Genomic DNA, 57,671 nt, shown 5'->3' with positions numbered 1-57,671 from the left:
TGTTTCAAACGCGCCGGCTGCGATGGCATCCTGACCTACTTCGCCGTTGAAGTCGCTCGCGCGCTCGCCAAAGGGAAATGACGGGGAACGCCAGGGAAACAGATTGAAACTCGCGCGTTTCTCACCATATCAAAAGCAAATAGGAGAAACGCGATGAGTATTGAGCCAAACAACACCTATGCAGTGCCGCAGGACTGGCGCGCTTATAGCGGCGTTTTGAGCCGTCGTGTTTTTGCGTTCTGCATCGACTACCTGCTGATTGCCGTGTTGTGGGTGCCAGCAGCGGTTCTGGTGTTTTTCCTTGGCGTTATCACACTCGGCTTAGCGTGGTTCCTCTACCCTGCCCTCTATATTATTGTCGCACTGCTCTATTTCGGCATGACGCTTGGCGGTTCATCGCAGGCATCTCCGGGCATGAAAGCCATGGGGATTGCCATGGCACGCACCGATGGCCGTCAAATTGACTTCCTGATTGCGACTGCGCACATCGTGCTGTTCTGGGTACTGAACTCGGTCCTGACGCCACTCATTCTTCTGGTGGGCCTGTTTACCGATCGCTCACGCCTGATCCACGACCTTTTGCTTGGCACTGTTGCGATCCGTACCTCATAATCGAGGTTCGGTTGCAAACAGTTCAGTAGTAAATGACACGGTAGTATAATCGGCCAGTTGACGTTTTTCCGGTTTTTGCCATTCTGTCACAATATGCGACAGGCGAAGGGAGCAACCAAGGTTCGATGAATACCCAGACAACGCCTTCCCCGCAGTTCTACCTGACGGCACCGGCCACTTGTCCCTATCTTTCCGGCGAACTTGAACGCAAGGTGTTCACACACCTTGTCGGGCCGCGTGCTGCCGAAATGAATGACCTGTTGACCCAGGGTGGTTTTCGCCGTTCTCAAAACATTGCCTATCGCCCGGCCTGTGAAACCTGCCGCGCCTGCGTGTCCGTTCGCATTCTGGCCGAACATTTTACCCCGACGCGTTCGATGCGCCGGGTTCTATCAACCAACAGCGATATTGTCTCCAGCATCCACACGACGGAACCGTCAACCGAACAGTTTGCGCTGTTTCGCCGTTACCTCGACAGCCGCCACCATGATGGCGGCATGTCGGACATGTCGGCGCTGGATTATGCAGTCATGGTGGAAGACACCCATGTGAACACCCGCGTCATTGAGTATCGCGTGCGGGTTCCCGGTTCCGGCATTGACAGCACCAAGCGCGGTGAACTGCTGGCCGTGGCGCTGAGCGACGTCATGAGTGACGGCCTGTCCATGGTCTATTCGTTCTTTAATCCCGAGATGGAGCGCCGGTCGCTGGGCACATTCATGATCCTTGATCATATTGCCCGCACCCGCAATCTTGGCCTCCCGCATGTCTATCTCGGTTACTGGGTCAATGGCTCCCAGAAAATGGGCTACAAGACGCGTTACCAACCGCAGGAACATCTGACGCCGCGCGGCTGGGAGATTTATGATCACAAGCAGGACGAAGGCGCGGAAAAACCTTAAGGCCTCCGTCAGTTTTTACAGCAAAGTCCGGATGTAAAAAAGCGGCGAAACAGATGTCTGTTTCGCCGCTTTTATTGTTTTTCAGTTCCGACTTAGCCGCTGAACTTGCCGCTGCGTGGGAACCCCTTCGGCACGGTGCGGCCGGCGGTTGCGCGGTCGCCCATCCATTCGGTGAGCTCGTCGCCAACCTTGCTGAAGCTGCGCCCTGCGCTGTCTTCCCATGCCAGACCTTCGGCAAAGACAAAACATTTCGCATCGGAAATGCCACCGTCCTTGTAACGCTGCAGGCGAACGCCCTTACCGCGTGACATCTCCGGCATCTGTGCCAGTGGGAAGGCCAGAAGTTTGCGGTTCTCGCCCACAACAGCAACATAGTCGCTGTTGGCAGGAACCGGCACGACCAGCTTTGTTTCATCCGGCATCGACACATTCATGATCTGCTTGCCCTTACGGGTATTGGCGATCATTTCCGATTCAGTGATGATGAAGCCATTGCCGGCGGTGGATGCTAGCAGCAACTTGCGCGCCGGGTCGTGTACGAAGGCAGTCAGGATGTCCTGATCATTCTCCATATCGACCATGATGCGGACCGGTTCACCGTGACCACGACCACCCGGCAGCTTGTCAGCGCCCAGCGTGTAGGCTTTGCCACCGGTGGTGACCAGCAACAACTTGTCGGTGGTCTGTGCCGGGAATGCCAGCTTCAAACCATCGCCTTCCTTGAAGGTCAGCGACGACGTGTCGGAAATGTGTCCCTTCAGCGCCCTGATCCAGCCCTTCTCGGAGATAACAACCGTGACAGGCTCTTTCTCGATCATGGACTGATGGATGGCTTCAAGGTCGGCATCCGGTGCATCGGCGAACTGCGTACGACGGCGACCGAGTTCGGTTGCCTTGGCGTATTTTTTCTTCACTTCGCCAATTTCAAAGGAAACGACCTGCCACTGTTTGTCATCAGATGCCAGCAGCGCTTCGATTTCGGCCTTTTCCTTGCTCAGAGCATCGAATTCCGTACGGATTTCGAATTCTTCCAGTTTGCGCAAGGAGCGCAAACGCATGTTGAGAATGGCTTCGGCCTGGATATCCGTCAGCCCGAAGCGCTTCATCATGATCGGCTTCGGTTCATCCTCCTCGCGGATGATGCGGATAATCTCATCAATATTGAGATAGGCAATCAGCAAGCCGCCGAGAATTTCCAGACGGCGATCAATGGCAGCCAGACGGAAGCGCGAACGACGGACCAGCACGTCCTTGCGATGGCTGAGCCATTCCAGCAGCACTTCATTCAATGCCATCACCTTCGGGATTTTGCCGAGCGACAACACGTTCATGTTAAGCGGAATGCGGTTTTCAAGATCGGTGAGCTTGAACAGCGATTCCATCAATAGTGTTGCGTCGACCGTGCGGTTCTTTGGAACCAGCACGACACGCACATCTTCTGCAGACTCGTCGCGGATGTCTTCCAGCAATGGAAGTCTGCGGGCGATCAGCAGTTCTGCGATCTTTTCAATCAGGCGCGATTTCTGCACCTGGTAGGGAATTTCGGTGATGACGATCTGGTAGCCGCCACGGCCAAGATCTTCGACTTCCCACTTTGCGCGAACGCGGAAACCACCACGACCTGTCTTGTAGGCGTCGAGAATGTTTTCGCGGCTTTCGACAATAATGCCACCGGTCGGCAAATCCGGACCTGGCATAAATTCCAGCAGCTTTTCAACGGGCGCATCGGGATGCTTGATCAGATGCAATGCCGCATCACAAATCTCATGGGCATTGTGCGGCGGGATGGACGTTGCCATGCCAACGGCAATACCGGACGCACCATTTGCCAGAAGGTTGGGAAACGCGCCGGGCATAACGATCGGCTCTTCGTCTTCCTCATTATAGGTCGGACGAAAATCAACCGCGTCCTGGTCGATACCTTCCAGCAGCAGCGCCGTGACTTCCGTCATGCGCGCTTCGGTGTAACGCATCGCCGCTGCACCATCGCCATCGATGTTGCCGAAGTTACCCTGACCATCGACCAGCGGATAACGGATCGCAAAATCCTGCGACAGGCGAACCAGCGCATCATAGATCGAGGCGTCGCCGTGCGGATGGAATTTACCCATCACGTCACCGACGATACGTGCGCACTTCTTGAACGCCGAGTTCGGGCGGATGCCCATTTCGCTCATGGCATGCACGATGCGACGGTGCACCGGTTTCAGGCCATCGCGCACATCCGGCAGCGCGCGGTGCATGATGGTCGACAGCGCATAGGCAAGGTAACGCTCTTCGAGCGCAGCCTTGAGATCGACCGGATGAATGTTATCATCTCCGCCAGACGGAGGAACAAGATTTTTTCCCATGCTGCTTGACTAGCCGAAATGCTGATTCCCAGCAAGGAATCCGGGGGCTTTCGCCTGTGGATGAAGGAAGAACAATCGATATTCGGCACATGGAACACAGTCTGCGTTAAAATCGTTGAAGCGCGATGCCCAAATCTGAACAATTCATTAAGGCTGATTGAGAAATGACATTGCTGCCCTCAGTCCCGCAAGAGTTTGGGGAGTGGACAGCATTCCGCAAGCACCTATAAATGCGACGAACGTTAGATTCAAAGTAGACCACAAAAGGGAAGAAACAACCATGAAGACCAATTTCCGGGCGCTTTTGCTTGCCAGTTCAACGGTTCTGGCATTTTCCGGTACGGCTTTCGCGCTCGACGGTAACGACCTTCTGAAGAAGATCAACGAGTCCTATAAGACGCAGGGTGCAGGCCTCACCGCCGATGCGGTCGAAACGAACGGCTCGACGGTTGTTTTCAAGGGCGCCGCATTCAGTTCGACAGCTGTTGCAGAGCAGAAGTTCCCTCTGGGCGACATCACGTTCGAAGATGTTAAAGAGAACAATGGCGGGTACCACGTCGGCACCGCAAAATTCGACGACATCAACTTCACCGAAAAACAAACAACAATCACCGTTACCGACATGTACATGAAGGGCATCACCATTCCTGCTGCGGCCAACGCCGGCTCGATTGATGGCCTGTTGTTCTATGACGAAGCCCACAGCGGTGAAGTCAAGGTCAAGGTTGACGGCAAGGACGTGGTCACTCTCGAAGAGACGACCGCAACCATGAACATCAGCGAAGACAAGAACGAAATCAGCTTTGACATGAGTGCAACCGGCTTCCAGGCCGACCTGAGCGACGTCAAGGACCCTGCCAGCAAAGAAGCTCTGGACAAGCTCGCCATCAAGTCTCTTGCCGGCCAGATGAGCATGGAAGGCACCTGGGAAGTGGCATCCGGCAAAGTCGATATCAGCGACTACACCTTGGAGCTGGATGATATCGGCAGCCTGAGCATTGCGTTTGGCTTCTCCGGTTACACACTCGATTTCATCAAGTCGATGCAGGAAACCGTCAAGGCGCAAGCTGAAAACCCGAACAAGGAACAGGCAGATCAGGCCGCTGGCCTTGCAATGCTCGGCCTTGCCCAGCAGCTTAGCTTCGTCAACGCTGAAATCAGCTTCACCGACGACAGCATCAGCAAGCGTGCACTTGATTTTGCAGCCGAGAAGCAGGGCATGACAAGCGACCAACTTGCCCAGACCATCAAGGGCATGGCGCCGTTGATGATGGCACAGTTGAACCTGCCTGAGCTGCAGAACGCCGTATCAGCCGCAGTCAACGCCTATGTCGATGACCCCAAGAATTTCACGATTTCTGCGGCTCCAGAGAACCCGGTTCCGTTCCCGATGATCATCGGTGCGGCCATGGGTGCGCCAAACACGCTGCCAACCGTTCTTGGCGTGACGGTTTCTGCAAACGACTAAGTTTGCCTGCACGGCACGTTGCGCGGTTCAATATTGCCAACGTGCCCTCGCCTCCTGAAGCAGCGAGTACCTTCTGAAGACAAGCATCAAAAAGCCCCGGTTTTGCCGGGGCTTTTTTAGGTCTGAACTTATGCCGATCCAAGCGTCATCACGCGACGCGGCGAGGTACCGCACGCTCATGCTGATGTGATGTCTGTTCTTGCAACTGGAACATTTGCAGCAGTTCATTCAGGCGGCCAGCTTCACGTGACAGCACCGCACCGGCTGCATTGTTTTCTTCCACCATGGCGGCGTTGCTCTGCGTTGCCTGATCAAGATGGTTGATGGCGCTGTTGATTTCACCAAGACCGATCGCCTGCTCGCGCGATGCCGCAGCAATGGCGTTGACGTGTTCACGGATATCAACAATCGAACCGCCGATACGTGACAGCGCTTCGCCGGTTTCGCGCACGAAACGCCCGCCTTCGCGCACCTCGCTGCCGGAGTTGTTGATGAGCGCCTTGATCTCACCGGCCGCCTTTGCGGAGCGTTGCGCCAGTTCACGCACTTCCTGCGCCACGACAGCAAAACCGCGTCCTGCCTCGCCAGCACGCGCCGCCTCAATACCGGCATTAAGCGCCAGAAGGTTGGTCTGGAAGGCAATCTCGTCGATGACAGAGATAATGCTGCCAATCTGCTCTGATGACCGCTCGATGCGGGAAACCGCCTTAATTGTATCTTCGAGAAGGCGGTTAGTCTGTTCGGCTTCACTGCCAGCCTGTGTGGCGATGTCCTGCGCCTGTGCGGCACGCTGCGCAGACAGGCGCACATTGGCAGTCAACTCATCCAGTGCGGCTGCCGTCTGTTCCAGGGAGGCTGCCTGCTGTTCTGTCCGGCGCGCCAGATCGTCGGTGCTCTGGCTGATTTCTCGGGCACCGCCGTCAATCGAATAACCGGCTTCGGCGATGCCGCCCATGGCACCATTCAGCTGTGCCAGGGTCTGGTTGAGATCGTGACGCAGCGCCTCGAAATCCTGCGAGAATGGAACCGTCAACTGAAAGGACAAATCACCCTTGGCAAGACGCTGCAGCGCCGATGCCAGCCCCTGCGTCGCTTCCATCAGCCGTGCCTGTGCATGGCTTTCAGCCTCTTCCTGAAGGCGCTTGCGTTCTGCCTCTGAACGGGCGCGTGCATGAGCCGCTTCTTCTTCCAGCTTATGTTTGCTGATCGCCGCCAGACGGAAAACCTCCAGTGCCTTGGCCATGGCGCCGAATTCATCGCGGCGGCTTAGCCCCGGCACGGCCAGCGAGGTTTGACCATCGGCCAGATTGCGCATCGCATCGGTCATGACAGCGACAGGGCGGCTGATCGACCGTCCGATAAAATAGACGCTGACCAGCAGGCTGAACACGGTTAGCGCAATCAGCCCCGTCACCATGCGGATCGTCCATTGTTCTGCCGCAGCATTGTCGCTGGCATTGCGGGACTTTTCAGCCGTGTAATAGGCCATGACATCGCTGACGAAAGGTTGCATGGCGACGTAAGCGTTATCGACGTCCTTGCGCAGCCCCTGCTCCACAATCGTTGCTTCGGCGTAAAAGCGGAAAGATGCCGTGTAGATATCCAGCGCATCCATAATGCGTTGACGTTCGGCACCGGGGCGGAACTCCTTCTTCACTTCCGCCTTGAAGGTTTCGACCTCGTCACGGTGCTTCGCCACATAGGCAGGGTCTTGGCGCAGGATAAAATCCTTCTCGTGACGACGCATCATCAACATGCTGGCCCGGATGTTGGAGTTTTCCAGTCCTGACACAAGGTTTTCGATATTGTGTACGGCGCGGCGCATTGCACCTTCAAGACCGTCAGACGGAACCAGCCCCAGCTCGTTGTTTTTGGCAACCAGACTTGCAACTGCGGTGGAATAGGTACCAAGCGCATTTGCCAGGCTGTTCAGCTTCGAGGTCGCGCCGGTATCGTTGTCAGCGCGCAGCGTCTCGATCCGCGAGCCGGTGTCCTTCACCACGCTGTCAAAACGCTCGATGGCGGCCATCTGTTTTGCCAGCAGGAAATCCTTTTCCTCAAGCTGCGCGACTTGCAGGTCCGAGACGATCTTGGAAACGACAATCTGCCGCTCCTCCACTTGCTCTGCTGATTGTTTGTAACCGGCCTCAAGGTGGCGCTGGAACAGAAACGTGCCGACCACAACCGCCAACCCAAGTAGCGCCACGAGGACAAGAAGAGAAATACGGTGCGATATGCGCAAGGCAACAGGAAAAAAAGCTGGCATAGGGGACCCTTTCGTTGGCCTACGGAATCCCCTGCAAAGTTTAAGAAATGCCGAAATCAGCGTGACAATCCCGTGAATTTTTTGCGACGCACAAAAGGCAGTTGAATCGAATTTTAAGCGATCAACCCATCATAGTATTTCAGTGACTATTCGGACTTGAACCAGGCTGAAACGCAAAACGGCAGCCCGAGGGCTGCCGCTGTAAATGATCGGTGCGAACCGGGTGACGGTCCGCACATATTAGACTTAATCAGTCTTTTTTCTGTGTTGGAACAACACGCAGTGCCAGTTCGCGCAACTGTGTTGGCGTTGCAGGAGCTGGTGCGTTCATCAACAGATCCTGTGCCTGCTGGTTCATCGGGAACAGCGTGATTTCACGCAGGTTCTTGGCACCGACGAGCAGCATGACAACGCGGTCGATACCGAATGCGCAACCGCCGTGCGGAGGTGCACCGTACTGGAACGCGCGGTAGAGGCCACCGAAGCGATCTTCAACGTCTGCCTGGCTCAGGCCAACCTTTTCAAACGCCTTGACCATCAGTTCAGGCGACTGGTTACGGATGGAGCCGGAGGCGATTTCGAAGCCGTTGCAGACTGCGTCGTACTGATAAGCCTTGATGGACAGCGGGTCCTGGCCTTCCAGCGCTTCCAGACCACCCTGTGGCATGGAGAACGGGTTGTGCGCGAAGTCGATCTTCTTTTCTTCTTCGTTGTATTCGAAGAACGGGAAGTCAACGATCCAGCACATTTCAAAGCGGTCGCGGTCGATCAGGTTCAGTTCTTCAGCGGCACGGGTACGTGCTTCACCAGCGAACTTGTAGAACTTGGCCGGGTCACCTGCCACGAAGAAGCAGGCATCACCAGCTTCGAGGCCGAGCTGTACGCGCAGCGCTTCGGTGCGTTCTTCACCAATGTTCTTGGCGAGCGGGCCGGAACCGCCAACCTTGCCGTCTTCTTCCTTCCAGAAGATGTAGCCAAGACCTGGCTGACCCTGCGACTGTGCCCATGCATTCATACGGTCGCAGAATGCTCTGGAGCCGCCAGTCTTTGCCGGGATAGCCCATACCTGAACCTTCGGGTTCGAGGCGATCATGTTTGCGAAGACCTTGAAGCCGGAGCCATCGAAATGCTCGGTCACGGCTTCCATGACGATCGGGTTACGCAGATCCGGCTTGTCGGAGCCGTATTTGCGGATTGCTTCGTCGTAAGGAATGCGTGGCCACTGCTTGGTAACTGGCTTGCCTTCAGCAAACTGTTCAAACACCGACGTCATCATCGGCTCCATGGTTTCCCAGACATCTTCCTGGGTCACGAAGCTCATTTCCACGTCGAGCTGGTAGAACTCGCCCGGCAGACGGTCAGCGCGTGGGTCTTCATCACGGAAGCAAGGCGCGATCTGGAAGTAGCGGTCGAAACCGGCAACCATCAGAAGCTGCTTGTACTGCTGCGGTGCCTGCGGCAGCGCGAAGAACTTGCCTTCATGGATACGGCTTGGCACGAGGAAGTCGCGTGCACCTTCCGGCGACGATGCCGTGAGGATTGGTGTGGTGTATTCGGCAAAACCAGCCTGAGCCATACCATTGCGCATGGAGGAGATGATCTGCGTGCGCTTGACGATGCTCTTGTGCAGTGTTTCACGACGAAGATCAATGAAGCGGTACTTCAGGCGCACGTCTTCCGGATATTCAGGTTCACCAAACACCGGCAGCGGCAGTTCCTTGGCAACGCCGAGAACTTCGATTTCCTGCGCGTAAAGTTCGATCTCGCCAGTGGCCATGCCCTTGTTGACGGTGTCTTCCGAACGGGCCTTGACCAGACCGTCAATGCGGATGACCCATTCGCCACGCACGGTTTCAGCGGATTTGAACGCCGGGCTGTCTGGATCGGCAACAACCTGCGTGATGCCGTAATGGTCACGAAGGTCGATGAACAAGACGCCGCCATGATCTCGCACGCGATGAACCCAACCGGAAAGGCGGACAGTCGCGCCAACGTCGGACTTGCGAAGAGCGGCACAGGTGTGGCTGCGGTAACGATGCATTTTGTTATCCTGAAACATGCTGCGGCCTTGTTGCCGCACGATCAAATTTGGCCGGAAAAGCGCATGGCTCGCCCGATTTGTCAAGGCAAAGCACAAGAATGTCGTGTTCTCGTCTGTCCTTCAAGCCGACATGCCACTAAGACTGTGGAACGTTAGACGCTTTTTTCATTCTCCTGCGATGATTCGTCCCCATGAGCCAGATCCGCCCGCTGATTCCCCTTCTCGCAACTGCCGGCATTCTGATCGGTGGCAATGGTCTGCAAGGCACATTTATTGCGTTGCGCGGTCTCTCTGAGGGCTTTTCACCCAGCACCATCGGCCTGATCAGCGCCGGTTATAGCTTAGGCTTTGCAATCGGCTGCATTTACGTCACCAGCCTGTTGCGAAAAATTGGCCATATCAGGGCCTTCGCGGCCCTTGCCGCGATTTCGTCGGCGGCCTCCATTTCCATGGCACTGGTCACGCATCCGCTGTTCTGGCTTGCCATGCGTTTTCTGATCGGCATTGCGGTTGCTGGTCTGTTTGCCATCATTGAAAGCTGGATCAACGCACAGGTCACCAATTCCAACCGCGCACGGGCCCTGTCCATTTACAGGTTGGTCGACCTCGGCTCCGTCACGCTGGCGCAGTACATTATTCCGATGGCCGGCGTTGAAGGACCGACGGTATTTTCACTGATCGGCATGGCACTGACATTGTCGCTTGTGCCGATTTCACTGGCCGACAAGTCTAACCCTGCCCCGCCCAATGCCATGAAGTTCAACCCGGCCGCCGTGTGGCGCATCTCGCCTTTGGCGGTGGTCGGTTGCGTGGCCGTCGGTCTCAGCATGGCAGCATTTCGAAATATCGGTCCGATCTATGCCGAACAGATCGGCATGTCGGTCACCGCCATCGCCACCTTCATGAGTGCCGGCATTATTGGCGGCGTGGTGCTGCAATATCCGCTGGGTGCCTATTCCGACCGTTATGACCGCCGCATCGTCATTCTCGCCACAACGGCCGGGTCTGTCATCACCGGCCTGTTCCTGGTGCTTTTCGGTGGAACGGACGAATGGACCAATATTATCGGCGTCTTCGTTTTTGGTGCCTTTGCCCTGCCACTCTATTCGCTGAGCTCGGCGCACGGCAATGACCACGCCAAGGAAGGTGAACATGCTATGGTCGCATCCGGGCTGTTGTTCTTCTGGTCCTTGGGCGCCACCATCGGACCGTTGCTTGCCTCGGTGCTGATCGATATCTACGGGCCAAAGGCGCTATTTATCTATACGGCTGCGGTGCAGGTCGTGTTTATCATCTACACCATCTACCGCCTTCAGATGCGTCCAGGCGTGCCTGTTGAAGAGCGCAACTGGCGTTTTAGGGCCCTTTTGCGAACCTCCGCCTATTTCAGCAAACTGGCGGCACAGCCACCGAAAAGTCGTGACAAAAACGACAAGGATGCCGTCTGAGTGCTGGAAAACAGCCCCTCAAAGGCTGGGAAATGGCGAGTTTGTATTGACATACGGTGCTCAAAGGGAAAGTAAGACGCATACGTTACAGTACTGGCCAGAAGAACATGATCGAAACGACAGCAGCACTTGCCGACGCCTGCAAGGAACTTGCAAAATCGGACTTCATCACAATCGATACGGAATTTCTGCGAGAGACGACATTCTGGCCTGAATTGTGTCTTGTTCAAATGGCGAGCCCAACACTGGAAGTGCTGGTCGACCCGATGGCGAAAGACATCGACCTTTCTCCGCTGTTCGAACTGATGGCAAACCCTGATGTGGTGAAGGTTTTCCATGCCGCCCGCCAGGACATCGAAATCATCCACCACCTCGGCGGACTTATTCCACACCCGATCTTCGACACGCAGGTTGCCGCGATGGTGTGCGGTTTCGGCGACTCGATCTCCTACGACCAGCTTGTCCAGAAGATCAAATCCGTTCAGATCGACAAGTCGTCGCGCTTTACCGACTGGAGCCGTCGTCCGCTGTCCGAAAAGCAGCTGGACTATGCGCTGGCCGACGTGACCCATCTGCGCGATGTCTATCTGGCGCTGAAGGCCAAGCTTGAGCGCGAAGGCCGCTCGCTGTGGCTGACCGAGGAAATGAACATCCTCGAGTCGCGCGATACCTATGAGTTGCATCCTGACGATGCATGGTTGCGTCTGAAGTCGCGCCTGCGCAAGCCAACTGAACTTGCCATTCTCAAATTCGTGGCCGCATGGCGTGAGCGTGAAGCGCGCAGCCGCAATGTGCCGCGTTCGCGCGTTTTGAAAGACGATGCGATTTTCGAGATTGCCCAGCAACAGCCCAAGGATAGCGAGGCATTGTCGCGCCTGCGCACCATTCCAAAGGGTTGGGAGCGCTCGTCGTCGGGCACCGCCATCATCGAAACCGTTAACGCCGCTCTTGCCCTGCCGAAGACCGAGATGCCACAAGCGCCACGTCACAGCCACTCGCCGGAAGGCTCAGGAGCCGCCGTTGAACTGCTCAAGGTTCTGTTGAAACTGACGGCAGACAAGCACGGCGTCGCTGCCAAGATCATAGCCAACAGCGATGACCTCGACAGAATTGCCTCCGAAGGTGAAAAGGCCCAGGTTGCCGCTCTCTCGGGCTGGCGCAAGGAACTGTTCGGTGATGTGGCATTGAAGCTCATCAATGGCGGTGTTGCCCTGCGTTTTGCAGGCAAGAAGGTTGAAGCGGTCGAACTGCCGACCGAATAATATAGACCAGTCTCCTCGTCGCCCTGTTACAATCCGGCCTCTGGGGAGACCGGATTTAAACGCGCAAGCCATTTCCAGTAAACGGGTTAAACGTCCTGTCGTCATTGCCCAACCGGCCAAAATGGCCAGCTAAACGTGCAATCCGGCAACAGTGAAAAAGCGTTTGAAACACCTTTCCAAATCGTCACTTTTGGCAAATCGATTTCCACATTAAAGTCTCGGTTGCAGTCTAGGCAGCCAACGCGCCGACCTCGACGGCGGCTGCAACTCATCGAAAGTATCGGAACCATATGCGAAAGCTCCTTTTAATGCTGGACTACCTGCTGCTGTTTTTGGCAGTTGCCGGCAGCGGCGTCGCATATGCCTTTCTGGAATATGGTGGCGGTCCGTTCATCGGCGCGACCTATGCACTCTTTGCCTGTGCGCCTATTCTTGCCTTTGAGCGCGGCTACATCCTGCCCCGGCTTTCGCACCGCATCAGTTTCCTGCCAACGCCGGCATACATAGCAATAGGCCTGATCGTGTATGCGGTTCTGGTTTTCTGCGGATTTGCCGTGGGAGGAACATTGCTTTGGGCAACCGGCATTTTGAAAGTTGACTGGCAACGCGCGGTTCATGCCGAACCGCAAACGTTGATTTTCACAGGCATCGTTTGCAGCATCATCGTCTTCGTGATGCGGGTGAGAGAACTGCTCGGCCGCGACATTTTTACGGATCTGCTACTGGGCCGTTATCGCCGTCCTGTGCGTGAAGAGCGTGTTTTCATCTTTATCGATCTTGTTGGCTCCACGACATTTGCCGAAAGCCATGGCGATATGAAAGCGCAGGAATTCCTACGTGAAATCTTCGCCACCTATGCCGCACCCGTGCGCCGGCATAACGGGGCGATTGATGACTACATCGGCGATGCCGCCATCATCACATGGCCGTTTCAGGATGCCATCAAGAAATCAGCCTGCATCAAATGTGTCTTCGACATTCTGGCCGCTATCGAAAAACGGCAGGACTTCTGGATGAAGACCTTCGGCGTCATGCCAAAGCTGCGCTTTGCCCTGCATGGCGGTCCTGTCATCACGGCTGAAATCGGTGTCGACCATCACAAGATCACCTATTTCGGAGACACGGTGAATACCACCGCCCGCCTTGAATCCCTCAGCAAGATGCTTGGCCACCCGATCCTGATCTCGTCCGATCTCATTCACCGCCTTTTGCTGCCAAAGGGCATCAAAAGCGAGTATCTGGGCGAACATGCCGTGAAGGGTCGCGGCCAGACACTGGGTGTCTGCTCGCTGGTGAAGTCATAAATTTTATTAAAAGAACCAGCAGCTTACTAAAAGTGCCCGATTTGGCGATGATAACGAAGCCATCATAAAACTTTCACCAAAGCTTCAATCACCCATCACCTCAGTTTCACAAACTCTGCGTACCCGACACAGCATTGTTTTAGTGCCAACTGACAGGTGATTTTAATGACCAAAACACTTCTTGCTTCTGTTGCTATTTTTGCGTTCTCCGGCTTCTCGGCAATTGCCGCCGAAAAAGAATTCCCTGCCAAGCTCGTTTCGCATGCCATTCTGCCTGCCAACACCATTATCCCAGTACCGGCAGATGCGCCTGAACACCTCAAAACATCTGCCAAGTTCACGACAGCAGATCGCAAGCGCGCTGAAGGTCTCGGCACGGTTCCGGGCATGGACGGCGTGCGGCCAACCGGCCTTTCCATGCCGTTCAACGGTCAGGCGATGCAGGGCTTTTCCGGCATCAAGGCTATGGAAGATGGCACCTTCTGGAGCCTTTCCGACAATGGTTTCGGTTCGAAGATCAACTCAAGCGATTCCATGCTGATGTTGCACCACCTTTCCTTGGATTGGGAGGCAGGCAAGGTGAATGCGCTTGAAACCGTGTTCCTGTCCGACCCGGACAAAAAGGCTCCTTTCCCAATCGTCATGGAAGGTTCCGACAAGCGTTACCTGACCGGCGCTGATTTTGACATTGAGTCCATCCAGCCTGTTGCAGACGGTTTCTGGATTGGTGAAGAATTCGGACCTTATATCCTGAAATTCACCCGTGACGGCAAGCTGACCGATGTCATCGCCACCAAGGCTGGCGAGATCGACGTGAAGTCGCCTGATCATCCTACCCTGACGCTGCCGGGTAACCCGACACAGAAAATGCCTGCTTTCAACCTGAAGCGTTCAGGCGGTTATGAAGGCATGGCCATGTCCAAGGACGGCTCCAAGCTGTACGGCATGCTGGAAGGCCCACTCTACACCGCTGATGGCCAGGTGGAAAAAACCGAAGACGGAGCAACCGGCCTTCGTATCATCGAGTTGGATGTTGCCTCGAAGTCCTGGACAGGCCGCACATGGCTTTACCCGCTGGCCGAAGGTGGCGAAGCGATCGGCGACTTCAACATGCTCGACGAAACCACCGCTTTGGTCATCGAACGTGACAATGGTGCCGGTACTGCCGACAAGGCCTGCGCCGACCCGAAGAAGCCTGAGACCAACTGCTTTGCCGTTCCGTCAAAGGTCAAGCGCATCTACAAAATCGAGTTCAACGATACCAATGTTGGCAAGGCTGCCCGCAAGATCGGTTACATCGACCTGCTGAAGATTTCCGATCCGGACAACAAGAAGCGTCAGGGTGGCGGCGAAGGTTTCTATGACATGCCGTTCGTTACCATCGAGAATGTTGACCGCGTTGACGCGACACACATCATCGTTGGCAATGACAACAACCTGCCCTTCTCGGCCGGTCGTGCACTCGACAAGGCAGACGACAATGAATTCGTTCTGCTTGAGGTCAAAGACCTGCTGGATGCCAAGTAACTAAGACAAACAGAAGCGCTGCCGGGATATCGGCAGCGCTTCTGATTTTATTCGAAAACGAAAGCCAGCTTCTTGCCGGTTAGTTTTGCCAGCTGCTGCAAACGGCCTTCAAGCCGTTCACCGGCAAAATCGCAATAGTCATGCGGCACCACGAACTCCAGATCGACATCCGGGTTTTCCGAAACGCGGAAACGCAGGTGATCAATCACACCGGGCATGGAGGCAGAGAACAAGTAGACCACACGCAACATGCCACCCACCAGCTTGGCAAGTTCCGACAGGCGGTCACCGGCAATCGCCGTCAACGGCTTGGTCGTGCCGTCATCATTGAGGCCTTCGAAGCGGTAATAGTTGGCAAGTGCGATATAGGCGCGGCCGGGATGGCTGATGCCAACAAAGGAGGAGTGGGCGATGATGTTGACGGCCTGCAAACCGCGATAATCCGGATGTGCGCGCCAGCTGATATCGGCCAGAAGGCAGGCGGCACGCCGGTAGCGGCTTTCTTCCACCGTTTCCTCAATGCCGAAGACCGGTATCGTCCGACCACTCCAGTCTTCCAGCTCACGGGCATGTTCGGGCGAACGTGCACGCAGAATGGCAAGCTCATCGGCAGAGACCAGCAGCGGATCGGTATCCTGATCCTCTTCGCTGAGCAGCGAATAGAGATAACCTTCGCGCACGCCCTGAGCAGAAAACACCACTTTGGAAGGTTTCATCGCTTCCAGCACTTCACGCATGGCGATGGCACCGTAGGGCAAAAGCGAACGGCGGCTTTTTGAGACCGCCTGCCATGCCGGATCTTTCGAATCCTTGGCCGTGATGACGTCATCGAGAAATGCCAGCATTTCCTGCAACGGCACTTCGTAACCCTGCATCATGTGCAGCGGGTACTGGCGAATTTCCATGTGCAGCTTGGCAATACTGCGCCATGTCCCGCCAACCGCGTAGAAGGTACGGCCCTCGCCCTTGGCGAGCAGCTTGGCGGTCTTGATCTGTTTCTTGGCAAAGGTTGCGGCCTTTTCAAGCGAGCTTCCAGATGTCTCGGACAACCTGATACCACCGAGCGGCAAGGTAATGCCCTGCCCGCAGGATTTGCCCTTGATATCGATCAGTTCAAGCGAACCGCCGCCAAGGTCACCGGCAATGCCATCGGGGTCATAAAAACCGCTGATGATGCCGTACGCCGAATAGAGCGCTTCTTTTTCGCCGGAGAGGACTTCGATTTCGCAGCCCAGAATCTCTTCGGCTTCACGGATAAAATCAGGTCCGTTGCTGGCTTCACGCGCGGCAGCGGTTGCCAGCACGTAGAGTTTGTGGGCCTGGGCCTGTTCTGACAGGGCACGGAAACGACGTAGTGACGCAAGCGCGCGGCTTACCCCTTCGTCGTCCATACGACCGGTAAGCGCCAGCCCCTTACCCAGACCGCACAGTACTTTTTCGTTAAAAAGTACTGCCGGTGCACGGGACAAACCTTCATAAACGACGAGACGAACAGAGTTCGAACCAATATCGATGACGGAAACGGGGGCGATGCCGGTAAGCCGCCCCTGTGCTTCTGATCTTGTCATTCAGCCTGTTTCTTGCGAGCCGAGATAAGACCCGCAATCAGTTTTGGCGCACTGGATTTCAAGGCTTCACCACGTCCGGAAAGGCTGGGATTGGTCATGAAGTAGTGCTGCGCGTTGAACGGTTCCTCGCCCTTGCGCACCTCAATGCGCCTAGACGTTCCGTCGGCAAGTATCTCGTAGCTTTGCTGGTTGTCAATCAGGTTACCCAGCATGATCTGTGAAAGAACTTGCTCATGCACCGTTGGGTTAACCAACGGCACCAGCGTTTCAACACGTCTGTCAAGATTGCGCGGCATCATATCGGCGGAGCCGATATAGACCAGCGACTTTTCCGAAGGCAGGCCATATCCGTTGCCAAAGCAGAAAATACGGCTGTGTTCCAGGAAGCGTCCAACGATCGATTTGACGCGGATGTTTTCCGAAAGGCCGGCAACCTGCGGACGCAGGCAGCAGATGCCACGGATCACCAGATCAACTTCAACGCCTGCTTCACTTGCACGGTACAGCGCATCGATGATTTCAGGATCAACGAGCGAATTCATCTTCATCCAGATGGCGGCCGGCGCGCCATTCTTGGCGTGCTGGATTTCATCATTGATGTGCTTGATGATGCGTGGGCGTAGCGTGTAGGGCGAAACCGCCAGCTTCATGCCCTCTTCCGGCTCACCATACCCCGTGATGAAGTTGAAGATATTCGCCATGTCGTGGGCGATCTTCGGGTTGCAGGTGAAGAAGGAAAGATCGGTGTAGATCTTGGCGGTAATCGGGTGGTAGTTGCCCGTTCCAAGGTGGCAATAGGTGCGCAGCTTGCCGTCTTCACGGCGAACGACCATCGACATCTTGGCATGCGTTTTCAGTTCGATAAAGCCAAACACCACCTGAACGCCAGCGCGCTCAAGATCGCGGGCCCAACGTATGTTTGCCTCTTCATCGAAGCGCGCCTTCAATTCGACAAGCGCCGTCACCGACTTGCCGGCTTCGGCCGCATCGATCAGAGCACGAACGATCGGGCTGTCGTTGGAGGTACGGTACAGTGTCTGTTTGATAGCCAGAACATCCGGGTCGCGGGCCGCCTGCAACAGGAACTGCGCCACGACGTCGAAGGATTCGTAGGGGTGGTGAACAACCATGTCCTTTTCGCGGATCGCGGCCAGGCAATCACCGGCATGTTCACGCACACGCTCCGGGAAGCGGGCATTGTACGCCTCGAACTTCAGCTCGTCGCGCGGTGCCTTGACGATTTCGGAAATCGTATTCAACGCCAGAAGGCCGGGCAGAACGGCGACGCGATTTTCCGGCACACCGAGTTCGTGGACCACGAACTGACGCAGGTATTGCGGCATTTCGCTGTCGGTCTCGATACGGATAACCGAGCCGCGACGACGGCGCTTCAGAGCGCTTTCGAAATAGCGAACCAGATCTTCCGCTTCTTCTTCAACTTCAAGATCGCTGTCACGGATCAGGCGGAAGGTACCAAAACCCTTGACGGCATAACCGGGGTAAAGCCTGTTTATGAACAGCCCAACCACATCTTCCAGCGTGATGTAGCGAATGGTGTTACCTTCATCCGGCAGACGGATGAAGCGGTCGAGTGCTGGCGGCAGGCGCAGAAGGCCGGTCATCGGCTCACGACCATGCAGGCTTTCGAGCTGCAGAACCATGGAGAAACCAAGGTTCGGAATGAACGGGAACGGGTGCGCAGGGTCGATACACAGCGGTGTCAGAACCGCAAAGATTCTTTCCTCGAACTCTGTCTCAAGCCAGAGGCGATCCTCATCAGCCAGTGCGGCAGGGCGCACGATGTAGATATCTTCCTTGGCAAGATACTGCTGCAGAACAGCAAGCGACGCCTGCTGCTCCATCTGCAGGTTGTCGATTTCTTTCAGGATGTCTTCGAGCTGTTCAGCCGGTGTCTTTCCATCCGGCGTCCTGACAGTGATCGACTGGCGCACCTGTGCCTCAAGGCCGGCGACGCGCACCATGAAAAATTCATCGAGATTGGCGGCGGAAATCGAGAGAAAACGCAAACGCTCCAGCAGCGGATGCGCGACGTTCAGCGTCTCCTCGAGAACGCGGCGGTTGAACTGCAACCAGGAAAATTCGCGGTTGATAAACCGCTCAGGGCTGTCCCACAAAGGGCTACGCTGAGGAGCTTCTGTAATGCCCTGTTCGTGACTGTCCTGTACTGCCGAATCCATCAACAACTCCACCCGTAAAACATTGTTCTGCCATTATAACAGTTTGACGACGGAACTGTGACAGTCAATCATCATCCATGTCATTGCCTGGTTCGTTCAAAACCTCTGCGGCCAGGGCTCGAGTGATGCGGATACCACGGGCAAGCGCCAGCCTGTCCAGTTTCTCCACCACCGTCTGCGCCGCATCCAGTGAACGCTCCATTCGCGCCACGATATAGCTGATGATTTTGTCATCCATGTAAAGCTGACGATCAGCAAAAAGCTTCATCAAAACCTGTGCGAGGAGGTCCTCGTCCGGCTCACCGATTTCCACCACGGTCGCCGCCTTGAGGCGCGAGCGCAGATCTGGCAGCGTGACCGGCCAGGCAGATGGCCAAAGCCGGGTGGTGATCAACAGCGACGTGCCGTTTTCCCGGACACTGTTGATGACATGGAATAGTTCCGTGTCATCGAAACCGTTGCGATCAGCATCTTCAAAGATTACCGGACCGGTTTCGGCCTTGCGGGCCGCTTGGCTGCCTGCAATGGGATGAATGTCGGTCGCACCGCTCTTTTCCCGCCAGATATTGGCAAGGTGCGATTTTCCAGAACCGATAGGGCCGGCCAGAATCACCACCGGCGACGGCCAGTTCGGCCATGCATCGACAATTGATACGGCAGCATTCAAGGGCGCAGACACCAGCAAGTCATCGCGGCTGGACGCCGTGACATGAGAAAAGACGAGTGGAAGCTGCTCGGCTTTTGGCCGGGCCCGGTCAGGATTTTGTGGGTCGTTCATTTCTGGCTCTGTGTGATCGTCTTGACGGCTGCTTCATCCTTTTGCCCCTCCCAAGGCAAAGCTTGCGCACGTCCGTGGTATAAATCGCTTTCAAGATATCGCGACAGGGCAAACCGCACGAGTACGCCCACCGCCGCTGCCGCCGGCACCGCAATCAGCAGACCGACGAAACCAAACATCGCACCGAAAGCAAAAAGTGCGAACATCAACCATACCGGATGAAGGCCCACGCTGCCACCCACCAGTTTAGGCTGGAGAACATTGCCTTCCATGAACTGGCCAGTGAAATACACGCCCAGAACAATGGCAATCGACACGTAATCCGCACCGAACTGTACGAGGGCCACGCCGCCGGCAATCAGCAGGCACAGCGTCGCACCAACATAAGGAATGAAGCTGAGCATGCCCGTTGCAAAACCGATCAGCAGGCCGAAATTCAGGCCGGCCAGAGAAAGGCCTACGGCATAATAGATGGCCAGGATCAGGCACATGGAGCCCTGCCCGCGTACGAAACCGGCAATGGTGGTGTCCATGTCGCTGGCGATCTGGCGTACGGTCTGCACATGATCGCGTGGTATCCAGCTGTCGACCTTCTTGATCATGCGATCCCAGTCCAGCAGCAGATAGAAGGCAACAACAGGTGTCACCACCAGCAGCGACACGACATCCAACAGAGATTTGCCGGAGTTCCAGATCTGCGTCAGCAGCGTGCCAATAAAACCGGCGCCCTCTGCCAGCAGCTTGGAGAAGTTTTCACGGATGGATTCGACCTGTGCAGCCACCCAATCCGGCAGGATTGTCGAACCGGTGCCAGCGACAAGCTGCTGCAGAGACGAGATGTAGCCGGGAATACGGGTGATGAAATCAGAGGCCTGCGCGACAACCACCGGAATGATGATGATCAACGACAGAGCAAACAACAACACGAAAGTAATCAGAATGACCACTGTCGCCATCATACGGCTCAAACCGCGACGCTCCAGCCAGTCGGCAACCGGATCAAGAAAATAGGCTAGCGCCATGCCTGCAACGAATGGCAGAAGGATGGAACTGAACACCGTCAAAAAGATCACAAAGATCGCAAGCGCGCCGATCCAGAAAAACACCTGGCGTCGCAAATTTGTGCCACTGATATGAGGTTGCATCGTCGGTTCCTTGTGGCGCAATCGCCTTTGCATTTCATCAGGAGATAGGATGCACCTACCGGAACGGTCAAGACTTGATCGGGTTTAAGGCCACAGCGAACAGGCAGAAGTGAGGAAAACGTGGTCAAACCCGTGAAAAAGCGGGACAGAGGCCCTGGTTACTCTTGCATAACACCCTCGCTCATGCGAAGGGCACGCCAAAAGGCGATAGCGGAGACAACAGCCATGAGCCAGTCCGGCAAGAACGGTCTTACCTACAGCGATGCAGGCGTGGATATCGACGCCGGAAACCTGATGGTCGAGAAAATCAAGCCTGCTGTTCGCTCGACGCGCCGCCCCGGCGCTGATGGTGAAATTGGCGGCTTCGGCGGTCTCTTCGATCTCAAGGCGGCAGGCTTCAAGGATCCGGTTCTGGTTGCGGCCAATGACGGCGTCGGCACCAAGCTGAAGATTGCTATCGACGCAGATTATCATGACACGGTTGGTATCGACCTCGTTGCCATGTGCGTCAACGATCTTGTCGTACAGGGCGCCGAGCCACTGTTCTTCCTCGACTACTTCGCAACAGGCAAGCTGGACCCGGATCAGGGCGCTGCCATCGTATCCGGCATTGCGGCCGGTTGCCGCGAATCCGGCTGCGCGCTGATCGGTGGTGAAACCGCTGAAATGCCTGGCATGTATTCCGATGGTGATTACGATCTGGCCGGTTTTGCAGTTGGTGCAGCCGAGCGTGGCCAGCTGCTGCCAGCCGGCGACATTGCCGAAGGCGACGTTATTCTGGGCCTCTCCTCCTCTGGCGTTCACTCCAATGGTTTTTCGCTGGTGCGCAAGATCGTGTCGCTGTCTGGTCTCGAGTGGAGTGCACCTGCACCATTCGCAGAAGACAAGAAGCTGGGTGAAGCCCTGCTGACCCCGACCCGCATCTATGTGAAGCCACTTCTCAAGGCGATCCGCGAAACCGGCGCATTGAAGGCACTGGCACACATCACCGGCGGTGGCTTTCCGGAGAACATTCCGCGCGTTCTGCCAAAGCACCTCGCCGCAGAAATCGACCTCGGTTCGATCAAGGTACCCCAGGTCTTCTCATGGCTTGCCAAGACCGGCGGCGTTGCCGCCAATGAAATGCTGCGCACCTTCAACTGCGGCGTTGGCATGATTGTTGTCGTCTCGGCTGAAAACGCCCAGAAGGTGACCGACGCGCTGACCGCAGAAGGCGAAACCGTATTTCCGCTTGGCCGTATGATTGCCCGTAACGAGGGTGACCATGGCACGGTTTACAAGGGTACGCTTGGTCTATGAGTAACCAGTCCTCGCCTGCCCGCAAAAAACGGGTTGTGGTTTTTATTTCCGGCGGCGGTTCCAATATGCTGGCGCTGGTTAAGGCATGCGAGGATCCATCTTTTCCAGCGGAGATTGCCTGCGTCATCTCCGACAAGGCGTCGGCTGGCGGTCTGGAAAAAGCCGGGGCACTTGGCATTGCCACCCTTGCCTTCGAGCGCAAATCCTTTGCCAGCAAGGCAGAGCATGAGAGCGCCATTTTGGCGGCGCTGGCTGACATCAATCCTGATATCATCTGCCTTGCGGGTTACATGCGCTTGATTTCGGGTGACTTTATCGCGCCCTATGAAGGCCGCATCATCAATATCCATCCATCGCTACTGCCGCTTTTCCCCGGCCTGCACACTCATGATCGCGCAATTGCATCCGGTGCAAAGATTACCGGCTGCACAGTGCATTTTGTGACTGAGGGTATGGATGAAGGTCCGGTGATCGGCCAGGCTGCGGTTCCCGTTCTGGCGGATGATACCGCCGAAAGCCTTGCAGCCCGAGTGCTGACTGTTGAACACCAGCTTTATCCGCTTGCGCTGAAGCGTCTCGCCGAAGGCAAGGTGCGCATGGAAGGCGGCAAGGCAATCTGCGAAAGCGGCGCCACAGACGCCACCTCCTTTATCATTTCCGCTTAAGCCCCGAGCCGCCGAGGTTTAGGCTATTCGCCTTTATAGCGTCTGCCGGTTCAGCATTGCCCATTGCAGCAGGATGATTGTCTTTGCGTCGGTGATTTCGCCCGTGGAAATCATCGCAAAGGCATCGTCGAGCGACAGGGCGATGACTTCCAAGTCTTCGCCTTCGCTGTCGAGCCCACCGCCCTCACCTGCCTTGATATCCAGATCGATCCTGCCGAAAAACAGGCTAACCTTTTCCGTCAGCGTGCCGGGGCTGGCATACATGTCGAACAGATATTTGACGCTCTCGACCGCATAACCGCTTTCCTCCATTGCCTCGCGGCGAATGGCGTCTTCGGCATTGTCGTCATCCAGAAGGCCTGCCGGTACTTCCAGCAGAAAGGCCGGTTCGCCATTCATGAACACGGCTGGCCGGAACTGGCGCACAAACACCACCATGTTGCGTGCCGGATCATACAGAAGAATGGCGGCAGCACTGCCATGATCATGCACTTCACGATCAATGCGGATCACCCGGCCATCAGGCATTTTCTGGTCAAACACTAATGTTTGCATATGCACGAAGCGTTTCCAGACGGTTTGTTTTTCAACCAGCGTAATCCGGCCATCATCATTGGCTGCCAGAGAACCGCTATTCACCTGATTATCCACACTCATCTCCATTTCGAATTCCAATTCCGCTGTCACGTCACCACACAAGACAATCAACATGTCTCGTCGCGCTACGAAGCAGGATGCGCAACACCGTTTTTTACCATCTTCATGGCGTCCGCAAGACAAGCCGGACGTTACTCCTTGCGAAGCCAGACCTTGTTATCGTGGAATGCCGCGCCGCCATAGGGGGCTGGCGAATCCGCACCGGTCAGCACATTGATGCCCTCGCCGTCGAGATGTGCCTTGTTTGGCCACAGCCCTTCAGCGATCAGCACGCCCACGCGCGCACCGGCGACGATTTTGGCGTGAAGCCGGACTTCGCCGCGTGTATTGCCAATGCGCACCACATCGCCGTCAGCAATAGCAAAGGTCTCGGCATCCTCAGGACAGATCATCACTTCCGGACGACCTTCCTTTTGCAACGATGTCTTGGTTTCGCTGAAGGTCGAGTTGAGGAAGTTACGCGCCGGCGACGTGGCAAGCCGGAACGGGTGTTCGGCATCGGCCGTCTCGATCACATCGACCTGATCGGGAAACTGTGGCAACTGATCGACCGGCCCCATCAGGCCAACATTCTCTGGTGGCTTGTCCGGTGACGGACCGTTGCGCCAATCAGGGCGGAAACGGAATTTTCCATCCGCATGACCAAAGCCCTGCAGATAATGGGCGACCTCAAAGGGTGGCTGGGCATCAATCCACTTGTCTTCCAACAGCGCGTCAAAACCCGGCCAGCCACTGGCCGACAGAATGCGGTCGACATGTTCACGTGCCGTCAGGCCAAAACCCGGCATATGGCTGACACCGAGGCGCTTGGCCAGTTCCTCGATAACAAACAGGTTGGCGCGCACCGTTTCAGGCGGCTCCACCAGCTTGGGACCAAGGGTGATGTGGTTCTGTCCTCCGGCGCGGTAGATATCATCATGTTCCAGGAACATGGTGGCGGGCAGCACGATGTCGGCGACCTCAGCCGTTTCCGTCATGAACTGCTCATGCACCGCAACAAACAGGTCGTCCCGCAGGAAGCCCTGCTTCACCAACCGCTGTTCCGGCGTGACATTGATCGGATTGGTGTTCTGGATCAGCATTGCCGTCACAGGCCCACCATGGCGAAGCGCTGCGGCATCACCGGTCAGCACACGGCCAATCTGCGACTGGTCAAGCTGGCGAATATCCGGATCAGCATAGGCCGTGCCCATCAATTCGGATTTGTCGAGGCGGAAGATTTCACCATTGTTGTGAAATGCCCCGCCGCCTTCATATTGCCAAGAGCCGAGCACAGTTGCGATGGACAGCGCCGCGTGCATTGCAACTGCGCCATTGCGCTGGCGGGAGAACCCATACCCAAGACGGAAGAAGCTCTTTTTGGTCGTGCCGACCAGCCGCGCAAAGGCCTCGATCTCCTCGACCGACAGGCCAGTGATTTGCGAGGCCCATTGTGGTGTTTTGCTTTGCAGGTGGGCTTCGAGCCCTGCTGGATCATCGGCAAATTTGGCCATATAGGCGCGGTCGGCATACCCGTCACGAAATGCAATATGCATGACAGCACAGGCAAGCGCCGCATCGGTGCCGGGTTTCAGCACCAGCCCCAGATCGGCCTGTTTCATGGTCGGATTGTCGTAGATATCGACGACGACGATCTTGGCCCCGCGTTCCTTGCGTGCCTTGACCGCATGGGTCATGACATTGATCTGCGTGGCAACCGCATTGGTGCCCCAGATCACCACGACATCGGCCTTGGCCATCTCGCGGGGATCCGGCCCACGCAATGCGCCGGTGCCCATCACATAACCCGTCCAGGCGGTATTGGTGCAGATAGTGCCGAAAAATCCGGAATACCGTTTGGCATGGCGCAGGCGCTCAATGCTGTCGCGCTGCACCTGCCCCATGGTACCGGCATAAAAATACGGCCAGACGGCTTCCGAACCATGTACGGCTTCTGCCTTGACAAAGGCATTGGCAATTTCATCCAGTGCGTCATCCCAGCTGATTTCCTGCCAGTCACCCGCCCCTTTCGCGCCCTTGCGGCGCTTTGGGGTCAACAGTCGGCCGGGATGATAAATCCGTTCGGAATAGCGGGCCACTTTTGCGCAGATGACGCCTGCGGTATAGGTGTTGCTATTGGCTCCGCGCACACGGCCAATACGCCCTTCAGAGGTGATATCCACCTCAAGAGCGCAAGCGGAGGGACAGTCATGCGGACAAACAGTGTGTCCGGTGGTGGATTTGGGTGAAATCTGGGTCGCAACGTTCATCAGTTTTCTATATTGCAAGTGTGAGGCGGCCAAAAGTGCCAACTGACCATCATCAAGATTATTCATAAAAGGCATCGGCACGCATGAATTACCGCCATATCTATCACGCAGGCAATTTTGCGGATGTTCTCAAACACGCGGTTCTGGCGCGGCTGGTTCGTTACCAGCAGAACAAGGACAAGGCTTTCCGGGTTCTGGATACCCATGCCGGTATCGGGCTTTATGACCTGTCCTCCGAAGAGGCGCAGAAGACAGGCGAATGGCAGACCGGCATTGGCAAGCTCATGCAGGCGGAGCTTGCCGCCCCTGTCGCCGATCTCTTGGAACCTTACCTCTCCGCCGTCCGGGAACTGAACCCCGATGGTGGCGTCAAGCTTTATCCCGGATCACCCAAGCTGACCCGCCTCTTGTTGCGCCCGCAGGACCGGTTGTCCGCCATGGAACTGCATCCGGACGACGCCCGAGCATTATCGCGCCAGTTCGAAGGGGATTTTCAGGTTCGTGTTACCGAGCTGGATGGCTGGCTGGCGTTAGGCGCCCACCTGCCACCTAAGGAAAAGCGCGGCCTCATTCTGGTCGACCCACCCTTTGAGATAGCCGGTGAATATGAGCGTCTGGTGGATGGCCTTGCCAAGGCTTACCGACGTTTTGCAACAGGCACCTATTGCCTGTGGTATCCCATCAAAAAAGGCGCACCGATCAAGGACTTTCACGAGCAATTGCAAGCGCTCGAAATTCCAAAGATGCTGTGTGCCGAACTTTCGGTGCGCAGCGACCGCGAAGAGGGATTGAGCGGTTCCGGCCTGATAATCGTCAACCCACCCTTCACGCTGAAGGATGAGTTGCACACGCTCTTGCCGGTGCTGAAAACCATCATGGCGCAGGATCGTTATGCGTCCCAGCGGGCCTTCTGGTTGCGCGGCGAGGCCTGAAACCTCGCCGGCCGCGTGGTGTCAGCCACTCGTAGACGGTTCGTCCGGCTCGGACAATTTTGCCCGTTCAAACAGCAGAATGACGATCAGCCCCATGACCAAGGGGATGATCAGGTAAAACAGGCGGAACACCAGAAGAGCAGCAATGACATCTGCCGGGTTCATATCCGGCAGGCCGGTGACGAACAACAGTTCGAGCACGCCAAGGCCACCCGGGGCATGAGAAATCAAGGCCGCAGAAAAAGACACCAGGAAGATGCCGAGAATAACCATGTAGCCGGGGTTACCGGCTTCTGGCAGCGCAAAATAGATAATGCCAGCCGCACCGATCAACTCCAGCGGACCGATGATAAGCTGTTGTGCGACCAAGGGCGGGGCCGGATAGGGAAACACACGGCTTCCAATTTTCAGAGGGCGTGGTCTCAGCAGACTTCCGGCGACATAGATGCCGCAAAGCACCAGCAATATGCATCCGGTTGTCCTTGAAGCACCAACCGGCAGCAGGTCACCGAAGCGTTCGGTGATGTCTGGTTCATAAACCAGCACCAGGCCGGTCAGGAACATTGTGCCGAAGAAAAAGGTAAAGGAGCACATGGCCACCAGAATACCCACTTCCGTGCCACTGAGACCTTTCGACGTATAAGCGCGGTAACGCACCACAGCGCCTGAGAACACCGACGCACCGACATTGTGCGACAAGGCGTAAGTGGTGAACGAGGTCAGTGTAATAAAAAGAAGGTTCACCTTGCGGCCAAGATGCTGCAAGGCGATCCGGTCATATCCGGCAAGGGCCGCGTAGGCCAGAAGTGTTGAAAGTGCAGAAAGCGACCAGCCTTTCCACGAAATCGCTGTCAGGCTATCCCAGACATCATCAAGCGATAATCCGCGTACTTCATGGTAAAGCAGCCATATCGAGAACCCTATCGTCGCGAGGCCGACGACCGGCCATAGATATTTCTTCACTTTCATACGCACATGCCCGCTCGTTCCTCCCGGCAGCGTCACTGCCTTGTTCACACTCCATCCTATCCATCAGCGTGATCACTGATGAATAACGCGACGAGACGACAAAAGGCTGCACAACCTTTTCATCTTCCCGCACGCCAACGAATTAAAAGATTCGTCCAACTTTAGTCGTTATCTGAATAAACTTTCAACCTTTACCATCGCGTTTATCGTATCAAACAATAGTTGAAATCCCTCCAGAAAATGCGCGATGGCCCCGTTTTTCTGGGGTGTAAAGCTGATATAAAGCCGAAACACATTTCAGTTATCCATTCAGGTAATTGCCCTATGCCTCATGCCTACGAACGTCCTTGCTGCCCATGAAACAATATGCAGGCATAATCGCGCTTGGCGTGATGGCGGTGGCCGCGGCAGTTTTCTTTCGTGAGGAAGCGCCCGCTCCTCAAAAACCGGTAGTGCCTTCACCCCAAATTCAGGCTGGTAACAACACGCAGACAACCGGCACCGCACCAGTTGGCACGCCGACACGCACCCTGCCAAAGTCCACAGGTTTTGATTTTTACGTGTTGTCCCTGTCATGGTCGCCCAGTTACTGCGCCAGTTCCGAAGGCGCGGGCAACCGTCAGCAATGCGGCACCAACCGCCGTTATGGTTTTGTGGTGCATGGCCTGTGGCCACAAAATGAGAATGGCTACCCGCAGTTTTGTTCAAGCAGCGAACCGGAACGGGTTCCCGATGCGCTGGGCAGATCGATGTTCGACATAATGCCGTCAATGGGGCTGATCGGCCACCAGTGGCGTAAACACGGTTCCTGCTCCGGGCTTTCGCAAAAGGACTATTTCGCGGCCACACGGGCTGCCTTCGACGCGGTAAAGTTGCCGCAGACGATTTCACAAGGCCAAAACAATCAAACAATCTCTGCCGACGGGCTGGAAAAGGCGTTCATTGCCGCCAATCCGCGCATGAGCCAACAGGGTATCTCAATCAGCTGCGACGGCGGACGTTTTGAAGAGGTCCGCATCTGCCTCACCCAGGATTTACAGTTCCGCTCCTGTCAGCAAGTCGACAGGCAGGGCTGCCAGACAAAACAAATGACCATTCCCCCCATCCGATAGGAAACATCCATGGAACTGCTTTATTCCCCTGCCTCTCCCTATTCCGCCAAGGTGCGTATGGCTGCCCGCTATCTTAATCTCGGCATCAAGGACGTCAGCGTCGATACCAATGCCGAACCGGCGACGCTGATCGACAATAATCCGCTTGGCAAGATTCCGACCTTGCTGTTGGATGACGGTAATTCGGTTTATGACAGCGTCGCCATCATGCATTATCTCGACCGGCTTTCGCTTGGAAAACTCTATCCAAAAAAACATCAAAAACGCGCCGATGCGGAAATCCTCGAAGCGCTGTGTGACGGCGTAATGGATTGTCTGCTCGCCATTGTTTACGAGCGCCGTTTCCGTCCGGAAGAAAAAATCCACCAGCCATGGATCGACAAGCAGTGGAGCAAGGTTGCGCGTGCACTGGACTACCTCAACGGTAACCTGCCCAAAACAGGTAAAAAACTGAATGGCGGCCATTTCGCGCTTGCCGCGATGATCGGTTATCTCGACCTGCGTTTTGCTGGCGAATGGGCGACCGGCCGCGAAGACCTGGCCGCCTGGCCAGAAAAATTCGGCAAGCGCTTCAAGGAATATGCCGAGATGAAGACACCGGCGTAATCGGACTCTTCAACCACCGACATACAAAAAGAGCAGAGAGGCCCGCCTCTCTGCTCTTTTATTGCACGCCCTACATCAAAAAAAGCGCATTAAAAAACCGGGGCTGTTGGCCCCGGTTTTCTTTTAATCGCGTTTCCGCAGATTAGAACTTCACGCCGATACCGACCTTAACGCTGTGGTCATCGTAACCACGGGAGAAGGAACCAGAGTCAAGTGTGTAGTCCTTCTTAGCGTAGTCAGAGTAACGGTACTCAAGACGAGCTGTGATGTTGTCGGTTACGAGAGCTTCAACACCTGCACCAACGGTGTAGCCGAGTGCTGTTGCGCTGTCGCTGGACGTTGCGTCACGCAGCTTGTTCTCGGAGATTGCGAGACCACCCGTACCGTAGATCAGGAATGGGTTCATGTCGTAACCAACGCGAGCACGCAGCGAGCCATTTACGCCCTGCTTGCCGGAAAGACCGGTGCCAACTGCACCAGCAGAACCGCTTTCGTCGCCGAGGCCGATGTCTGCTTCTGCACCGTAGACGATCTGGCCATTCTGCCAGTTGTAACCGCCGTACAGACCGCCGCCGAAGCCCTTGGCATCACGACCGTCATTGCTGCTGCTAAAGCGGCCCCAATCATAGTTTACGGTACCACCAACGTAAGCGCCGGACCAATCGGAAACCGGTGCTGGCTGCTCATAAGCAACTGGTGCCTGTGGAACTTCGTTGACCGCGTCAGCCGCCTTGGCTGCCGAGAAAGCTCCTGCTGCCATCGTGGAAGCCATAAGAGTTGCAACAAAAATACGCATGTCATTCTCCTTTTCACCACCGCATTGTGCGCTAAACCAAAGTCTCAACGCGGTTAAAAACAGTTAGGTTCCCTGCCCTTCTGGAAATTGAAAATGATGGGTGAATGAGGAGATCAAAAAGCCAAACTGTGAATTCTTTGTGGCGCGGCAGTGACTGAAGTTTGACGTTGCTAAAATACAACGAAATTTTGTTAAGGATAACACTTCATTAAATTCAGAACAGTCGATTTTTACATGTATTTATTTAAAATAAACGCCAAATATACTTAAAACCCTATTCCTGTATAACCCGAAACGACGCTGTACAGGGCGTCGAAATTTGATTTATATCGTCTTCCTATATACTTAGATGCAGATATAAAGCCGGTTTCGATGGAAAAAATACCCAAAACAGTCTTGATCACCGGCGCTTCCAGACGACTTGGGCGGGCAATTGCCGAGGATATGGCTGCTCACGGCTTCGCTATTGCTGTCCATGCACGCTCTTCCATACTCGAAGCAGAAGAGTTCGCTAATACAATAAGGCGCAACGGTGGCAAAGCGCAGGCTTTTGCGGCAGACCTCGCCGATATCGCCTCGACATCCGATTTGATGGAAAAGGCCAGTAATGCGCTTGGTCCTATCGGAATTCTCATCAATAACGCCTCGATTTTCCGAAGCGACTCGGCAGACACATTCGATTCGGCGACATTTGACGCACATTTTGCCGTTCATGTCCGGGCGCCGTCCATTCTGGCAGCCGGATTGATGCACCAGTTGCCGCAGGAAATGAACGGGCTGATCGTCAACATTATTGACCAGCGCGTCTGGGCACCCAATCCACGCTTTTATTCTTATACCTTGTCTAAATCTGCACTTTGGACAGCAACGCAGACCATGGCGCAGGCCTTTGCACCACGCGTGCGGGTAAATGCCATTGGCCCTGGTCCGTCATTTAGAAGTGAAAGACAGCGACCACAGGACTTTCAGGCGCAGATCGACGGCCTTATATTAAAGAGAGGACCGCAGCCGGATGAATTCGGCCGCACGGTTCGTTTTCTTTTTGACACACCGTCTATCACCGGGCAGATGATCGCCCTTGATGGCGGGCAACACCTCGCTTGGGAAACCCCTGACGTGGCGGAGATACCTGAATGAACGGACAGAAGCTGCCCGAGGGCGGCATTCTCTTCGATGAAACCGACGATGATGAAGATGACGCCATTGCTTCGTCCCCTGAGAACGAAGTCGCAAGCGTTGGCGCATCCATTGACTGGTCTGCCGGATGGAAAAATGAAACCGGCCTGAAGGGCATGGACCTGATTGCCGAGTTTGTGAAACACCTGCCGAACCGGCCGGGCGTTTATCGCATGTTCAACGACGCAGGCGACGTGCTCTACGTCGGCAAGGCGCGTTCGCTGAAAAAGCGTGTCGGCAATTACGCCCAGGGCCGCTTCCACTCCAACCGAATTGGCCAAATGGTGCGGCTGACGGTGAATATGGAGTTTGTCACCACCCGCACGGAAACAGAGGCTCTGCTGCTGGAAGCAAACCTCATCAAACGTCTGCGCCCGCGGTTCAACGTGCTGCTGCGCGACGACAAGTCGTTTCCCTACATTCTTATTACGGCTGACAATCGCGCCCCCGCCATTTTCAAACATCGTGGCGCGCGGGCCCGCAAGGGCGATTATTTCGGACCATTTGCATCGGCCGGTGCGGTTGGACGCACCATCAACTCGTTGCAACGGGCGTTTCTTATCCGCACCTGCACGGACAGTGTGTTTGAAACGCGCACCCGCCCCTGTCTGCTTTACCAAATCAAACGATGTTCCGGCCCCTGCACGCATGAAGTCAGCGATGCGGGGTATGCAGAACTTGTTCAGGAAGCCAAAGACTTCCTTTCGGGCAAAAGCCAAAGCGTAAAGACCGCGATTGCCCGGCAGATGAACGAGGCGGCGGAAGATCTGGATTTCGAGCGCGCTGCCGTCTACCGCGACAGGCTGGCAGCCCTAAGCCATGTGCAGAGCCATCAGGGCATCAACCCCGCTGGAATTGAAGAAGCTGACGTGTTTGCCATTCATCACGAAGGTGGCATTTCCTGTATCCAAGTGTTCTTCTTCCGCACCGGACAGAATTGGGGTAACCGCGCCTATTTTCCGAAAGCCGATCCTTCTTTGCCGCCTTCGGAAGTCCTCAACGCGTTTCTCGCGCAGTTTTACGACGACAAACCGGTGCCAAGGCAAATCCTGCTTTCCGAGACAGTGGAAGAACAGGAATTGCTTGCGGCAGCGCTTGGCGAAAAGGCCAACCACAAGGTCACGATCTCGGTGCCGCAACGCGGTGAGAAAAAGGATATCGTTGACCACGTACTGGGCAATGCACGTGAAGCGCATGGCCGCAAGCTAGCCGAAACATCCTCTCAGGAGCGCTTGCTGAAAGGTTTTGCAGACACCTTCAACCTGTCTTATGTGCCACGCCGTATCGAAATCTACGACAACTCCCATATCATGGGCACCAATGCTGTTGGCGGCATGGTGGTGGCGGGACCGGAAGGTTTCGTGAAGAACCAGTATCGCAAGTTCAATATCAAATCGACGGACATCACGCCCGGCGATGACTTTGGCATGATGCGCGAGGTGATGACCCGCCGGTTTTCACGCCTGCTGAAAGAAGAAGGCAAGCCCGATCGCAATCAGGTAACGTCAACCGAGGATGCCGCTGACATGCCTTTCCCCGCATGGCCAGACGTTATCCTGATCGATGGTGGCCAAGGCCAGATGACAGCGGTTCGTGGTATTCTGGATGAGCTTGATATCCGCGATTGCGTCACGGCCATCGGTGTAGCCAAGGGTGTCGACCGTGATGCCGGCCGAGAACGTTTCTTTGCCGACGGTCGCAGCGACTTTTCCCTGCCACCACGCGATCCGGTTCTCTACTTCATACAGCGCATGCGCGATGAAGCGCACCGTTTTGCCATCGGCTCCCACCGGGCACGCCGCAAAAAAGAAATGATCAAGAATCCGCTGGATGAAATCAGTGGTATTGGTCCCGGCCGCAAACGCGCGCTTTTGCAGCATTTCGGTACGGCAAAAGCCGTTTCGCGGGCTGGTCTAAATGACCTGATGAATGTAACCGGCATTTCCGAGGCGGTTGCCCGGCAGGTTTATAATCATTTTCACGAAAATGGCGCAGAATGACGATCTCCTCGTCATCTGCTTGCTAAAAAAAACACAAACAGATGTTGACGCTGACAGCGTGCGGCTTCATCTAAAGCTGAAATTCCGTAAGGCAGGTTCTCAATGGCTTCTCGCGCGTACAATATTCCGAATCTTCTTACCTATGCCCGTATTCTGGCCGTACCGGTCATTGTGCTGTGCTTCTTTGTGGAGGGACAGCTGGCAAGCTCGGATTTTGCGCGCTGGACAGCGCTGTGGATTTTTATCGTCGCTTCTATCACCGACTTTCTCGATGGCTATCTGGCGCGTATCTGGAACCAGACATCCAACATCGGCCGCATGCTGGATCCGATTGCCGACAAGCTGCTGATTGCTTCCGTTCTTTTGTTGATGGCAGCAGATGGTACGATTGCCGGTTGGTCGGTATGGGCCGCCATTACTATTCTGTGCCGTGAAATCCTTGTGTCCGGCCTGCGCGAATATCTCGCTGCATTGAAGGTGTCCGTTCCGGTCACGCAGATCGCCAAGTGGAAGACCACCATCCAGATGGTGGCCATCGCTTTCCTGCTGGCCGGCCCTGCCGGCGACAAGGTTCTGCCTTACACCACCGAAACCGGTATCGGCCTGTTGTGGCTTGCCGCCGCACTGACGATTTACACCGGCTATGACTATTTCAGGGCTGGCCTCAAGCACATCGTGGACGCCGAATAATGACACGCCTCGTTTATTTCGCCTGGGTTCGGGAGAAGATTGGTACGGCCGAAGAGGAGCTGGATATCCCCGCTTCGGTCAAAACGGCAGGTGATCTGCTGGCCTATCTGACCACGCTTGGCGAGAATTACGAGGCGGCATTTGAATTTCCGCACGCCATCCGCGTCGCTGTCAATCAGGAACATATCGACCACGATGAAAGCATCGAGGGCGCGCGCGAAATCGGAATTTTTCCACCAATGACCGGCGGCTGATTGGGATGGAAGGGCGCAACACCCCTTCCCTCAATTCTATGCTTGTCACAGGAATAAGGGTGTCCGTAGGTACACCCCGGCCAACTCACTAAGAGCTGTTACGAGTACACCATGACGATCAAGCCGACCATTTGTGTGCAGTCCGATGACTTCGATGCAGCCGCTGAAGCAAAAAAGCTGACCGACAATGACCGCAGCATTGGCGCAGTCGTTACTTTTACCGGTCTTTGCCGTGATGACGGCGGCACATTGTCTGCACTGGAGCTTGAGCATTATCCCGGCATGGCGGAAGCGGAACTGAACCGCATAGCCGCGCTTGCCATTGAACGTTTTGACCTTCTTGGTCTGACGGCCATCCACCGTTTTGGCAAAATCCCAACCGGCGACAACATCGTTCTGGTTATTGCCGCCTCGCGTCATCGGCAGGCAGCCTTTGATGGCGCAAACTTCGTGATGGACTATCTGAAAACATCCGCGCCGTTCTGGAAAAAGGAACATGGCAAGGATGGCAGCGCTGGTGAATGGATCAATGCCAAAAACGCCGATGAAACGGCCAAGGACAAGTGGCGCTAAGCACCACCATCCCTATGGTCTTTGAGTTTCGCTTCTGCGGATCACCAACCAGACCACAAGCCCCAGCAGCACGGCTGCGTCGCGCCACATGACCGGACCATAGCCGCCCCACAGCGTCTCTGCCACTCCGATGCTTGCCGCGCCATAGGCAGAGGAAAGCGGACTGGAATAACCGCCGGCCGCCGAGATCAGCACAATCTTCAACCCGAATGTCAGCCCAGCGCCAAAGTCCATATTGCCATAATAGCTGGTCGCAAAAATCGCGGCGATGGCCGCAAGGCAGGCGGCCAGACAATAGGACAGCAACAGGATACGGCCGGAATTGACACCACATAGCTCGGCTGCAAAGGCATCATTCGCCACAGCTTTCCATTGCCGCCCAAAAGTCGACACGCGCAGGTAATAATTGATCAGTGCAATCAGGCACACGAAAACCGCCGTGTTGAAAAGCTGCACGGCCGTCACCGTCAGGGAAAAGCCCTGATAGGAGAACAGCACAATCGGTCCCTGAAACAGAGGCGGCAACCATAAGACCCGCGTATTTGCTGCAAGCCGCGCGCCCTCCATCAGGGCAATCAGCACGCCAAGACCTGCCACCATGACCGCATTGGGTGAGGCCATCACCAAGGGACGAATGATCGTGCGTCCGACGACCACGCCCGCCCACAGCCCAGCCGACAGGGCAAAGGTTGCGCCAAAAGCCAAGGTGGCTGGCAGGATAAGCCACAGCTGGTTCCAGCCGAAATCGGCAAACAGCAGATAGGTCTGGCCGGCAAAAGCGAAGATCGCACCATAGGTAACATCGGCACGCCGGGTCAGGGAAAAAACGATCGTGTAACCAAAGGCCAGCACGGCATAAAGCGCTGCAATGGGGATGGCATTCAAAAGCTGCTGCACGAAATACGCCATCACGCCGCCCTCAACCGTCACATTATTATAACTGGTAAAAGTCATTTTAATAGTTATAATTTGGCATGGATTTTTCGTGGACACCACACCGATTTTCTGGCGGCGCGCTTGCCCTTGATGTGGCAAACAGTGTGATTTTGCGATTTTCTCCCGAAAAATCTCTCGACCGGTTTGCCGTCCCCGCGCAGATCGACAGTTTTTCGGCCGCCGCAAGTGCGCTGAGCGGTGACCAAAAACACGGTGCTGCGTTGGTGCCGACAGAGGCACGCAATCGTCCCATTCTGCTTTCGCTGCGTGAGGCAACTGACTGCTACTTCCGAATGGCGGTCTCGGGAGTAGATGACCGCCTGTTATTGGCGCGGTTGCTGGAGACGGCTGCGGCAGCGCTTCGTCATGCGCCGCACGATCAATCGCTGGAAGCCGCAACCGCCAGATCAGCGCTGCAGCTGATTGCCGGCACCGAGCGGCAACGCATCAGGATTTGTGGCAATTGCGGCTGGCTGTTCATTGACCGTAGCAAGAACCGCAGCCGCGTCTGGTGTGACATGGCCGTGTGCGGCAACAGGCAAAAAGCTGCCCGCCACTATCATCGCACAAAGGAGGAAACGGCATGAAGAGGTTCAGCCTTGCATTGCTCCTTCTGGCTGCGGTGTCGATGGCCAGTTGCCAGCGCGAAGACCATGGCGACATCGCCAAACTGTCCGGCCGCATGTTTGTGTTCAATTACCGGGTGGCAAGCGCCAATTATCTGGTCACGCTGCAACCGTTGGCACCGATCACGGCTGGCAGCACGGCAGAGGCGGAGTTTGAAAATCCACGCGGCGGTGCTCCTCTCTCGACCGTCGAGAAGCTGTTTCCCAAAACGGAAAAAATTGTGTTGCAAAGCCCGCCAATTGAATGCGTCAAAAAAGGTCGGCCTTACAAGGTGACGATCCGGCTGAAAGATGCCGATGGGTTGTTACGGCAAACAATCGAAACCAGCATAAGCTCGAACACCGATCAGTCACTGCTGCCGGCCAAGCCGCTGGTCGTCGGGCCGCTTTATACACCGAACCCGGATGTGTTTCGGAGCGATGGCACGACGGACATGAGCCCTGTTCAGGGTTGCCCGACATAAAGCCAACACCTCCAAAACCCTAAACACCAATAAAAAACGGAGCCTTTCGGCTCCGTTCTTCGATTTATTTCAGTTGCTTGAACCGTTTCCCTGAAAAGGTGATTCCGGTTGCTCACAAACTGATTCAGCCAACGATTTCTGTTTCTGCGAACCAGTAAGCGATTTCCTGAACAGCTGTTTCCGGAGCATCGGAACCGTGAACGGAGTTTTCGCCGATCGACAGAGCGAACTGCTTGCGGATGGTGCCTTCGTCAGCGTTTGCCGGGTTGGTAGCGCCCATGATTTCGCGATTCTTGAGGATAGCGTTTTCGCCTTCCAGAACCTGAACGATGGTCGGACCAGAGGTCATGCCTTCAACCAGTTCACCGAAGAAAGGACGCTCTTTGTGAACAGCGTAGAAGCCTTCAGCTTCGCGCTTGCTCATCCAGACGCGCTTGGACGCGATGATGCGCAGGCCGTTGTCTTCAAATACCTTGGTGATGGCGCCAGTGAGGTTACGCTTGGTTGCGTCCGGCTTGATCATCGAAAATGTGCGTTCAATCGCCATGTGTCCGTTTCCTTGTTCTTTAAAGAAAGTGGGCGGTGTTTACCCGCCCAAAGGCCCGAAAACAAGGGGGATCGCCCAAGTTTCATGCGGGTGTCACACTCCGGCCCCTCGCACCATAGAGATCAAGGCAACGCTCGAACCACTCTCGCACCGGGTCATCAGCGCCAAAAAGATCGACGCCGGAAACAATCCGTGCCCATTGCAAGGCACCAAACACGATGTAGTCGGCAAACAGCGGCCCGTCGCCACCGATAAAGGGCTGATAGCCCAAAGTGCGGCGCAACGGTTCCAGTTTCTGCGGGAAGGTCGCAATTTCAGCATCCCGCTCTGCACTGGCCTCTTCCAGCGATTTACCAAGAGCCCGTGTCCGGCTTTCGCGGAAATAGACCTGATCCTTCAGTTCCAGCATGTCATGAATATCCACAACCGCAATGCGAACAATTGCCGGGTGCAATGTGGTTTGCGACCAGCTCTCAATCATCCGTGCCATGGCCTTGCCGCCTTCGCCATTAAACAGCGACGGCCGTTCCGGGTAGGCTTCATCGAGATAGAGAGCAATCTGGAAACTGTCATTCACCAGATAGTCGCCGTCACGCAGGATAGGAACGGTTTTTGAAAAGCCGCCCTCTACATCGGGAATGGCGCTAAAAGGCAGTGGTCTTTCTTCAAAATCCAGCCCTTTATGCCCCAGTGAGAGAACTGTTTTCCAGCAATGTGGTGAAAAAGGCCGGGCCGTATCCTTGCCACAAAGGGAATAAAGCGTTCTCGACATTCAGTGTTCTCCTGGCTGCTATGCGCCCTATCAAATCTTATCTTCTGACCATGATCAAATCAGCAATTATCATAGCGCCTATCAATAATAACAATAACGAAGCATCGTTCCCTAAATACAGAATTCTGCAATGAGGCCTTTATTCAATTTTAAGGAGAGTTTGTCATAAGACGATGGAATTGCTGCAATAACCATTAAAAATACAAGTAATCGCAAATATACGTAATTGCTTGGGCATCATTTCGTTCGACAAGGGGACCAAGACGGATATGGGCGCAGAACTGGCTAAAAAGGCGACAAAGAGTGTTGCCAGAAATAACCTCGTTGCTTCCAAGATCATCCAGTTCATGGCGAAGATGCATGTTGCCCCGATCCCTCGCAACTATGAACTGTTTTATGAAGTCTTGTCCGGCCACAACCCTGAAATGGGACGCGATATACTCGCGCTTGGCAATGCACCGCAGCAGCACGACCTTGACGAGATTGGCCTGAAATACAATCTGCCGGGGCATTGCGGCATTACCGCCGGCAAAGCTGCCTCCGAGATCAGCCGTACCATTGAACAGATTTCGCAGCGTCTGACTGTTGCTCTGCACCGCTCCACCACGCTTCTCGCTTCCTCTGGCCTTGATGCAGACCATATCGGCACGCAGGAAGAGCTGTTGCATTTTGCCGCCTCGCTTCATGAGGAACAATCCAGCCTGCTGCATTTCGTGACCAAAGGCCTGGAAACCATGCAGGAGTGTGAGGCCAGCATTGAAAAGGCTCGCCATATTTCCTTGCGCGACCACTTGACGATGCTGCCCAATCGCATCGCCTTTGCTGAAAAACTCTCAGCCCTGTTCATTGACAAGCAACCGCAGACCCACTTTGCCATGCTGCTGGTCAATATCGACAATTTCCGTCATGTGAATGAGCGTTATGGCGCAACAGCCGGCAACCGTGCCCTGCGACGTCTGGCAGCCCTGTTCCGCAAATCGATCAAGAAGCAGGATTTTGTCGCCCGCACAGCTGGCAACGAGTTCGCGTTCCTGTTTTCGGAAGTTCCACTCAACGCAGCCGAAAACATCGCGGAGCGTCTGCGTCGCACCGTTGAATCGCTGCGTTTTATCAACAAGACCGGACAAGACGACAAACTGACCGTGTCGATCGGTGTCGCTGTTGTCGATGGACTGACCTCAGCCGCCGAGTTTTATGGCAATGCCGAAATTTCGTTGCTGGCGGCGCGCAGCCGTGAAGGCAACTGTGTGGTTCCCTATTCGCGGGACGTCGCCAAACGTTCGCGCAACAGCTATCTGCTGCAAATCGGCGCCTGAATTCAAAAGCCCTCAAATTCCTGACGTAAACTGTGGCTTTCACGCTCTTGCCTTAAGCCAAGAGTTCAGCCAAAACGGCGCCATGATTACGATTAGCGACCTTTCAGCCCGCATTGCCGGACGCCTTCTTCTTGACCACGCCAGCGTGACACTGCCGTCCGGCACCAAAGCCGGTCTGGTGGGACGCAATGGTGCTGGAAAATCCACCCTGTTTCGGGTGATTACCGGCGATATGGGCGCTGAAAGCGGCGCCGTCACCATTCCTAAAAACGCACGTATTGGCCAGGTGGCCCAGGAAGCGCCTGGCACCGAGGACAGTCTGATCGAGATTGTTCTGGCGGCCGACAAGGAACGTGCTTCACTGCTGCTGGAATCGGAAACCGCAACGGATCCGCATCGCATTGCGGAAATCCAGATGCGGCTTGTCGATATCGACGCCCATTCGGCGGAGGCGCGCGCCTCCAGCATTCTGGCCGGTCTCGGCTTCAACCAAGACGCACAGCTTCGCCCGGCATCGTCATTTTCCGGCGGCTGGCGCATGCGTGTGGCGCTAGCATCCGTGCTGTTTGCGCAACCGGACCTGTTGCTGCTCGACGAACCGACCAACTATCTCGACCTTGAAGGTACGCTGTGGCTGGAAGATTATATCCGTCGTTATCCCTACACGGTTATCATCATCAGCCACGACCGTGACCTGTTGAACAATGCTGTCAATGCCATTGTGCATCTGGACCAAAAAAAGCTGACCTTCTATCGCGGCGGTTACGACCAGTTTGAGCGCCAGAAGGCCGAAAACGACGAACTGCAGATGAAGGCCAAGGCAAAGAATGATGCCGCGCGCAAACACCTGCAGAGCTTCATCGACCGTTTCAAAGCCAAGGCATCCAAGGCAAAACAGGCGCAGAGCCGCGTCAAGGCTCTGGAGCGCATGGGGACCGTCGCGTCTGTGATCGAAGATCACGTGCAGCCGATCACCTTCCCGGAGCCGGAAAAACAGCCCGCCTCGCCCATCGTTGCGATCAATGGCGGCGCCGTTGGTTATACGCCGGGCAACCCCATCCTCAAGGGATTGAACCTGCGCATCGACAATGACGACCGTATTGCGCTTCTGGGTTCCAACGGTAACGGCAAATCGACATTTGCCAAGTTTATCTCTGGCAAGCTGGCCCCTGAAAGCGGTGACCTGCGGCTGGCGCCGTCCCTCAAGATCGGCTTTTTCGCGCAACATCAGCTGGATGATCTGATCCCGGATGAAACGCCGGTGGAACATGTGCGCAAGCTGATGCCGCAGGCACCGGAAGCCAAGGTGCGCGCCCGCGTTGCGCAGATGGGTCTGGCCACGGAAAAGATGGCAACGGCCGCCAAGGACCTGTCCGGTGGTGAAAAAGCCCGCCTGCTGATGGGCCTGGCGGCGTTCCACGCGCCAAACCTGCTGATCCTCGACGAACCGACCAACCATCTGGATATCGACAGCCGCCGCGCCCTGATTGAGGCACTGAATGACTATGATGGTGCAGTCATCCTGATCTCGCACGATCGCCACCTGATCGAGGCAACCGTTGACCGGTTGTGGCTGGTAAACAACGGCACCGTGACGACCTTTGAAGGCGACATGGATGAATACCGTGACCTCATCGTTTCCTCGGGTAAAAAAAAAGAAGAAAAAGTTGAAGTCGCAGTAGATGCGGCTTCAAAGGCGGACCAGCGCAAGGCGAATGCTGAAAAGCGTGCCACGCTGGCGCCACTGAAGAAAAAGATCAATGAAATCGAATCGCTGACAGCAAAACTTGAGAAGCTGATTCAGTCTCTCGATGCGGAACTCGCAGACCCTGCCCTTTACGAAAAGGCGCCAGCCAAAGCTGCGCAGAAGGTGAAGGAACGTGGCGAGGCCGCCGCCAAGCTTTCCGATGCGGAAGAGCAATGGCTGCTGCTTTCCAGCGAATATGAAGAGGCAATGGCCGGTTAAAATCTTACGCGACCGTTAAAAAGCGCGCAGTGAAGTAACCAGTCATTAACCATAATCGGAGAAAGTCGCAGGCACTTAAGCCTGCTCTTTTTTCGAGAATCTTCATGCTGTTACGCGCCATTTCCGCCGCCGCACTTGTTTCTGTCTGCCTGTCCGGTTGCGCCGGAAAACCCAATCTTAATGGCGCCTCGCTGAAGACCTCTTTTGCCGCGACCATGCCAGTCCATGGCCCTGTTCATGCCAATGACCCAGTTGCGATGTCGCCTGTTGCGTGGATGCGTCCCGGAAGCCCATTTGGCCTGGCCGGACGCGATATCGTCGTTTCATCCTTCTCGGATATCAGCCTTGCCAATAAGGAAGTGGTATTGAGTTTCGACGACGGCCCGGTGCCCGGTAAAACGGAAAGCATTCTGGCGACGTTGGACGAGTTCGGCGTGAAAGCCACCTTCCTGATGGTTGGCGAAATGGCCAAAAGCCATCCTGACATTGCCAAGAAGGTTGTCGCAGACGGTCACAGTATCGGCAGCCACACCTATCGCCACCCCAATCTGCGCAGCCTGTCGTTCGACCAGGCAATGTCGGAAATCTCTCGCGGCGCCAATGCTGTTGCAACAGCAACCGACACGGACGCTGCCTTCTTCCGTTTTCCTTATCTGGCCGACACCGGACGTCTGCGCCATGCGCTCGACAGCCGTGGCATGGTCATCATGGACGTACAGGTCGATTCGAAGGACTACTTCAAGGATTCACCAGCCATTGTCGCCTCACGTACAATGGACGCATTGCGCCACCGTGGCAGCGGCATTATCCTGATGCATGACATTCACAAGCGCACCGCCAGCATGCTGCCAGCGTTGCTGACACAGCTGAAGGCCGAAGGCTATAAAGTCGTACATTTGCGCTACAAGAAGCCAGACGCAAAACCGATGCTGATGGCAGGAATCATCTGAAAACCCGTTATTTTACCGGCAAATTACGGCCAATCCAAAACTTGCACATGGATGGCTCGAGCCATCTTGCTCACCTTCATCTTTCTGCTACAACCTTGTAAAATAATATTTATAGCGTGAACAGTCAGACGGATTATAGCAATCATGCCAAGTACAAAGCTCGCCATCGTTGGCGTCGGTAAAATCGTCCGGGACCAACATCTCCCGGCTATTGCCAGCAACCCGGATTTCAATCTGATCGCGACAGCAAGCCGTCACGGCACTGTTGAAGGCGTTCCTTCCTACGGCACAATCGACGCATTGCTGGAGGCCGTGCCTGAGCTTGAGGCCGTATCGCTGTGCATGCCGCCACAGTATCGTTACGAAGCCGCACACAAGGCGTTGATGGCTGGCAAACATGTTTTCCTTGAAAAGCCACCGGGCGCCACCCTGTCGGAAGTGCAGGATCTCGTGCGCATTGCCGATTCCAAGGGTCTTTCGCTGTTTGCAAGTTGGCACTCGCGTTATGCCCCCGCTGTAGAGGCTGCCAAGTCCTTCCTCGCCTCCACCAAGCTCAACAGCGTTCATGTAATCTGGAAAGAAGACGTGCGCCACTGGCACCCCAATCAGGCATGGATCTGGCAGGCTGGCGGCCTAGGTGTGTTTGACCCCGGCATCAATGCCCTGTCGATCATCACCCATATCCTGCCGCGCGCCCTATTCATCACCAAGGCTACGCTCGAGTTTCCGGAAAACCGTGATGCGCCAATTGCCGCTGACATCCATTTTGCCGACGTGACCGGCCTTGATGTGCATGCCGAGTTTGACTGGCGCCAGACCGGCAAGCAGAGCTGGGACATTGTTGCCGAAACCGACGCTGGCCAGATGGTGCTGTCTGAAGGCGGCGCGAAATTGTCGATCAACGGCGAGTTGAAGTTTGCCGAACCGGAACGGGAATATCCGGCGCTTTACGAACGTTTTGCCGAGATCATCAAGGCGAAGCAGTCGGATGTCGATCTGGCGCCACTGACCCATGTTGCCGATGCATTCCTGCTCGGACGTCACAAGTTCGTGGATTCCTTCTACGATTGATATGTTTTTTCCGCGCCGCGATCTGTCGTGGCGCGGAAGACCCCGACTGAGTTTGATCAGTTCGTGCGGCAGACGAAACGATCGCGGCCTTCGGCCTTGGCCTGATACAGCGCCTTGTCGACGGTGCGCAGCAGGGTTCCCAGATCACGTCCCGCCTCTGGTGCAATGGCGCCGCCAATGCTCAATCGGGCATGGACGAGATGTTCTCCATCTGCATCGAAGGGTTCGCGGAATGCCACCAGCAACCGATCTGCAAGTTCGCCCAGCTTCTCCGGACCAACCGGCCTTGGAATAAAAATTGCAAACTCGTCGCCACCAACACGGATCACCACATCCTCGGCGCGAACCGTCTCGCGTATACGCATGGCAGCTTCCTGCAACACCGTGTCACCAGCGCTGTGGCCGAGCGTGTCATTGATCGACTTGAAGCCATCCATATCGAGGTAGAGCGCACCAAAAAACTGGTCGTCCCGCAGGGCGGCATTGAGCTGCAGGGTCACGAGATGGTCAAGCGCCTTGCGGTTAAAGAACCCTGTCAACGGATCGGTCATGGCAGCCGTTTTCAAATCCTGTTCGGCAAGGCTCATGGTGAAGTTGGCGCGTTGCAAACGCAGCAACGCCGCCGCCAGCACCGCGAAACGGTGCAGACTTTCAATTTCATTGGGCGACAGGTCACGCGGATATGTATCGACGATACAGAAGGCGCCAACCACCAGACCGGTATCAAGCTCAATCGGCACGCCGGCGTAAAAGCGCAGACGAGGTCCGCCCTGCACATAGGGCATCACTTTCAAATCAGGATGCAGAGCAAGATCGGGGATAATAACGGCCTTTTGTGTCGATATAACCCGAGAGCAGATCGAGATATCGCGCGAGCAGGCAGAAAGCTGCATACCGGCCTGATAGGCAATATGCATCCAGTCTTCATCGATGATGTGAATGGCTGCGCGCAGGGTGGAAAACACGTTTTGTGCGAGTTCCGTCAGGGCGGACAGTTCTGGAGTAGGTTCAACACCAAACGGCATTATCGACCGTACGGCGAGCAATCGTTCAGCTTCGTTGTCCGGCGCTGGCACGTTCAGACCCATCGTGTCTCCTCTCACGCCCTGCTTGAGGAGATGACGTCCTTCAGCAAGGCTCACGACCAGCAAACATTAGCCGTGACTACAAAATTAAACAAAGATTTATCAGCAGACTAGGGTCTCGTTCCACCCGAGAAACAACCCGTAATTATTTCCATTGATATGTTGGGTCGGCACCGTACCGCTGCCGATGAAACTGCCCTTGTCAGACAGATATGGCGCAAGCGTTAGGCTTTTTTCTGCCAGCGGCCTTCTGGCGATTGCTGCCAGTAGGTTAGGTTATGCCCCTCGCCTTTCAGTTTTTTCCACTGGGCGCGTGCGCCCTCAAGCTGGGTTGCATCATACCCGTCGAACATGAAGACGATACGTTCATAGGAATCAATCGACGGTGGTTCGGCACCATCAACGATAAACCGCACGCTGGCCTGATTGATGTTGTCGGGAGATGACGTCAGCAGAACCGGCTGGTTTGCAGCCTCATCCGACGCTTCGGTGGCATGCGGCAGAAAACTGTCATCGCGAAATGTCCACAGATGCGTGTCGAGTACATCGCGCCGATCATCAGCTGCGGTCTGGACCACAACTTTCCATCCGCGCTCCAGGCTTTTTTCAAGCAGAGGCGGCAGAGCATCCTCGAGCTTCGATTCCGTCAGATGGTAGAAAAGAACTTCCGTCATCGGAATGCCCATGCCTTTATTCGTTATGTTTCAAATCGCTGTATAACATACCGCCCTAGGGGTATTGCCCTTGGGCGGTACGATGATGATCAATCTTCGTAGTGGGCGCGAACCAGCTCATTCAGCAGACGCACACCGTAGCCGGAACCCCAGGACTGGTTGATCTCGGTTAGTGGCGAACCCATTGCGGTGCCGGCAATGTCGAGATGCGCCCAAGGCGTATCACCAACAAAACGCTTCAGGAACTGGGCAGCAGTGATCGAACCGGCCAGACGTCCAGCACTGTTCTTCATGTCGGCAAACTTGGAATCAATGATCTTGTCATAGTCCTTGCCGAGCGGCAGACGCCACAGTTTTTCTTCGGTCACGTCACCGGCAGTACTCAAGCGGGCCGACAGTTCATCATCATTGGAGAACAGACCAGCCTGCAGATTGCCGAGAGCAACCGTGACCGCACCGGTCAGAGTGGCAAGATTGATCATGAATTTTGGCTTGAATCGGTCATTTGTGTACCACAGCGCATCAGCCAGCACGAGGCGACCTTCGGCATCGGTATTGATGATTTCGATTGTCTGACCGGACATGGAGGTGACGATGTCACCCGGACGCTGGGCATTTCCGTCAGGCATGTTTTCAACCAGACCGATGACGCCAACCACATTGACCTTGGCCTTGCGGGCCGCCAGCACATGCATGAGGCCGGTCACGGCCGCAGCACCACCCATGTCGCCCTTCATGTCTTCCATGCCAGCACCTGGCTTCAGCGAGATACCACCGGTATCGAACACCACGCCCTTGCCGACGAAGGCAATCGGCTCATCCTTCTTGGAGCCACCCTTCCACTGCATGACTGCGAGACGTGGTGGGCGAACCGAACCTTGAGCCACGCCGAGCAGTGCGCCCATGCCGAGCTTCTTCATTTCCTTTTCGCCCAGGATTTCGACTTCGACGCCGAGCTTCTGCAGTTCAACAGCCTTGTCGGCGAATTCTTCTGGGCCAAGCACGTTTGGTGGGAGGTTGACCAGTTCGCGGGCGAGATTGACGCCATCGGCAACGGCCTGCGCCGTCTTAAACGCCTTTTCGGCAGCGTCATGCGCTGTCGTTACAATGGTGATTTCAACCGTCTTCGGTGTCTTTTCATCGTCAGACTTCTTCTTGGTCTTGTAAGCGTCAAATGAATAGGCGCGCAGCAACAGGCCAAGCGCGATGCCGCTTGCAGCTTCACCATCCACATCCACGCCTGGTGCATCGGCATAGATCACGACCTTGCTGGCCTTCTTGAAGTTGGCGGCAGCGACACCGCCAGCACGCAGCCAGTCATGGGCGGTCAGCTTTCCAGCCTTGCCGAGACCCAACACCACAATGCGATCAGCATCGGAATTATGCGGCGCGATCACATCGAGCACGCTCATCGACTTGGCCGAAAAGCCTGCAATCTTCGCCGCCTTCGGGATCACACCACCGGGATCAGCCTGCTGGGCACCGGCGGGCGCATCTTCCCCTGCCGCTTGCAGCAATACGGCAACGGCATCTTCAAGGGCAGCAGATTTGGCGAAAGAGATATTGAACTTGGCGGACATGATTTTCCTGCTCGTACATAATCGTTTAAGGACCGGTTTGTGTTCAGGCACCATATGGGTGGCGCAACCAGAAGATCAAACCGGGTGGCCGATCATCGTCTTTTAATTGACCAGCGCAAGTGTTCAATCCATCTCGAAACGGTCATTTTGATGTTTCATTGCGCTCAACCTATATGAATTATCCACATAAGCTTGCGGCAAGCAAAAACGCGCCATAAGCGGCGGACGAAAAGACACAGTGTCCGTAAAAAAAGGTTTTATAAAACGGATTTGTGACTGGCATGGAGTCGCCAACGCCGTTCGATGCGATTAGATAAGCCGAACTTCCTTAAGGGAATGAAGCCAAAACGTCTTCAGGGACCGGAATGACGCTACTTGAAAAATACATAATGCAACGCACCAGCCAGATGTTTCTGGCCGCATTGCTTCCGGTCCTGGCAATTATCTGGACGATACAGGTTCTTCAGCGGATCAACCTAGTGACGGACACTGGCCAGTCCATGGGTTCGTTTGCCACGCTGGCAACCATGCTTCTGCCGACACTTATTCCGGTTGTTTTGCCGTTTGCGCTGGTGATTGGCATCACGCAGACCATGACAGCCATGAACAATGATTCCGAGCTGGCCATCATCGACGCAGCCGGTTCGCCGCGCAGCATCCTGTTTCGGCCGGTTCTTATTCTCGCGGTTGTGCTCGGCGCATTTTCTTTCGTGGTCACCAATTTCATCGAGCCGCCCGCCCGCAGCACGGCGCGACAGATGGTGGCAACCGCTTACGCCGACCTTCTGTCTTCGGTCATCGAGGAAAAGACCTTCCGCACCATTCAGGACGGTCTTTATGTGCAGATCGATGCACGACAGGGCCGTGTTTTGCGTGGCCTGTTCGTTGCCGACCGGCGCGACCCGAATTTCGACCTGATCTATTACGCAAAGGAAGGCGCTATCGACGCCGGTGGCACCTCGCTCACCATGCGTGACGGTGAAGTGCAGCAGAAGACGCCTGATGGCAAAGTGTCTATCGTCAAATTCATGTCCTACGCCTTCGACCTGTCGACCATGTCGGAAAGCAGCAAGACCGAGCAGACATTTGCCGCAAGCGACAGCAGCCTGGCATTCCTTCTGTCTCCTGATGTCGAGTCCGATTCCTACAAGAAGTCGCCTGGAAACTTCCGCTCCGAATTGCACCGCAGACTTTCCGACTGGATGTTCCCAGTCGTCTTTGCGTTGATCTCGCTGGTCATTGCAGCCGACGCGCGTTCGCACCGTGAAGCCCGCATGCATCCGATGGTCGCAGCGCTGATCACCGCCTTCATGCTGCGTTGGCTCGGCTTCTATTTCACCAATCAGGTGAAACAGAATGCGGCCTTCATTCCATTCGTTTACGCCATTCCGGTGCTGAGTGGCGCTATTGCCATGTACCTGTTGGCGACCGGCCGCAAGTTGCGCCTGCCTTCTGCCCTCGCCGACGGTCTGGGTAAGCTGCGCCGCTCTGTCGTCAAGCGCTTTACCTCTGACAAGGGAGGTGCCAGCGCATGATCTTCAACACGCTGTCGCGCTATTTCCTTAGCCGTTACCTCATCACCATGGTGTGGTTTCTGCTTGGCGTTTCCGGCATTATTTTCCTTGCCGATTTCAGTGAAACGGCAAGACGCCTTTCCGGCCTGCCGGGATACTCGGTGCCTGCGGCGCTCGGTCTGACAGCACTGCGTCTGCCATTGATCTTGCAACAGACCATTCCGTTCATCGCGCTGTTTGTTGGTATGACGACGCTGATTTCGCTGAACCGGCGTTATGAGCTGGTTGTTACCCGGGCCGCCGGTATTTCCGTCTGGCAGTTCATGATGCCGTTCATCATCGGCGCTGCCCTGATGGGCGTTGCCACGATGACCATCGTCAACCCGCTTGCAGCCTGGGGCCAACGTCAGTCCCTGACGATGGAAGCCGGATGGCGCAACAGCGGCGGCAGCGTACACCAATCCGACATGATCCCATGGCTGCGTCAAACCAGCGCCGGGCAGGACACAATCATCGGCTCGAAGAGCTTCGAGGACGGTGGCACCCTGCTCAATGATGCCGTGCTGATCCATTTTGATACGGACGGCAACATCACCATGCGGCAGGACGCACGCACAGCAAAGTTGGAGGATGGTTACTGGAATCTTACTGATGTGTATCAGACACAGCCAGGACAAATTCCGAGCTTCCTTCAAAGCGCAAAAATCAGCACCAATTTGAGACAGGAGTTCGTGCAAGAGCGTATGTCGCAGCCGGAAACCGTTGCTTTCTTTGATATTTCCCGAAAAATCGAGATTGCACGTTCGTTCGGTCTGTCGTCAAAGGCACTCGAGACACAATATCATTTCATGCTTTCGATGCCGTTACTGCTGGTCGCCATGACCTTGATTGCAGCGACAGTATCGTTAAAATTCAGCCGGTTCGCTCAATCCCGCTCAGTGATTCTGGGTGGAATAGTTTCCGGCTTCGTGCTTTATGTAATAACCGTGCTCGTAAGGGCATTCGGAAGTAGTGGCGTGATCCCACCTTTCGTCGCGGTCTGGGTACCAGTCATCGTGGCGGTCGCGTTAGGGGCAACAGTGCTGCTTCATCAGGAGGACGGCTAGTGGCGGTATATGACCGCGGGAATATCAGACGGCTATGGGCGGCCCTTCTGACGGGTGCCGCTGTGTGCGCGTACATATCATCTGCTCCGGTGGCCTTTGCCCAAGACGGCATTGTCACGACGGAAAACACAGATGATTCGAAACTCCTGCTTACAGCAAATCAACTGACCTATAATCGTGACTCCGAGCGCGTTATCGCGACGGGTGGCGTCCGTATGCATTATACGGGTTACCGCATGGTGGCCCAGCAAGTTGAATACGACCAGAAGACTGGCCGCGTTATTGCACGTGGCAACATCGAGTTGATCGAACCTGACGGTAACAAGATCTACGCCGATGAACTTGATGTCACGGATGACTTCTCGCAAGGCTTCCTGAATTCCCTGCGTGTTGAGACAACCGACAATACCCGTATTGCCGGCGAAAGCGCGGAGCGTATCGACGAAAACACCACCGTATTGAACAATGGTGTCTACACAGCCTGTCTTCCGTGCGCCCAGCGCCCTGACAAAGCACCGCTGTGGCAGGTCAAGGCAGAACGCGTGGTTCAGGACGGCAAGACGCACACCGTGCGTCTGGAAAAGGCCCGTTTTGAACTGTTCGGCAAACCGATTGCTTACCTCCCCTTCATGGTCGTTCCTGATAATACGGTAAAGCGTAAGTCCGGCTTTTTGTTCCCGCGCATGAGCGTGACGGACAATCTTGGCTTTGGTATTGGCGTTCCGTATTTCCAGGTTCTGTCCGATACTGCCGATGCGACGATTACGCCATATTACTATACGAACCAGGGCCTCCTGCTTCAGGCAGAAATCCGCCAGCGGTTCGAAAATGGCAGCCACACGGTTAACATGGCTGGCATCAACCAGAAAAACTCTGATGCCTTTACGCTGGGCACCAGCGACGCGGAAAATGACACCCGCGGCATGATCGCCTCCAAGGGCGATTTCAAAATCAACCCGCGCTGGTCATTCGGCTGGGACGTGATGGTCCAAACCGACAACAACTTCTCGCGTACGTACGAACTGTCTGGATATAGCGGTTCTACCCAGACCAACCGCATCTACCTGACCGGTGAAGGTAAGCGTAACTCGTTCGATCTGAATGGTTACTATTTCAACGTTCAGGACCGCGACGAGGCTGAGACTGAAGAGCGCAAGCAGGCGATCATTCATCCGTCGCTTGACTACAAATGGTATGCCCCTGACGATGTTTATGGCGGCGAATTGTCGGTTACGACAAACTTCACCAGCCTGACACGACTTGAGCAGGACATCTACACACTCGACGGCAGCCAGCGCCGTAACGGACTTGAAGGTACCTATTCGCGCTTCACCACCGAAACTGAGTGGAAGCGGACATTTACCTTCGACAGCGGCCTGCAGGTCACCCCGCTTCTCGCCGCACGCGGTGATGCAAGCTGGAACGACATGACAGCACCTTCTACCTATGACGGCGATTTCCGTTCTGATGCGACGCTGCGCGGAATGGTCACCGGTGGTCTTGAAGTTCGTTATCCTGTTTTGATCTCGGGTACGAGCAGCAGCCACGTCATCGAGCCGATTGCGCAGCTGTTTGTTCGTCCAAATGAACAATATGGTGGCGGCCTGCCAAACGAAGATGCCCAGGCATTCGTGTTTGACGCGACCAACCTGTTCGAACGCGACAAGTTCAGCGGTTTCGACCGCATCGAAGGCGGCACCCGTGCCAACCTCGGCATTCGCTACAACGGTACGTTTGATAATGGTTATGGCATCCGCGCCGTGGCTGGACAGTCGTTCCTTCTGGCTGGCGAAAACTCGTTTGCAAGCCCGGACCTACTTAACGTCGGTGCCAATTCCGGCCTCGAAACAGATCGCTCCGACTATGTGGCGATGGCGGCAATCGACGCCCCAATCGGCCTCACTCTGTCGACCAGCCTTCGCTTCGACAAGGATGATCTGGAGATCGAGCGTTCTGAAACCGGCGTCGGTTACACTGACCGTCGTTTCAGCGCCAAGGTCAGCTACACCCAGGTCAAGGCGCAGCCTGACTATGGCTACGTGTTTGACCGTGACATTGTTCAGGCGGCAGGTAGCGTGAAGGTCAACGACAACTGGTCGCTGTTCGGTTCGATCAACTACGATCTGAACAACAAGTTCTCCAGTGAGCGCAAGATCGGCATCACCTATCAGGACGAATGCACGATCCTGACCGTTGCCTATACCGACGTCGGCACAATCAATTCGCAGCGCCAGGCCGCGAATGACTGGTCGATCGGCGCACGCCTCAGCTTCCGTACGCTGGGCGACATCAACATCGGCTCGACCGACTGATGACAACATTTTTAAACCGGTATCGCCCTGTCGATGCCGGTTTTTGCTCGATTATTGAATGCGAGCACGGCAACGCCACGCTTTTGCCAAATCCTGCGGGCAGGAATAACGCTTTGCAACCGTTGCTGTTTCAGCATAAGCGGTGATATATACGGGCGCCTTACAATAACAGGCAGCATAAATCGTGATATTCAGGGGCGAAGATCATCCGCTTCGGGGATAAGGAGAAGGACATGATGAATTTCGGCAAGGCCACATTACGTACTGTGGCACTCGGAACGGCTCTCTTGGCCCTGCCCCTGTTCCTTGCACCTCATTCATTTGATGCAAATGCTGCCGCAAGCTCTGTGGCTGTGGTTGTCAACAAGAACCCGATTACCAGCAGCGACATTGCCAAACGCGTCGCCTTCCTTAAGCTGCAGCGCCAGAAGGGTGACCTTAATAAGCTGGCACGAGAGCAGATGATCGACGAGGCATTGAAGCGCGAAGAAATCGCGCGCATGCGCATGTCGGTCAGCACGGAAGCCGTGGATGCTTCCTTTGCCCGGTTTGCTGCCAGCAACAAGATGAACCCGACCCAGCTGACGCAGATCCTGTCGCAGTCTGGCGTAACCGCTGAACACTTCAAGGCATTTATCGCCGTGCAGATGAGCTGGCCTCGTCTGGTCAATGCTCGTTATGGCAGCTCTGGCCGCATGTCCAACCAGGACCTGGTCACGCGCATGATGGAACGCAAGGAAAAGCCGGTTACCACGGAATATTTCCTGCAGCAGATCATCTTCGTCGTACCTGAGGCAAAACGTCAGTCAATTACCGGCAAGCGCAAGTCGGAAGCCGAAGCATCCCGTTCCAAATACCCGGGTTGCGAACAGGCCAAGACCTTTGCAGCCACGATGATGGATGTGTCCATTCGCGATCTCGGCCGCATTCTGGCGCCTGAGCTGCCACCAGACTGGAAGCCGCTGATTGAAAAGACCAAGGAAGGCGGCACCACCGCTACCCGCGTCACGGAAAAGGGCGTCGAATACCTCGCGATCTGCAAACAACGCCAGGTGTCGGATGACTTCGCCGCAGAAGTCGTTTTCCGTGCTGAAGACCTGACCAAAGAGCAGAATGGCGACAATCCCAACGAAAAGAAATATCTTGATGAGTTGCGGAAAAAGGCTCAGATCGTCAATAACTGAGTCTGAGGAATATACGTGGCTGCTCTTGAACTTCCGCTTGCCCTGACGCAGGGCGACCCCGCCGGGATTGGTCCTGATATTGCAATTGCAGCATGGAAAAACCGTTCGCAGAACGGCATAAAGCCATTCATCTATGTCGGTGACCGCTCCGTGCTGGAAAGCAGGGCAGCGGTGATCGGCGTCGGTGTCGCAGTGCAGGATGCGACACCAGAAGATGCGGCAAGCGTTTTCGACAAGGCCATTCCCGTTCTCGATATTCCCGCAGGTTTTGCCGTGCAGGCCGGTGAGCCGCACGAAGCATCCGCTCTTGCGACGATCAAATGCATTGAGATCGCCGTCAAGCTGTGCCTTGAGGGACGGGCGGCTGCGATCGTGACAAACCCGGTTGCAAAGTCGATCCTTTACAAGGCTGGTTTCGGTTTCCCGGGTCATACGGAATTTCTGGCCGATCTTTCATTGCAGATTGCTGGCAAGCAGGTCTTCCCCGTGATGATGATTGCCGGACCTAAGCTCAAGGTCGTGCCTGTTACCATCCATATTCCTGTCAAGGACATTGCTACACAGTTGACGCAGCAGTTGATTGTCGACACCTGCCGGGTTGTCGCCAAGGATTTGAAGGAACGTTTTGGCATCGCGTCGCCACGGCTTGCTGTTGCCGGCCTTAACCCGCATGCGGGCGAAGATGGCGCAATTGGCCACGAGGATCGCGACATCGTGCATCCGGCCACCATGCAGCTGCGTGATGAAGGTATCGAGGCCATTGGGCCCCTGCCCGCCGACACAATGTTCCATGATTCAGCGCGCAAACGCTATGACGTTGCGGTCTGCATGTATCACGACCAGGCGCTTATTCCTGCCAAGGCGCTAGGTTTTGACGATTCGGTCAATGTCACGCTGGGCCTGCCTTTCATTCGCACCTCGCCGGACCATGGCACAGCATTCGGCATTGCTGGTCAGGGCATGGCCAGCGAGAGCAGCCTTGTTGCCGCACTAAACCTCGCTTCCGAGCTTGTGGAACGCCAGAAGGCGGCAACGGTATAATGGCGGGCATTGACGAACTTCCGCCACTGCGTGACGTCATACAGCGACATGGCCTTGATGCGCGCAAGGCGCTGGGACAGAACTTCCTGTTCGACCTCAACCTGACCCAGAAGATTGCCCGCACCGCTGGCCCTCTCGAAGGCGTCACGGTGTTTGAGGTTGGTCCCGGCCCCGGCGGCCTGACCCGCGCTATCCTGTCGCTTGGTCCCAAGAAAGTAATCGCAGTGGAGCGCGACGCGCGCTGCCTGCCGGTTCTCGAGGAAATTTCAGACCATTATCCCGGTCGTCTTGAAGTGATCGAAGGTGATGCACTGAAGACCGATTTCGCCTCGCTGGTACCAGCGGGTGAGCCGGTGCGCATCATTGCAAACCTTCCCTACAATGTGGGAACGCAACTGCTGCTCAACTGGCTGCTGCCACCTGTGTGGCCGCCCTACTGGCTTTCGATGACGCTGATGTTCCAGAAGGAAGTCGGCCAGCGTATTGTCGCCGAAGAAGGTGACAATCATTACGGCCGTCTCGGTGTCCTGACCGGATGGAGAACTGTATCAGAAATGGCATTTGACGTGCCGCCACAGGCCTTCTCACCACCACCGAAGGTCAACTCGACAGTGGTGCACCTTCTGCCCAAGACCAACCCTTTGCCATGTGACGCGGCCAGGCTGGAAAAAGTAACAGAAGCTGCCTTCGGTCAGCGCCGCAAGATGTTGCGCCAAAGCCTGAAGCCGCTGGGCGGTGAAACACTGCTCGCAAAAGTTGGTATCGACGCCACGCGCCGTGCAGAAACGCTATCGGTTGAAGAATTCGTGGCGATCGCCAACGCCCTCTAATCAAAACCTGTCATCAGCTCCCTGCTATGGGGTTGTCACCTGCGGCAAGAAACCATGCCGCAGGCTTGAACTTCTGTAGGTCCGGCAAAAAGCACGCCGGAAGATTGCGTGATATCAGGCTGGTGCCTCAACCAGGATCTTTATCTGGGTCTTTTCCTTTACCAGCGTTTCAAAACCCTCAGCGACGATATCATCCAGTGCAATGCGCTTGGTGACCAGACGCTCGGCCGAGAAGTATCCCTGCACCATCAGGTCCATGACTGCGGGGAAAATATCGCGGTAAGCGATGATGCCCTTCAGGGTCTTCTCTTTCAGAACAACCGTATTAGGCTGGAAGCTCGCTTCCTTTTCCCAGATCGAAACGATGACCGTTTCACCTTCATAACGGGTGGCATCAATGCATTGCTGCAGCACGGCCGGAACGCCTGTCACTTCAAACGCCACGTCGACACCGCCACCGGACAGTTCCTTGATACGCGCCGCTGCATTTTCCTTGGACGGATCGATCACTGCCGTTGCTCCAAGCTCCTTGGCCTTAGCGCCACGCTGCTCGGACAGTTCGACAACATAGATCGATGTTGCACCGGCAACGCGCAGTGCCTCGATGACCAGAAGACCGATAGGGCCTGCACCGAACACGGCGGCTGTACCCCCTGCTTTGAGGCTGGAGAGACGGACGGCATGCAATGCCACCGCAGCGGGCTCTACAAGCGCGCCCTGCTCGAAGGACAGGCCATCGGGCATCTTGTGTGTCCAGCGCTCACCAACGACCGTGTAGGCCGAAAAACCGCCACCACCGCCAGAAAGGCCGTGGAAGCCGAGGTCTTCGCAAAGATTGTATTTGCCGTGCTGGCAAGCGGGGCACTTGCCGCAGGACAGGATTGGTTCAACGACCACGCGGTCGCCTGGCTTGACCTTGGTGACACCTTCGCCGACTTCAGCGACTTCGCCAGAGAATTCATGGCCCATCACAATGGGGGCGACCTCGTGGCTGACGGCGTGGGGTTTATCAACCGGCACGAAAATCGGGCCTGCGACATATTCATGAAGGTCGCTACCGCAAATCCCGGTCCATTTGACCTTGATCTTGACCTGGCCCGGACCGGGCACAGGTGTAGGCACGTCTTCAATGCGAATATCTCTGGCTTTGTGCCAGCGCGCAGCTTTCATGGTATTCTCCTGTATGCTGTGATTTCACAGCCAGGAGAATACATCGCAAAAATCATACTGAAGTGATCTGGATCAGAAAGGTGAGCAAATGTGTCGCCTTCCTGCGACACCTTTACAGCTTAGGTTCTTCTTCCAGCAGCTTGGTGACGAATTCGAACATGCCGTGGCGACGATCGCGGCGCAGGCGTTCTGCGTAGACAATGCTTTTGACCGAACGGAAGGCGTTATCGAGGTCATCATTGACGATGACATAGTTGTAGTCGCGCCAGTGTTCGATTTCAGAGCGGGAATTCAACAAGCGGGTGCGGATGACCTCTTCGGTGTCTTCGGCGCGGCGATGAAGACGCGACTGCAATTCCGTCATGGTTGGCGGCAGGATGAAAATCGACACGACATCGGCCGACATCTTGTCCTGCAACTGCTCGGCACCCTGCCAGTCGATATCGAACAGCATGTCGCGGCCCTCGGCCATTGCCGTTTCGACAGGTTCGCGTGGCGTGCCGTAAAAATTGCCGTGAACCTCGGCCCATTCCAGCAACTGGTCGGATTCGCGCATGCGCTCAAACTGCGGGATGGTCACAAAGTGATAGTGCTTGCCGGCGATCTCGCTTGGACGCTTGGCCCGCGTCGTCACGCTGATGGAGATGCCAAGCGTTGGATCATCTTCCAGAAGATGATGGGCAATCGTCGACTTGCCTGCCCCCGAAGGAGACGAGATCACCAGCATAAGCCCTCTGCGGGCGATCTTGTCGGGAGAGTTGCTCACCGGTGCCATATGTCTACTCCAGATTCTGAACCTGTTCACGGAACTGGTCGATAACCACTTTCAATTCGATACCCGCTTCCGTTACGGCAACGGCGTTCGATTTGGAACAGATGGTATTCGATTCCCGGTTAAATTCCTGTGCAATAAAATCGAGCTTGCGACCTACAGGGCCGCCTTTTTTCAACAATTCGCGTGAGGCAACCACATGGGCGCCGAGACGATCGATTTCTTCGCGCAGATCCGCCTTGGTGGCCAGCAGGGCTGCCTCGGCGTGCAGACGGTCGCGGTCCAGCCCGTGTACACCATCGCCAAGCTGTGCCAGCTGCGCGGAAAGCCGCGCGGCAATCTTGTCCGGCTGGCGGGAGGGATCGTTTTCCACTGTTGTTGCCAGTTCGGCGATACGGTCAATGTGACCGCTCAGGACCGTAAACAGAGCCGCACCTTCGCGCTCGCGCATTTCCGTCAGTTTCGCCAGAGCATCACCAAAACCGGCCAGCAATTCCTGCTCGCGCTTGGTACGTGTGTCTTCGTCGTCTTCCGCCTCACGAAAGTCGACAAGCCCGCGGATCGACAGCAGCGTATCAAAGCTCATCGGCCCATCAGCAATGATGCCGCCAAGCTCCTTTTTCAACGTCATCACCGCATCCAGCGTTTCGCGGTTGACGACGGCCTCAAGGCGATTATCGGTCACGGACACGGACAGTGAAGCCTGTATGTTGCCACGCACCAGGCTTTCACCGGCAAGCCGTCTTACCTCGACTTCTAGAACCTCCATGCCGGGCGGTAGACGCAGACGCATATCCAGCCCCTTGCCATTTACGGAACGAAGCTCCCAGACCCAGCGGTGGCGACCACTGGTGCCCTCGCTGCGGGAAAAACCGGTCATGGATTGCAATGTCATCTTGCCCTCATG

50 protein-coding genes (1 of these 50 running past the window's edge) are annotated in these 57,671 nt (G+C 55.6%); 30 read left to right on the top strand and 20 right to left on the bottom strand.

Translation table 11 applies throughout. The annotated features are described in order from the left end of the window. From hemB to PYL13_RS06805, 3 genes are all read left to right on the top strand, one after another. On the top strand, positions 1-81 hold the 3' end of the coding sequence (gene hemB / locus PYL13_RS06815; protein ID WP_192487484.1) for a porphobilinogen synthase. It extends 936 nt beyond the left edge of the window; the window shows 81 of its 1,017 coding nt (coding positions 937-1,017); its start codon lies off the left edge, out of view; it ends in the stop codon at positions 79-81. A gap of 72 nt (positions 82-153) precedes the next feature. Continuing rightward, complete coding sequence (locus PYL13_RS06810) at positions 154-612, top strand: RDD family protein (RefSeq protein ID WP_275640823.1); 459 nt, start codon at positions 154-156, stop codon at positions 610-612. Between the two features lie 125 nt (positions 613-737). After that, positions 738-1,514, top strand: a complete 777-nt coding sequence (locus PYL13_RS06805) for an arginyltransferase (protein WP_192487482.1) — start codon at positions 738-740, stop codon at positions 1,512-1,514. Between the two features lie 92 nt (positions 1,515-1,606). Here PYL13_RS06805 and parC read toward each other — a convergent pair whose 3' ends face one another. Continuing rightward, positions 1,607-3,865: a DNA topoisomerase IV subunit A gene (gene parC, locus PYL13_RS06800; RefSeq protein ID WP_275640822.1), complete on the bottom strand. Its 2,259-nt coding sequence runs from the start codon at positions 3,863-3,865 to the stop codon at positions 1,607-1,609. A 280-nt stretch (positions 3,866-4,145) separates the two neighbouring features. Between parC and PYL13_RS06795 the strand changes: the two genes are divergently transcribed. Beyond that, positions 4,146-5,333: a hypothetical protein gene (locus tag PYL13_RS06795; RefSeq protein WP_275640821.1), complete on the top strand. Its 1,188-nt coding sequence runs from the start codon at positions 4,146-4,148 to the stop codon at positions 5,331-5,333. 148 nt (positions 5,334-5,481) lie between these two features. Here the strand turns inward: PYL13_RS06795 and PYL13_RS06790 are convergent, their stop codons facing one another. After that, positions 5,482-7,599 carry a methyl-accepting chemotaxis protein gene (locus tag PYL13_RS06790; protein ID WP_275640820.1) on the bottom strand — a complete coding sequence of 706 codons (2,118 nt, stop codon included), beginning with the start codon at positions 7,597-7,599 and terminating at the stop codon, positions 5,482-5,484. Between the two features lie 250 nt (positions 7,600-7,849). Further along, positions 7,850-9,640, bottom strand: coding sequence for an aspartate--tRNA ligase (gene aspS, locus PYL13_RS06785; RefSeq protein WP_275640819.1), 1,791 nt, complete (start codon positions 9,638-9,640; stop codon positions 7,850-7,852). 191 nt (positions 9,641-9,831) lie between these two features. Here aspS and PYL13_RS06780 point away from each other — a divergent pair, with 191 nt between their 5' ends. The 4 genes from PYL13_RS06780 to PYL13_RS06765 all read left to right on the top strand — a co-directional run bounded on the left by PYL13_RS06780 (position 9,832) and on the right by PYL13_RS06765 (position 15,181). Further along, positions 9,832-11,088: an MFS transporter gene (locus PYL13_RS06780; RefSeq protein ID WP_275640818.1), complete on the top strand. Its 1,257-nt coding sequence runs from the start codon at positions 9,832-9,834 to the stop codon at positions 11,086-11,088. Between the two features lie 107 nt (positions 11,089-11,195). Beyond that, entirely contained in the window at positions 11,196-12,350 is a 1,155-nt protein-coding gene (gene rnd / locus PYL13_RS06775) for a ribonuclease D (RefSeq protein ID WP_250982920.1), read from the top strand. Positions 12,351-12,640: 290 nt separating this feature from the next. Next, entirely contained in the window at positions 12,641-13,654 is a 1,014-nt protein-coding gene (locus tag PYL13_RS06770; protein ID WP_275640817.1) for an adenylate/guanylate cyclase domain-containing protein, read from the top strand. Positions 13,655-13,819: 165 nt separating this feature from the next. Beyond that, on the top strand, positions 13,820-15,181 hold the full coding sequence (locus PYL13_RS06765; protein WP_275640816.1) for an esterase-like activity of phytase family protein: 1,362 nt from the start codon (positions 13,820-13,822) through the stop codon (positions 15,179-15,181). A gap of 47 nt (positions 15,182-15,228) precedes the next feature. Here PYL13_RS06765 and ppx read toward each other — a convergent pair whose 3' ends face one another. The 4 genes from ppx to PYL13_RS06745 all read right to left on the bottom strand — a co-directional run bounded on the left by ppx (position 15,229) and on the right by PYL13_RS06745 (position 20,870). After that, positions 15,229-16,749 carry an exopolyphosphatase gene (ppx, locus tag PYL13_RS06760; protein WP_250982923.1) on the bottom strand — a complete coding sequence of 507 codons (1,521 nt, stop codon included), beginning with the start codon at positions 16,747-16,749 and terminating at the stop codon, positions 15,229-15,231. Next, positions 16,746-18,947, bottom strand: a complete 2,202-nt coding sequence (locus PYL13_RS06755) for an RNA degradosome polyphosphate kinase (protein ID WP_250982924.1) — start codon at positions 18,945-18,947, stop codon at positions 16,746-16,748. Before PYL13_RS06755 ends, ppx begins: the two co-directional genes overlap by 4 nt. 64 nt (positions 18,948-19,011) lie before the next feature. Next, positions 19,012-19,725 (bottom strand): DnaA regulatory inactivator HdaA, encoded by a 714-nt coding sequence (gene hdaA / locus PYL13_RS06750; RefSeq protein ID WP_250982925.1) that lies wholly within the window; start codon positions 19,723-19,725, stop codon positions 19,012-19,014. Next, the gene (locus tag PYL13_RS06745) at positions 19,722-20,870 is read right to left on the bottom strand and encodes an AI-2E family transporter (protein WP_192487470.1); all 1,149 of its coding nucleotides are present in this window, start codon (positions 20,868-20,870) and stop codon (positions 19,722-19,724) included. Before PYL13_RS06745 ends, hdaA begins: the two co-directional genes overlap by 4 nt. 225 nt (positions 20,871-21,095) lie before the next feature. On the opposite strand from PYL13_RS06745, the gene purM reads away from it, so the two are divergent. Together purM and purN are read left to right on the top strand one after the other, a co-directional pair. Next, positions 21,096-22,169, top strand: coding sequence for a phosphoribosylformylglycinamidine cyclo-ligase (gene purM / locus PYL13_RS06740; RefSeq protein WP_250982926.1), 1,074 nt, complete (start codon positions 21,096-21,098; stop codon positions 22,167-22,169). Next, positions 22,166-22,834: a phosphoribosylglycinamide formyltransferase gene (gene purN / locus PYL13_RS06735; RefSeq protein WP_275640815.1), complete on the top strand. Its 669-nt coding sequence runs from the start codon at positions 22,166-22,168 to the stop codon at positions 22,832-22,834. The genes purM and purN overlap by 4 nt, the downstream gene beginning before the upstream one ends. Positions 22,835-22,867: 33 nt before the next feature. Here purN and PYL13_RS06730 read toward each other — a convergent pair whose 3' ends face one another. Then, positions 22,868-23,491 carry an NUDIX domain-containing protein gene (locus tag PYL13_RS06730; protein ID WP_259145384.1) on the bottom strand — a complete coding sequence of 208 codons (624 nt, stop codon included), beginning with the start codon at positions 23,489-23,491 and terminating at the stop codon, positions 22,868-22,870. A gap of 131 nt (positions 23,492-23,622) precedes the next feature. After that, positions 23,623-25,815: a molybdopterin oxidoreductase family protein gene (locus tag PYL13_RS06725; protein WP_441296657.1), complete on the bottom strand. Its 2,193-nt coding sequence runs from the start codon at positions 25,813-25,815 to the stop codon at positions 23,623-23,625. Positions 25,816-25,823: 8 nt separating this feature from the next. Between PYL13_RS06725 and PYL13_RS06720 the strand changes: the two genes are divergently transcribed. Beyond that, positions 25,824-26,672, top strand: a complete 849-nt coding sequence (locus PYL13_RS06720) for a 23S rRNA (adenine(2030)-N(6))-methyltransferase RlmJ (protein WP_259145386.1) — start codon at positions 25,824-25,826, stop codon at positions 26,670-26,672. 21 nt (positions 26,673-26,693) lie between these two features. Here PYL13_RS06720 and PYL13_RS06715 read toward each other — a convergent pair whose 3' ends face one another. Continuing rightward, complete coding sequence (locus tag PYL13_RS06715) at positions 26,694-27,641, bottom strand: lysylphosphatidylglycerol synthase domain-containing protein (RefSeq protein ID WP_250983238.1); 948 nt, start codon at positions 27,639-27,641, stop codon at positions 26,694-26,696. A 356-nt stretch (positions 27,642-27,997) separates the two neighbouring features. Between PYL13_RS06715 and PYL13_RS06710 the strand changes: the two genes are divergently transcribed. Continuing rightward, complete coding sequence (locus PYL13_RS06710) at positions 27,998-28,753, top strand: ribonuclease T2 family protein (RefSeq protein ID WP_275640813.1); 756 nt, start codon at positions 27,998-28,000, stop codon at positions 28,751-28,753. A gap of 9 nt (positions 28,754-28,762) precedes the next feature. Beyond that, on the top strand, positions 28,763-29,359 hold the full coding sequence (locus PYL13_RS06705) for a glutathione S-transferase (protein ID WP_250982932.1): 597 nt from the start codon (positions 28,763-28,765) through the stop codon (positions 29,357-29,359). 142 nt (positions 29,360-29,501) lie between these two features. On the opposite strand, the gene PYL13_RS06700 is transcribed toward PYL13_RS06705, so the two are convergent. Beyond that, the gene (locus tag PYL13_RS06700; RefSeq protein ID WP_192487462.1) at positions 29,502-30,155 is read right to left on the bottom strand and encodes an outer membrane protein; all 654 of its coding nucleotides are present in this window, start codon (positions 30,153-30,155) and stop codon (positions 29,502-29,504) included. Positions 30,156-30,527: 372 nt separating this feature from the next. On the opposite strand from PYL13_RS06700, the gene PYL13_RS06695 reads away from it, so the two are divergent. From PYL13_RS06695 to PYL13_RS06675, 5 genes are all read left to right on the top strand, one after another. Continuing rightward, positions 30,528-31,292 carry an SDR family oxidoreductase gene (locus tag PYL13_RS06695; protein ID WP_275640812.1) on the top strand — a complete coding sequence of 255 codons (765 nt, stop codon included), beginning with the start codon at positions 30,528-30,530 and terminating at the stop codon, positions 31,290-31,292. Beyond that, positions 31,289-33,331 (top strand): excinuclease ABC subunit UvrC, encoded by a 2,043-nt coding sequence (gene uvrC, locus PYL13_RS06690; protein WP_275640811.1) that lies wholly within the window; start codon positions 31,289-31,291, stop codon positions 33,329-33,331. The genes PYL13_RS06695 and uvrC overlap by 4 nt, the downstream gene beginning before the upstream one ends. A gap of 102 nt (positions 33,332-33,433) precedes the next feature. After that, complete coding sequence (pgsA, locus tag PYL13_RS06685; RefSeq protein ID WP_250982935.1) at positions 33,434-34,021, top strand: CDP-diacylglycerol--glycerol-3-phosphate 3-phosphatidyltransferase; 588 nt, start codon at positions 33,434-33,436, stop codon at positions 34,019-34,021. Next, entirely contained in the window at positions 34,021-34,275 is a 255-nt protein-coding gene (gene moaD / locus PYL13_RS06680) for a molybdopterin converting factor subunit 1 (RefSeq protein WP_192487458.1), read from the top strand. The genes pgsA and moaD overlap by 1 nt, the downstream gene beginning before the upstream one ends. Positions 34,276-34,392: 117 nt before the next feature. Next, a complete protein-coding gene (locus PYL13_RS06675) occupies positions 34,393-34,848 on the top strand; it encodes a molybdenum cofactor biosynthesis protein MoaE (protein WP_275641387.1) in 456 nt (151 codons plus the stop codon). 12 nt (positions 34,849-34,860) lie between these two features. Here the strand turns inward: PYL13_RS06675 and PYL13_RS06670 are convergent, their stop codons facing one another. Continuing rightward, the gene (locus tag PYL13_RS06670) at positions 34,861-35,757 is read right to left on the bottom strand and encodes a branched-chain amino acid ABC transporter permease (protein ID WP_275641386.1); all 897 of its coding nucleotides are present in this window, start codon (positions 35,755-35,757) and stop codon (positions 34,861-34,863) included. Positions 35,758-35,822: 65 nt separating this feature from the next. Between PYL13_RS06670 and PYL13_RS06665 the strand changes: the two genes are divergently transcribed. Further along, positions 35,823-36,371 (top strand): CGNR zinc finger domain-containing protein, encoded by a 549-nt coding sequence (locus PYL13_RS06665; RefSeq protein WP_275640810.1) that lies wholly within the window; start codon positions 35,823-35,825, stop codon positions 36,369-36,371. Further along, entirely contained in the window at positions 36,368-36,874 is a 507-nt protein-coding gene (locus PYL13_RS06660) for a hypothetical protein (RefSeq protein WP_250982937.1), read from the top strand. The genes PYL13_RS06665 and PYL13_RS06660 overlap by 4 nt, the downstream gene beginning before the upstream one ends. 124 nt (positions 36,875-36,998) lie before the next feature. On the opposite strand, the gene ndk is transcribed toward PYL13_RS06660, so the two are convergent. Further along, positions 36,999-37,421 carry a nucleoside-diphosphate kinase gene (ndk, locus tag PYL13_RS06655; RefSeq protein ID WP_018898730.1) on the bottom strand — a complete coding sequence of 141 codons (423 nt, stop codon included), beginning with the start codon at positions 37,419-37,421 and terminating at the stop codon, positions 36,999-37,001. An 82-nt stretch (positions 37,422-37,503) separates the two neighbouring features. After that, complete coding sequence (locus PYL13_RS06650; RefSeq protein WP_259145398.1) at positions 37,504-38,193, bottom strand: glutathione S-transferase family protein; 690 nt, start codon at positions 38,191-38,193, stop codon at positions 37,504-37,506. Between the two features lie 230 nt (positions 38,194-38,423). Here PYL13_RS06650 and PYL13_RS06645 point away from each other — a divergent pair, with 230 nt between their 5' ends. The 4 genes from PYL13_RS06645 to PYL13_RS06630 all read left to right on the top strand — a co-directional run bounded on the left by PYL13_RS06645 (position 38,424) and on the right by PYL13_RS06630 (position 43,496). Then, positions 38,424-39,509 carry a GGDEF domain-containing protein gene (locus PYL13_RS06645; RefSeq protein WP_259145400.1) on the top strand — a complete coding sequence of 362 codons (1,086 nt, stop codon included), beginning with the start codon at positions 38,424-38,426 and terminating at the stop codon, positions 39,507-39,509. Between the two features lie 82 nt (positions 39,510-39,591). Next, positions 39,592-41,475, top strand: a complete 1,884-nt coding sequence (locus PYL13_RS06640) for an ABC-F family ATP-binding cassette domain-containing protein (RefSeq protein WP_275640809.1) — start codon at positions 39,592-39,594, stop codon at positions 41,473-41,475. A gap of 104 nt (positions 41,476-41,579) precedes the next feature. Beyond that, on the top strand, positions 41,580-42,425 hold the full coding sequence (locus tag PYL13_RS06635; protein ID WP_275640808.1) for a polysaccharide deacetylase family protein: 846 nt from the start codon (positions 41,580-41,582) through the stop codon (positions 42,423-42,425). A gap of 144 nt (positions 42,426-42,569) precedes the next feature. Continuing rightward, positions 42,570-43,496, top strand: a complete 927-nt coding sequence (locus PYL13_RS06630) for a Gfo/Idh/MocA family protein (RefSeq protein ID WP_192487451.1) — start codon at positions 42,570-42,572, stop codon at positions 43,494-43,496. Positions 43,497-43,552: 56 nt separating this feature from the next. On the opposite strand, the gene PYL13_RS06625 is transcribed toward PYL13_RS06630, so the two are convergent. From PYL13_RS06625 to PYL13_RS06615, 3 genes are all read right to left on the bottom strand, one after another. Further along, positions 43,553-44,584, bottom strand: coding sequence for a sensor domain-containing diguanylate cyclase (locus PYL13_RS06625; protein WP_275640807.1), 1,032 nt, complete (start codon positions 44,582-44,584; stop codon positions 43,553-43,555). Between the two features lie 221 nt (positions 44,585-44,805). Further along, positions 44,806-45,255, bottom strand: a complete 450-nt coding sequence (locus PYL13_RS06620) for a DNA polymerase III subunit chi (RefSeq protein ID WP_192487449.1) — start codon at positions 45,253-45,255, stop codon at positions 44,806-44,808. 89 nt (positions 45,256-45,344) lie between these two features. After that, positions 45,345-46,835 carry a leucyl aminopeptidase gene (locus PYL13_RS06615; RefSeq protein ID WP_275640806.1) on the bottom strand — a complete coding sequence of 497 codons (1,491 nt, stop codon included), beginning with the start codon at positions 46,833-46,835 and terminating at the stop codon, positions 45,345-45,347. A gap of 365 nt (positions 46,836-47,200) precedes the next feature. On the opposite strand from PYL13_RS06615, the gene lptF reads away from it, so the two are divergent. The 6 genes from lptF to rsmA all read left to right on the top strand — a co-directional run bounded on the left by lptF (position 47,201) and on the right by rsmA (position 54,822). After that, the gene (gene lptF, locus PYL13_RS06610; protein WP_192487447.1) at positions 47,201-48,370 is read left to right on the top strand and encodes an LPS export ABC transporter permease LptF; all 1,170 of its coding nucleotides are present in this window, start codon (positions 47,201-47,203) and stop codon (positions 48,368-48,370) included. Then, entirely contained in the window at positions 48,367-49,455 is a 1,089-nt protein-coding gene (gene lptG, locus PYL13_RS06605; protein WP_192487446.1) for an LPS export ABC transporter permease LptG, read from the top strand. The genes lptF and lptG overlap by 4 nt, the downstream gene beginning before the upstream one ends. Further along, positions 49,455-51,767, top strand: coding sequence for an LPS-assembly protein LptD (locus tag PYL13_RS06600; protein ID WP_250982947.1), 2,313 nt, complete (start codon positions 49,455-49,457; stop codon positions 51,765-51,767). Before lptG ends, PYL13_RS06600 begins: the two co-directional genes overlap by 1 nt. Positions 51,768-52,000: 233 nt before the next feature. Continuing rightward, a complete protein-coding gene (locus tag PYL13_RS06595) occupies positions 52,001-52,951 on the top strand; it encodes a SurA N-terminal domain-containing protein (RefSeq protein ID WP_192487444.1) in 951 nt (316 codons plus the stop codon). A 15-nt stretch (positions 52,952-52,966) separates the two neighbouring features. Then, on the top strand, positions 52,967-53,992 hold the full coding sequence (gene pdxA, locus PYL13_RS06590) for a 4-hydroxythreonine-4-phosphate dehydrogenase PdxA (RefSeq protein WP_275640805.1): 1,026 nt from the start codon (positions 52,967-52,969) through the stop codon (positions 53,990-53,992). Then, a complete protein-coding gene (gene rsmA, locus PYL13_RS06585) occupies positions 53,992-54,822 on the top strand; it encodes a 16S rRNA (adenine(1518)-N(6)/adenine(1519)-N(6))-dimethyltransferase RsmA (RefSeq protein WP_275640804.1) in 831 nt (276 codons plus the stop codon). Before pdxA ends, rsmA begins: the two co-directional genes overlap by 1 nt. A 114-nt stretch (positions 54,823-54,936) precedes the next feature. Here the strand turns inward: rsmA and PYL13_RS06580 are convergent, their stop codons facing one another. From PYL13_RS06580 to PYL13_RS06570, 3 genes are all read right to left on the bottom strand, one after another. Further along, a complete protein-coding gene (locus PYL13_RS06580) occupies positions 54,937-55,992 on the bottom strand; it encodes a 2,3-butanediol dehydrogenase (protein WP_275640803.1) in 1,056 nt (351 codons plus the stop codon). 112 nt (positions 55,993-56,104) lie between these two features. Next, positions 56,105-56,767 (bottom strand): guanylate kinase, encoded by a 663-nt coding sequence (gene gmk, locus PYL13_RS06575; RefSeq protein WP_259145417.1) that lies wholly within the window; start codon positions 56,765-56,767, stop codon positions 56,105-56,107. A 4-nt stretch (positions 56,768-56,771) separates the two neighbouring features. Beyond that, positions 56,772-57,659: a YicC/YloC family endoribonuclease gene (locus tag PYL13_RS06570; RefSeq protein ID WP_275640802.1), complete on the bottom strand. Its 888-nt coding sequence runs from the start codon at positions 57,657-57,659 to the stop codon at positions 56,772-56,774. Positions 57,660-57,671: the final 12 nt, after the last annotated feature.

The organism is Agrobacterium sp. Azo12 (assembly GCF_029193765.2).
GTDB lineage: Bacteria > Pseudomonadota > Alphaproteobacteria > Rhizobiales > Rhizobiaceae > Agrobacterium.
This window is presented reverse-complemented; position numbering and strand designations above follow the sequence as displayed.

What these genes read in the sequence shown, in the direction of transcription:
- PYL13_RS06810 (WP_275640823.1), top strand. Translation starts at nt 154, where the DNA reads ATGAGTATTGAGCCAAACAACACCTATGCAGTGCCGCAGGACTGGCGC.
- PYL13_RS06805 (WP_192487482.1), top strand. Translation starts at nt 738, where the DNA reads ATGAATACCCAGACAACGCCTTCCCCGCAGTTCTACCTGACGGCACCG.
- parC (WP_275640822.1), bottom strand. Translation starts at nt 3,865, where the DNA reads ATGGGAAAAAATCTTGTTCCTCCGTCTGGCGGAGATGATAACATTCAT.
- PYL13_RS06795 (WP_275640821.1), top strand. Translation starts at nt 4,146, where the DNA reads ATGAAGACCAATTTCCGGGCGCTTTTGCTTGCCAGTTCAACGGTTCTG.
- PYL13_RS06790 (WP_275640820.1), bottom strand. Translation starts at nt 7,599, where the DNA reads ATGCCAGCTTTTTTTCCTGTTGCCTTGCGCATATCGCACCGTATTTCT.
- aspS (WP_275640819.1), bottom strand. Translation starts at nt 9,640, where the DNA reads ATGCATCGTTACCGCAGCCACACCTGTGCCGCTCTTCGCAAGTCCGAC.
- PYL13_RS06780 (WP_275640818.1), top strand. Translation starts at nt 9,832, where the DNA reads ATGAGCCAGATCCGCCCGCTGATTCCCCTTCTCGCAACTGCCGGCATT.
- rnd (WP_250982920.1), top strand. Translation starts at nt 11,196, where the DNA reads ATGATCGAAACGACAGCAGCACTTGCCGACGCCTGCAAGGAACTTGCA.
- PYL13_RS06770 (WP_275640817.1), top strand. Translation starts at nt 12,641, where the DNA reads ATGCGAAAGCTCCTTTTAATGCTGGACTACCTGCTGCTGTTTTTGGCA.
- PYL13_RS06765 (WP_275640816.1), top strand. Translation starts at nt 13,820, where the DNA reads ATGACCAAAACACTTCTTGCTTCTGTTGCTATTTTTGCGTTCTCCGGC.
- ppx (WP_250982923.1), bottom strand. Translation starts at nt 16,749, where the DNA reads ATGACAAGATCAGAAGCACAGGGGCGGCTTACCGGCATCGCCCCCGTT.
- PYL13_RS06755 (WP_250982924.1), bottom strand. Translation starts at nt 18,947, where the DNA reads ATGGATTCGGCAGTACAGGACAGTCACGAACAGGGCATTACAGAAGCT.
- hdaA (WP_250982925.1), bottom strand. Translation starts at nt 19,725, where the DNA reads ATGAACGACCCACAAAATCCTGACCGGGCCCGGCCAAAAGCCGAGCAG.
- PYL13_RS06745 (WP_192487470.1), bottom strand. Translation starts at nt 20,870, where the DNA reads ATGCAACCTCATATCAGTGGCACAAATTTGCGACGCCAGGTGTTTTTC.
- purM (WP_250982926.1), top strand. Translation starts at nt 21,096, where the DNA reads ATGAGCCAGTCCGGCAAGAACGGTCTTACCTACAGCGATGCAGGCGTG.
- purN (WP_275640815.1), top strand. Translation starts at nt 22,166, where the DNA reads ATGAGTAACCAGTCCTCGCCTGCCCGCAAAAAACGGGTTGTGGTTTTT.
- PYL13_RS06730 (WP_259145384.1), bottom strand. Translation starts at nt 23,491, where the DNA reads ATGAGTGTGGATAATCAGGTGAATAGCGGTTCTCTGGCAGCCAATGAT.
- PYL13_RS06725 (WP_441296657.1), bottom strand. Translation starts at nt 25,815, where the DNA reads ATGCCTTTTATGAATAATCTTGATGATGGTCAGTTGGCACTTTTGGCC.
- PYL13_RS06720 (WP_259145386.1), top strand. Translation starts at nt 25,824, where the DNA reads ATGAATTACCGCCATATCTATCACGCAGGCAATTTTGCGGATGTTCTC.
- PYL13_RS06715 (WP_250983238.1), bottom strand. Translation starts at nt 27,641, where the DNA reads ATGAAAGTGAAGAAATATCTATGGCCGGTCGTCGGCCTCGCGACGATA.
- PYL13_RS06710 (WP_275640813.1), top strand. Translation starts at nt 27,998, where the DNA reads ATGAAACAATATGCAGGCATAATCGCGCTTGGCGTGATGGCGGTGGCC.
- PYL13_RS06705 (WP_250982932.1), top strand. Translation starts at nt 28,763, where the DNA reads ATGGAACTGCTTTATTCCCCTGCCTCTCCCTATTCCGCCAAGGTGCGT.
- PYL13_RS06700 (WP_192487462.1), bottom strand. Translation starts at nt 30,155, where the DNA reads ATGCGTATTTTTGTTGCAACTCTTATGGCTTCCACGATGGCAGCAGGA.
- PYL13_RS06695 (WP_275640812.1), top strand. Translation starts at nt 30,528, where the DNA reads ATGGAAAAAATACCCAAAACAGTCTTGATCACCGGCGCTTCCAGACGA.
- uvrC (WP_275640811.1), top strand. Translation starts at nt 31,289, where the DNA reads ATGAACGGACAGAAGCTGCCCGAGGGCGGCATTCTCTTCGATGAAACC.
- pgsA (WP_250982935.1), top strand. Translation starts at nt 33,434, where the DNA reads ATGGCTTCTCGCGCGTACAATATTCCGAATCTTCTTACCTATGCCCGT.
- moaD (WP_192487458.1), top strand. Translation starts at nt 34,021, where the DNA reads ATGACACGCCTCGTTTATTTCGCCTGGGTTCGGGAGAAGATTGGTACG.
- PYL13_RS06670 (WP_275641386.1), bottom strand. Translation starts at nt 35,757, where the DNA reads ATGGCGTATTTCGTGCAGCAGCTTTTGAATGCCATCCCCATTGCAGCG.
- PYL13_RS06665 (WP_275640810.1), top strand. Translation starts at nt 35,823, where the DNA reads ATGGATTTTTCGTGGACACCACACCGATTTTCTGGCGGCGCGCTTGCC.
- PYL13_RS06660 (WP_250982937.1), top strand. Translation starts at nt 36,368, where the DNA reads ATGAAGAGGTTCAGCCTTGCATTGCTCCTTCTGGCTGCGGTGTCGATG.
- ndk (WP_018898730.1), bottom strand. Translation starts at nt 37,421, where the DNA reads ATGGCGATTGAACGCACATTTTCGATGATCAAGCCGGACGCAACCAAG.
- PYL13_RS06650 (WP_259145398.1), bottom strand. Translation starts at nt 38,193, where the DNA reads ATGTCGAGAACGCTTTATTCCCTTTGTGGCAAGGATACGGCCCGGCCT.
- PYL13_RS06640 (WP_275640809.1), top strand. Translation starts at nt 39,592, where the DNA reads ATGATTACGATTAGCGACCTTTCAGCCCGCATTGCCGGACGCCTTCTT.
- PYL13_RS06635 (WP_275640808.1), top strand. Translation starts at nt 41,580, where the DNA reads ATGCTGTTACGCGCCATTTCCGCCGCCGCACTTGTTTCTGTCTGCCTG.
- PYL13_RS06630 (WP_192487451.1), top strand. Translation starts at nt 42,570, where the DNA reads ATGCCAAGTACAAAGCTCGCCATCGTTGGCGTCGGTAAAATCGTCCGG.
- PYL13_RS06625 (WP_275640807.1), bottom strand. Translation starts at nt 44,584, where the DNA reads ATGGGTCTGAACGTGCCAGCGCCGGACAACGAAGCTGAACGATTGCTC.
- PYL13_RS06620 (WP_192487449.1), bottom strand. Translation starts at nt 45,255, where the DNA reads ATGACGGAAGTTCTTTTCTACCATCTGACGGAATCGAAGCTCGAGGAT.
- PYL13_RS06615 (WP_275640806.1), bottom strand. Translation starts at nt 46,835, where the DNA reads ATGTCCGCCAAGTTCAATATCTCTTTCGCCAAATCTGCTGCCCTTGAA.
- lptF (WP_192487447.1), top strand. Translation starts at nt 47,201, where the DNA reads ATGACGCTACTTGAAAAATACATAATGCAACGCACCAGCCAGATGTTT.
- lptG (WP_192487446.1), top strand. Translation starts at nt 48,367, where the DNA reads ATGATCTTCAACACGCTGTCGCGCTATTTCCTTAGCCGTTACCTCATC.
- PYL13_RS06595 (WP_192487444.1), top strand. Translation starts at nt 52,001, where the DNA reads ATGATGAATTTCGGCAAGGCCACATTACGTACTGTGGCACTCGGAACG.
- rsmA (WP_275640804.1), top strand. Translation starts at nt 53,992, where the DNA reads ATGGCGGGCATTGACGAACTTCCGCCACTGCGTGACGTCATACAGCGA.
- PYL13_RS06580 (WP_275640803.1), bottom strand. Translation starts at nt 55,992, where the DNA reads ATGAAAGCTGCGCGCTGGCACAAAGCCAGAGATATTCGCATTGAAGAC.
- gmk (WP_259145417.1), bottom strand. Translation starts at nt 56,767, where the DNA reads ATGGCACCGGTGAGCAACTCTCCCGACAAGATCGCCCGCAGAGGGCTT.
- PYL13_RS06570 (WP_275640802.1), bottom strand. Translation starts at nt 57,659, where the DNA reads ATGACATTGCAATCCATGACCGGTTTTTCCCGCAGCGAGGGCACCAGT.